Origin of the sequence: Candidatus Accumulibacter sp. ACC005 (assembly GCF_907163215.1) — a bacterium.
Taxonomy (GTDB): Bacteria; Pseudomonadota; Gammaproteobacteria; order Burkholderiales; family Rhodocyclaceae; genus Accumulibacter; species Accumulibacter regalis.
Genome location: NZ_CAJQUB010000001.1, coordinates 330,001 through 386,566 on the forward strand (window position 1 = coordinate 330,001; position 56,566 = coordinate 386,566).

Sequence of the window (56,566 nt, forward strand, 5' to 3'; positions counted from 1 at the left end):
GGGCTCAAACTATGCACCGAAGTCGCGGATATCCGTAAGGATATGGTAGGAGAGCGTTCTGTAAGCCGTTGAAGGTGTCTTGAGAAGGATGCTGGAGGTATCAGAAGTGCGAATGCTGACATGAGTAGCGATAAAGGGAGTGAAAAGCTCCCTCGCCGAAAGCCCAAGGTTTCCTGCGCAACGTTCATCGGCGCAGGGTGAGTCGGCCCCTAAGGCGAGGCTGAAAAGCGTAGTCGATGGGAAACAGGTCAATATTCCTGTACCTCTTTGTAATGCGATGGGGGGACGGAGAAGGTTAGGTCAGCCGGGTGTTGGACGTCCCGGTTCAAGCGTGTAGGAAGGTCTCTTAGGCAAATCCGGGAGATCAATTCTGAGGCGTGATAACGAGTGGTCTTTGACCGCGAAGTGATTGATACCATGCTTCCAAGAAAAGCCTCTAAGCTTCAGTTACAGAGAGACCGTACCGCAAACCGACACAGGTGGGCAGGATGAGAATTCTAAGGCGCTTGAGAGAACTCAGGAGAAGGAACTCGGCAAATTTGCACCGTAACTTCGGGATAAGGTGCGCCCTGATAGGTTGAAGCCCCTCGCGGGTGTAGGCTGAAAGGGTTGCAGTGAAATGGTGGCTGCGACTGTTTAATAAAAACACAGCACTCTGCAAACACGAAAGTGGACGTATAGGGTGTGACGCCTGCCCGGTGCCGGAAGGTTAAGTGATGGGGTGCAAGCTCTTGATCGAAGCCCCGGTAAACGGCGGCCGTAACTATAACGGTCCTAAGGTAGCGAAATTCCTTGTCGGGTAAGTTCCGACCTGCACGAATGGCGTAACGATGGCCACACTGTCTCCTCCTGAGACTCAGCGAAGTTGAAATGATTGTGAAGATGCAATCTCCCCGCGGTTAGACGGAAAGACCCCATGAACCTTTACTGTAGCTTTGCATTGGACTTTGAACCAATCTGTGTAGGATAGGTGGGAGGCTGTGAAACTGGGACGCTAGTTCTGGTGGAGCCAACCTTGAAATACCACCCTGGTTTGTTTGAGGTTCTAACCATGGCCCGTGAATCCGGGTCTGGGACCGTGCATGGTAGGCAGTTTGACTGGGGCGGTCTCCTCCTAAAGTGTAACGGAGGAGTACGAAGGTACGCTAGGTACGGTCGGACATCGTGCTGATAGTGCAATGGCATAAGCGTGCTTGACTGCGAGACTCACACGTCGAGCAGGTACGAAAGTAGGTCATAGTGATCCGGTGGTTCTGTATGGAAGGGCCATCGCTCAACGGATAAAAGGTACTCTGGGGATAACAGGCTAATACCGCCCAAGAGTTCATATCGACGGCGGTGTTTGGCACCTCGATGTCGGCTCATCACATCCTGGGGCTGTAGTCGGTCCCAAGGGTATGGCTGTTCGCCATTTAAAGTGGTACGTGAGCTGGGTTTAAAACGTCGTGAGACAGTTTGGTCCCTATCTGCCGTGGGCGCTGGAAATTTGAAGGGGGCTGCTCCTAGTACGAGAGGACCGGAGTGGACGAACCTCTGGTGTACCGGTTATGACGCCAGTCGTATTGCCGGGTAGCTAAGTTCGGAAGAGATAAACGCTGAAAGCATCTAAGCGTGAAACTCGCCTTAAGATAAGATTTCCCTGGGGACTTGATCCCCCTGAAGGGTCGTGGTAGACCACCACGTTGATAGGCTGGGTGTGGAAGCGCAGCAATGCGTTAAGCTAACCAGTACTAATTGCCCGTGAGGCTTGATCCTATAACCTTAAGCAGCAACTCAGAAACGAAACGCAATCACAACGCCCCACATTACCTTCTTCCCCTTTTGCGCACCCCGCCTACCGCGGCGTGCGAAACCGTTATGCTTGGCGGCAATAGCCCTTTGGACCCACCCCTTCCCATCCCGAACAGGACCGTGAAACGAAGGTACGCCGATGATAGTGCATACTTCATGTGTGAAAGTAGGTCACCGCCAGGCTCCCCCTCCACAAAGCCCCCGACAAATCCTCGTCGGGGGCTTTGGCCGTTAACGCCCGAGAAAATTGTCGGCAAGCCGTCGTGGTCGCTTGCACGCCGGGGTCGGTCGCGTACACGGCCAGTGGGCGTGGGCGGTTGACCGCGTAATTCGTTTCTGGGATATTCGGGGCCTGCCGTCACGGTCAGCCTGCGATTTCCTGCTCGCCTTCTGACGCGACGGCGCTCGGAAGCAGCTGAGCATCTTCCCCCGGGCGGCCGGTGGCCTGGGATGGACGGAGAACACCCATCGCGTCGCCTGCGTCGAGCGCTGCGCCACGATCAGGGTGACGGGCGGCGGCTTCTCGTATTCGCAATCAGGGAACGTTCTACTGGAGACCGATGCTGCTCGCCCTGCAAATCGCAATCGACACCCTGCTCAAGAGTGCTCTGCCGTCGCTGTTCACCGGGCCCGCCGCCGCGGCAGTGACATTTTCGGCCGACGCCTGGGATTTCGATCGCCTCTCCGCCGATCCGATTGCCGGCGAACCGGGGCCAGAGGATGCGGTGGACGAACTGGTTTTTGATCCGACTGCCGCTGCCGGTCCCTACGCGCTGACCCGGCCACCGTGTCCGGGCCAGAAGCGCGTGTACCTGCGCTCGACGGGTGGCGCCTTGGTGGCTTTGCGCAACAGCGAGGTCGTCTGGGACGTTGCCGACGCCGCGTCGTTCTCGGTTGTTCCCGCTGTGGGCAGGGTTCTCTCCGGATTCGACCATTTGCACGTGATGTACGGCGTCGTGGCCGCGGCGACCCGCCTCAAGTCGTCGCACAAGCTGGCCTTGCAGATCGCCGCTGGCGACGCCGAGAGTACCGAGCGGGCGTTCACGCTGGCGCTCGCGGTGCTGGTGATAAACCGCGAAGCCTTGCTGCGCGCGGCTTCGTTTTCGCGCACCGCCAGCGGCTATCAGGCCGACGGTATGGTGAAAACGCTGAGGTTCACCTCCGGTTCGTCGCCGGACCCGGTGCAGCGCACGCTGGCCCTGGAAGCCGAAGTCGAAGTGCGCCTGGAGCGTCTGATCGGCGAGGAGGATGGGCGTTCGATCGAAGCTAGGCTTTCGCCGGGTCGCGAGGTCGGGAGAAAGACGACGGTCAGCGACACGCCGCCACGCCAGTCCTGAACGTCCGCCTGCCGAAGCTCCGAAGCGGGGGAGGGTAGCGGGGGCGCGGGCGAAGGTCGTCGCGCCTTCACCTCCGCGCTCGTCATGGTCCGCGTGCGGTGCTATTGTGATCGCCGTTTGGCAAGCAGCGTGGCCTCCCGAGTTCGACAGTTCGCCGCCAAAAACAGCGTTTTTCGGGAGGCATCCCACGTAACCATGCGGGTTGCAGGCCGTTTTCTGTCAAAGTCGTGTAGTGGCACGTTTTGGTGTTTTAGGTCTTTACTTGACAAGGCGTTATCGAGTGATAAAGTCGAGGCATGTTCCTCAAGATCACGCGCTCCGGGCCACGCCAGTATCTTCAGCTGGTCGAGGCGTTTCGTGACGATGCCGGCAAAGCCAAGCATCGCACCCTGGTCACCTTGGGCCGTCTCGATCAGATTACCGGCGACCTCGATGCCGTCATCTCCGGCCTGCTGAAAGTCACCGGCCGTCCCGACTTTCTGAATGCCCCGTTGCCGCGCGTCGAATTCGAACCGGCCCGCGCGTTGGGCAACGTCTGGGCCTTGAACGAATTGTGGGAAACCTTGGGCTTTGGCGAACTGCGCCGGGTCTTTCGCAAGACGCGGCACAGCATCGATGTTGAAGCGCTGATTCGCGTCATGGTCTTCAATCGCCTGTGTGACCCGGAATCCAAGCTCGGCGTCCTGCGCTGGCTGGAAACCGTAGCGATGCCGGGCATTGAGGTGGAATCGATCACCCACCAGCATCTGCTGCGCAGCATGGATGCCCTGATGGAGCATCAAGGGGATGTCGATCGGGTGGTGGCCGGTTTGCTCCGCCCCCTGATCGATCAGGAACTGTCGGTGGTCTTCTACGACATGACGACGATACGGGCGGAAGGTGTCTCTGAGCTGGAGGGTGATCTTCGCCAGTTCGGCATGGCCAAGGAAGGACTGATTGCCCGCCAGTTCATGCTGGGAGTGGTGCAGACCGGCGACGGGTTGCCGATCTACCATGAGGTCTTTGCCGGCAATACGGCGGAGTCGCCGACCTTGCTGCCGACGTTGAAGACGGTGCTGGAACGCTTCCCTTCGATTCGCCGCGTGGTGCTGGTGGCGGACCGGGGCTTGCTGTCGCTCGACAATCTTGACGCCTTGTCCGCCATCCGACTGGACAGCGCAGAGCCCCTGGAATTCGTACTGGCCGTGCCGGGTCGGCGTTACCGCGAATTCGTCGAGATCCTGCGTCCCTTTCATGCGCAGCACTGCGTCGAGGCGACCGCGGAAGTGGTTGGCGAATTGTCGTGGCGGGACTTGCGTCTGGTCGTTGCCCACGACCCTGAGGGGGCGGCGGAAAGCCGGATACTGCGGCGGGAGAAGATTCAGGCACTGGAAACGCAAGCGGCGGCTTGGGTCGGCAAACTGGATGCGCAGGATGCCGGGGTGAAGGCACGCGGCAAGCGGCTCTCGGATAGCGGGGCCAAGGCGCGGTTGTATCACGCCGTCAAGGACGGGCGCCTGGCGCATATCGTTCGTGTGGATTTGAAGAACGAGTTGTTCTCCTACGACATCGATCAGGAGGCGCTGGCCTTGGCGGAGTTGATGGATGGCAAGTTGTTGCTGGTGACCAACTGCAAGGATCTGTCGCCGCAGGGTATCGTCGATCGGTACAAGTCACTGGCCGATATCGAACGAGGCTTCCGGGTGCTGAAGTCCGAGATCGAGATCGGTCCGCTGTTTCACCGCTTGCCTGAACGCATCAAGGCGCACGCCTGCCTTTGCTTCCTCGCGCTGATCCTCTACCGCGTGATGCGCCAACGGCTCAAGGCCGCCGACAGCGATCTGTCGCCGGAGCGGGCCCTGGACCACTTGCAGCGCCTGCAGCATCATCAAATCCGCATCAACCCGTCGGCAAAACCCATCCACGGGATCTCCCGTCTGTCTGAAACCCACAACCGCGTATTTGCCGCCCTGAATCTGAAAAAACCCGCTCAGCCACAGCAACTTTCTCTGTTGTAGTACACGTTTTTGAACCCCGGTTCATAACAATCAATAACTTGCGCGTTTAACTGTCGAACTCGGGTGGCCTGCCCGGCAGGCAGTGACAGAGGCAGAAAATACCCGGGGGTAGATATCATGGAAGTCTCAGCAATCGCTGCTCTGGCAACTGAGCTCAGCCAGACGCGCAACGCGGGCGCGGTGCAACTGGCGGTCCTCAGGAAAGCCATGGCTATTCAGGAAGAAAATGCGCAGCAGCTCATTGACGCTGCGTCGCAAGTCGTCAGCAACAATCCCCCGCACCTCGGTAATCGCGTCGATACCTCGGCGTAGATCCACCGCCAAGCGTTTCCCGCAGCAGGGGCCAGCGCTCGGCGCGCTGTCAACATCAGCCGGCGGCCGTCACCCGCCGCACCTGCACCGTCGCCGTCATTCCCTGGTAGGCGTTGGCTGCACCGAACCAGTTTCCCGAGATCGGCGAGGCCTGGCTGGGGTCGCGCGCGACGCCGACGCGGATCAGCTGATTGCTGCCGAGCAGGTTGTTGGTGGGGTCGAAGGTGACCCAGCCGGCACCGGGCAGGTAGACCTGCAGCCATGCATGCGTCGTGCCGGCACCGATGGTGCCGCTTTCGCTCTCGCGATCGCTGCCATGACCGGTGCCCCTGCCACCGTCGAGCGCCTGGTCGTAGAGGTAGCCTGAGACGAAACGGGCGGCAACGCCAAGGCGCCGTACCGCCTCCATCATCAGCAAGGCAAAGTCGCGGCAGGTGCCGGTCCCCAGATCAAGAGTTTGCAGCGGCGTCTGCGTCCCTTCCTGCTCGCGCTGGGCGTAGCCGAAGTAGTTGCGGATGAACTGGTTCATGTTCAGCAGCAGGTCGCGCGTACCGGTCGGGCCATCGGTGCGCATGAACTGGCGCGCCCAGTGGGTCAGCACGCCGTCCGGGTCGTCGTGGTGCGGGCGCATGTAGTGTTCGAGGTCGAAACGCTCCTCGACCGAATAGGCAAAGGGAAAGATCTGCGCGCTCGGTGAAAGCGACAGTTCAGGGTAAGGGCTGAGCGCGTGTTCGATGGTGAATGAACAGACGATCTTGAGTTCCGTGGCCGAACCGAGCGGGGTCACCAGCGCCACCGAATTCGAGTGCGGGTCCTGGATCATGCGCACCGCCGCTTGCGGACTGACCTGCAGGTCAGTGGCCAGTACGCGCTGGTCGTGACTGTCGCGCGGGCGGAACATCACCCGGTGCTCGCCGAAAGTCACCGGCGAGCTGTAGCGGTAACAGGTGGTGTGCGTGATGTCGTAATGGACGTGCATTGCTGGCCTCGCCTGGTGTCTCTTATTGCATCGCTTCGACGATTGCCGCCGCCAGCACTTCGCCGCTTTGCGCGCCGGAGACGCTCAGGCGGCGCTGGATGATGAAGAAGGGCACGCCGCTGACGCCAAGAGCGGTGACCTTGTCGGCCAGTGACCTGACCGGTTTTTCGCCCTCCGTGCTGGCCAGGTAATCGGCGACGTCCTTCTCGATGTCACCGCAGGTGGCGGCAATCCTGGCCAGCGTCGCGACGTCGCCGACATCTTCGCCCCGCTGGAAGTGGGCGACGAACAAGCCATCGACCAGGGCTTCGATGGTCGCTGGCCGATGACCGATCGATTGGGCGCGATAGACCAGGCGGTGTGCGCGCAGCGTGTTCGGGCGGGTGACGATGCGGGCGAAGTCGAATTCTACCCCCGCCTCCCGGCCGGCGACGACGACGTCGCTGTGCAGCTTGTCGACGGCCGCCTTGCCGCCGAACTTGGCTTCCAGGAAAGCGCGGTAGGGCTCGCCTTCCGGCGGCGTGTTCGGGTTGAGGAAATACGGCAGCCAGTTGAACTGGAAGCGGGTCTCGGGATGGCTGGCCGCGACCAGAGCGACCGCCTTGGCGAGCCGGTGCTTGCCGATGAAACACCACGGGCAGACGAGGTCGGAAACGATGTCGATGGTCACGTTCATGGGGGTCAGCGCCGATCTGGCGGGCAGGCAGTGCAAGGGCAGGAAGTGGCAGAAAAGGCCAGCGAGCAACGGCGCACCATAACACAAGGCCTCTTCATCGGCTGTTGGCGAAGCGCTGCAGCCTTTCGGTCAGCTGTTCGAGGTACTGCGCCAGCAGTTGCGGTGCGTGCTGGCGAAACATGCGGATACGCCCGGTATGGATCAGGACCAGCAAGCCGACCATGTGCGCGAAGAGGGCGGTGACTTCCGCTTCGCAGGCGGTGGCATCGAGGCCGTACTCGCTCACGGCGTCGGCGGTCGGCTGCAGGGCGGCGCGCAGCTGCGCGTTGAGTTGCGCGTCGAGTTCGCGCGTCAGGCCTGTCGGGCGCACGCCCTGGAAGAGATAGAAGCCGAGATCGAGATCGCGCGGGTTCTCGCGGTAGAAATCGAAGAACGCGCTGGCCTTGCTGCGCACCCTTTGCGCCGCGCCGCCGTCAGCGGGTGCGCCGGCGACATGCGCGTCGAGGCGCGCCAGCGACTCGCCGAGCAGGGCCGCGTAAACCTCTTCCCGACTTGCAAAATAACTGTAGATCGCCCCCGCCGTGTAACCGGCGCGCCTGGCGATCTCGCGCATGCTCGCGCCTTCCAGTCCCAGTTCGAAGAAAGCGGCGCGCGCCGCGTCGAGAACTCGTTCGCGGCGCAGCTGCGCGATGGCGTCCGCGCGCTGGCGACGCGCATCGTCGTCGCGTGCCTCGCAGGCGTCGGATGTCGCAGTCGTGATGGCGATTGCTGAGCTCTTCATTGACTTGCGCATGCGTGCATTATAGGCTTGGCCAAAAAATTGAACACCGTTCAATTAAAGGTCAAAGCTGGCACAACTGAAGGAGCAAGGACCATGAACACGGCACAGCAGCGAGCGTCGTCCGGGCAGCTGATGAGTGGCAGCGACTACCGTGAATCGCTGCGCCGCTATCGGCCGCTGGTCTATGTCGATGGCCGGCGCATCGAATCGGTCGCCGACGCGCCGGAACTGCAGCCAGGAATCAACGCCCTGGCAGTGACCTACGATTTCGCGCTCGACCCGGCGAAAGCGCCCCTGATGACCGCGCGGCAGTCGTGGCGCAGAAGCCCGGTGAACCGCATGCTGCATATCGACGAGTCGGCAGGAGACCTGCTCAACAAGCTCGAAGCCGTGCGTCTGCTGTGCCAGGAAACCGGTTGCGCGCAGCGCTACCTCGCGCATGACGCGCTCAATGCCATCCACCAGGTCAGTGCGCGCATCGACGACGCGCGCGGCAGCAGCGAGCATCGCGCGCGCTTTGCCGAATACCTGACGCAGGTGCAGGACAAGGACCTGTCGCTCGGTATCGCCATGACCGACGCCAAGGGGGATCGCAGCAAGCGCCCGCATCAGCAGCAGAACGCCGATTCCTACCTGCACGTCGTCGAACGCAACGGCCAGGGAATCGTCATTTCCGGCGCCAAGGCGATCGTCACCGGCGCCGCGTACATGCACGAGTTCCTGGTCATGCCGTGTCGCAACATGGGCGCGGAAGACGCCGACTTCGCCGTCTGCTGCGCCGTACCGGTGGATGCCGAGGGTGTGACCATCGTCTCGCGACCCGCCGGCCGACCCGGCGAGAAGCCCGAACACGGTCAGCCCCTGTTCTCGCGCCGCTACGGCCAGGCGACCGCAGTCGTCCTCTTCGAGCGTGTCTTCGTCCCCTGGGAGCGGGTCTTCTACGCCGGCGACTGGGAACACTCGGGAGTGCTGACTTACCACTATGCCACCCACCACCGCCACAGCTGCATCGCCGCGCGCGCCGGTTTCGGCGATCTCCTGATCGGCGCCGGCGCCCTGATGTGCGAAGCCAACGGCTTTTCCGATCCCGGGGCGCAGTCGAATCTGCGCGAAGCGATGGTCGAGCTGATCACCATCACCGAGAGTTTCTTCGCCTGCGGCGTTGCCGCCAGCGTCTATGCCAAGGCCGACGAGGCCAGCGGCAGTTTCATGCCCGACCCGGTCTTTGCCAACATCGGCAAGCTGCTCCTGGCGACCAAGATCTACGACATGCACCGCCTGGCGCACGAGGTCTCCGGCGGCCTGATCGTCGCCTTGCCGGGGCCGGACGAAGACCACAATCCGGCGACCGCCGCCAGCCTGGCCGAAGTGCTGCGCGCCAGTCCCGACGTCCCCTACGAAAAACGCATCGAGGTGGCGCGCTTCATGGAGGACCTCACCGCTTCGTATCAGGCCGGCTGGTATTCGGTGATCAGCCTGCACGGTGGTGGTTCGCCAGCAGCGATGAAGCAGGAGATCTGGCGCAACTACCCGGTCGGCGACAAGGTGGCGCTGGTCGAACGCCTGCTCGATCGCGGCCTCGCCGACGATCCGGCACGGCCGATCAGCCGCAACCGCCAGCCGGGGCGCTGTTGCGACAGCGGCTGTACGCAGCCGGGTCAGGCGGTGATGGTGCCGCTTCCCTCGCCTGGCCGTTGAGCGGCGAGCCTGCTTGCTCCGCCTGGCCCCGGTTACCAGCTCTCGCTGGCCGAGCCGACCGTCGCCGAAGGACGTGCCGATCTTGTCACCCTGGCGCGCGGCGGAAGCGGCCTGCTCAGCGAGCGGCTCGCCCGAGCTGCGCCGCGAACGCGGGCGCATCGGTGACCGGCAACTCGCAGCGACCGTGACGGCAGACGTAGGCCGTCGGGCGATCGCCTTGCGGCACCTTGTCGCCGACAAAGGCGACGGTTTCGGCCAGCGATCCCATCGCCGATTCCGGTCCCCCGGCGATGGCGTGTGAAGGCAGGTAGCTGCGGCGCAGGACCGACAGCAGCGGCGCCGCCGCGTCGGCAGCGCCGTCGGGCCAGACGATGGCGATCTCGAGCGGCGTGTCGGCCAGGAAATCGAGTGCCAGCAGCGCTTCGGTCATGGCGATCGGCCGTTCGCGAAGCACCTTGGCGTGCGCTCGCAGTCCGCGTTCGGCGATTTGCCGCCAGTGATCGTCGCCGGTGAACACGCCCAGGCGCAGCGCGTTCATCAGCGCCACCGACGTTCCCGACGGCTCGGCGCCGTCGTAGGCGGGCTTCTCACGTGCGATCAGCGTCTCGTGCGTCGCGCTGCTCATGAACCAGCCGCCGGCCGGGTCGGCGAACAGGCGCTCGCTTGCCCGGGCGAGCGTCAGCGATTCTGCCAGCCAGCGCGCGTCGAATGTCGCCTCGTAAAGATCGATCAGGCCGGCGGCCAGAAACGCATGGTCGTCGAGGAAAGCGGCGTGCCGCGCCTGTCCGTCCTTGAAGCTGCGCTGCAGCTCGCCATCGGCGCCGCGCAAATGTGCGAGCACGAAATCCGCGGCGCGCGCGGCGGCGGCGATATAGCGCGGCTCGTCGAGAATTCGCCCGGCGACCGCCATTGCCGAGATCATCAGGCCGTTCCATGCGGCGAGGATCTTGTCGTCGCGCAGCGGCGGCACCCGCCGTGCCCGCGCCTCGTAGAGGATGGCACGCGCGCCGGCCAGCGCCGCCCAGCGCGCCTCGTCCGGTCGCGGAACGTTGAGGATGTTGCGCCCCTCCCAGTTGCCGCCGGGTCGCACGTCGTAGTGGTCGAGGAAAAGCTGCGTCGTTTCGCGGTCGCCAAGAGCAGCGAGTTCGCGGCGTATTTCGTCCGCGCTCCACACGAAGAAGCGCCCCTCGTCGCCTTCGGAATCGGCGTCGGTGGCCGAATAGAAAGCGCCCTCGCCGTCGCTCATCTCGCGCAGGACGTAGTCGCAGGTTTCGCGCGCGACGCGCGCAAAGTCGGCCCGGCCGGCAAGCTGAAAAGCTTCGGCGTAAGCAACGACCAGCAAGGCATTGTCGTAGAGCATCTTCTCGAAATGCGGCACCAGCCACTGCGCGTCGGTCGAGTAGCGATGGAAACCGCCGCCGAGCTGATCGTAGAGCCCGCCGGCGGCCATCTTTTCCAGCGTCAGCGTCGCCATGTGCAACGCCTCGGCGTCGCCCGTGCGCTTCACATGCCGCAGGAGGAGGCGTACCGGAACGTGCGAAGGGAACTTCGGCGCCCGCTTCAGGCCGCCGTGCTCGCTGTCGAACGACCCCCTGTAATGCGCGACGGTGGCGTCGATCAGCTCGCGCGTGGGCAGGTCGCGCGTGTCCGCGTTCGCGGCCGCCGTTCCCTGCATGTCCTGGCGAACCGCTTCGACGAGTGCCGCCGACGCCTTGCCGACGCGATCGGGATCGCGATGAAAGGTCTCGGAGAGGGCGCCGAGCAGCGACAGGAAGCCGCGCGCGCCACCACGAACGCCGTCACGTGGCGGGAAATAGGTGCCGGCGAAAAACGGTTCGCGCGCGGCGGTCAGCCAGACGCTCATCGGCCAGCCGCCCGACCCGGTCAGTTGCTGTACGGCGCTCATGTACACCGCGTCGATGTCGGGGCGCTCCTCGCGATCGACCTTGATCGCCACGTAATGCTGGTTGACGAAGCGGGCGATCTCCTCGTCCTCGAAGGACTCGGCTTCCATGACGTGGCACCAGTGGCAGGTCGAGTAGCCGATCGACAGGAATACCGGCCGGGCGAGCCGCCGCGCTTCGGAAAAAGCCTCGTCGCCCCAGGGAAACCAGTTCACCGGGTTGTGCGCGTGCTGCAGCAGGTAGGGACTGGTCTCCAGCGCCAGGCGGTTGGTGAACAGCGGCCGTCCGCCGGCGTCGAGGTGGTGCGTGCGCGGCACATAGTCCGGGCCGCGTCGGGCAATCGCCGCGCCGAGCGCGTCCGCCAATTGAGCAGCAAAGGGCGCGCTGCCAGGGGGGGTGCCGTCAGTCATTGTCTTTCTCCAGGCGATCAGTCAACGAGTGGCCGACTGCGCATCCACTGACTCGGAAACGGGCAATCGAGCAGGCTGCTAGAATACGTCGCTTGCAACCCGCGCGACAAAGCTGACATGATCGCCACCATCAGGGAATTCTTCAACCAGTTCATCGAACCGGGCACGCGCCAGGGCGAGGCGGCTGGCGACCATGGCCTGCAGGTCGCCACTGCCGCCTTGCTCCTGGAAATGATGCGCATGGACGATCGCATCACCGATGCGGAGCGGGCTGCCACGGCCAACGCCCTGCGCGAGCAGTTCCATCTGGACACGGCGCAACTCGACACCTTGATGACCCTTGCCGAAGAGGAAGCCCGCGCGGCCAGCGGCTACTATCAGTTCACCTCGCTGATCAACGCCAGTTGCGGCGCGCAACAGAAAGTCCGCATCATAGAAAACATGTGGCAGATCGCGCTGGCCGACGGCCACCTCGACGCTCACGAATCGCACCTGATGCGCAAGATTGCCAACCTGCTCTACGTCGGCCATGCCGATTACATCGCCGCCAAACAGCGGGCCCGCCAGGCGGCGGGGGTGCCGCCGGCGATGTAGGCCCGTTGGCAGGTCGGTGCGGCGATTCACAAGGGCGGCTGCGCGTGAAAGCGCCAGGCCGCCGGCTGCCGCTCCAGCCAGCAAGCTGTCGCTGCGAGGAGCGACGCGGCCGTCCAGCGACAGCTTCCGCCAATGCATCGTCGGTCGCCGCGGCCAGCTTACGAAAGGCGTTCGAGCCTGCCTCGACAAGCGATGGCCAGAAACTGCAGCAGTTCGTCACCTGTCGTTCTTTATAGAGGACAACCGTCATGCCCGGATCAGCTCGTCTCGTCAGTCGCGCCCTGCTTCTTTTCTCGGCCCATCTCCTGCCAGTCGGCCAGGCGCCGGCTGTGGAACTCGATCCTGGGCGCGACCTACGCGTGAGCTTTTCGACTCACGGCACCGAGAAGGGCGCCGGTTTCGTCACCGGCGAGGTGAGCAGGATCGAGCCGCAGGACTTTTCCTGCGTCCTCCTTGAATTCGGACTGTTTACGCGCTTCGATCAGAAGCGTGCCGGGCAGGCGTCGCAGCGTCTCGGAGTTTTCCCCGTCAGAGTGGACGGCCTTGGCTCGCAGGCGACCGTCGTCTACCGCAAGGCCTTGCCGTTTCCCGCCGGGATCCGCCTGGAAAAGGTCAGCACCTGTCCCGGCGAGCCCGCGAAAGAGGCGACGAAAGAAGCGGCGAAGGGCGCAGGACCGCCACAGATCGTCGCCTTCAAGGCGACTCCCAATCCGGTGCAGCGCGGCGGCTCGGTGACCTTTTCCTGGGAAGTGCACAACGCAGACCGCGTACGCTTGTTCGACGAGTCCGGAGAGATCGAGACCAGGAACCTGCTTCCCAGCGGTCAACGCGGCTGGCCGCTGGCGACGTCGGGCGACGAGTCCATGGCGATCGACGAGCCAACGACGTTCAGGCTGCTGGCGCAGAAAAACGACGGCAAGAGGGTGTCGGCTTCGACGACGGTTCGCTTGCTGAAAGCGCAGTCGGCAAGCTGCCGAATCTTCGGCAAGGTGACCGGAACGCCGGTGCGCGCCCGCCTTTCACCCAAGGGGCCGATGGAAATCTTCCAGCTCGCCCAGGTCGGCGTCTTCGTTCCCGGTGAGCGGCAACCGACACTCAGGGCACGAGTCGATGCGCAAGGAAACTACAGTTTCGCAACGGTGCCCGGGAATCAGGAGTTTCGCGTCGCGCCTCTGGGGCCGAGTTGGCGCTACGACCATGGCGACGACACGGTGGCGTGCCTGCCGGGAAGATCGGTCCGGGTGGACTTCGCTATCCAGGGCGTGCTGAACGACTGAACGGTCGACACGCCGTGATCGTCAATGAATCTCCTTGCCCGCGGCGATGTCGCCGATACGGGTAAACTGGAGCAACCGAATCAGGAGGAAACATCTGTGCACAACTACGACTATGACCTGTTCGTGATCGGCGCCGGCTCGGGTGGGGTAAGGGCCGCACGCATGGCGGCCGGTTTTGGCGCCAGGGTCGCGGTTGCCGAAGACCGTTACCTGGGAGGTACCTGCGTCAACGTCGGCTGCGTGCCGAAGAAACTCTACGTCTACGCGTCCGAGTTCGGCAAGGCCTTCAAGGACGCGCACAATTTCGGCTGGAACAGCGAGACGCCGCCGTTCGACTGGGCAACCCTGCGCGACAACAAGAAAGCGGAAATAGCGCGCCTCAACGGGATCTACGACAACTTGCTGGCGGGCGCGAAGGCGGAGGTGATCAACGGCCGCGCTCGCCTCGTCGACGCGCATACCGTGGCCGTCGGCGAGCAGCGCCATACGGCGGGCAGGATCCTCATCGCCACCGGCGGCTGGCCGCATATCCCCGCCTTCCCGGGCCGCGAGCACGCCATCAGCTCGAACGAGGTGTTCGACCTGGAGACTTTTCCCCGCCGCCTGGCAATCGTCGGCGGTGGGTACATCGCGGTCGAATTCGCCGGCATCTTCAACGGCCTCGGCGCGCACGTCACCCAGTTGTACCGCGGGCCCCTGTTCCTGCGCGGTTTCGACGCCGATATCCGCGCGCATGCGGCACAGGAGATCGCCAAGACCGGCGTCGACCTGCGCTTCGAAGTCAATGTCCAGTCGATCAGCGCGGGTCCCGGCGGCCTCAAGGTCTGTCTGAGCGACGATACGGCCATCGAAGTCGATACGGTGCTCTACGCGACTGGTCGCAAAGCGAACCTGCACGACATCGGTCTGGAGAGCGTGAACGTGGCGCTCAACGACGATGGCACGATCAAGGTCGACGACCAGTTCCGGACGTCCGAGCCGAGCATCTTTGCCCTCGGCGACGTCACCGGCGGCATGGAGCTGACCCCCGTCGCCCTGGCCGAGGGAATGTCGTTCGCCCGGCGCCAGTTTGGCGGGCTGGACAACACGCTGGATTACGATTTCATTCCCACGGCGGTCTTCTGCCAGCCGAACATCGGCACGGTCGGTTTCACCGAAGAGGAGGCGCGCGCCAGGTTCGGTCATCTCCGCCTGTTCAAGTCCACCTTCAAGCCCATGAAGCACACCATCAGTGGACGCGACGAAAAGACGTTCATGAAGCTGATCGTCGACAAGGCCAGCGACCGGGTCGTCGGTGCGCACATGATGGGCCCGGACGCTGGCGAGATCATGCAGGGAATCGCCATCGCCATGCGCGCCGGGGCCACCAAAGCCGTCTTCGACACGACCATCGGCATCCATCCCACCGCTGCCGAGGAATTCGTTACCATGCGTGAAGCCTGGCGGGAGGACTGAGCGTTCCTGTTCAATGCCTTGCCGATCCGTTTGTCGAACCCGGATATGGCCTACAATTTTAGTGTGACCCGCAGCAACGACTGATTTTCCAACACAACGAAGGAGAAACAAGATGTCGCATGATGTCCCGAGCGTAGTTTTCAAGACTCGCGTACGCAATGATTCCCTGGGTGGGCCGAACCCTTTCGAGTGGAAGGATCTGAGCAGCGACGACATCTTCAAGGGCAAGAACGTCGTCGTCTTTTCACTTCCGGGCGCCTTCACGCCGACCTGCTCGACCTCGCATCTGCCGCGCTACGAGGAACTCTATGACGAGTTCAAGGCGCAGGGCGTCGATGCCGTGGTCTGCATCTCGGTCAACGACGCCTTCGTCATGTACCAGTGGGGCAAGAGCCAGAATGCCAAGAATGTCTTCCTGCTCCCCGATGGCAATGGCGAATTCACCCGCAAGATGGGGATGCTGGTCGACAAGCACAATCTCGGTTTCGGCCAGCGCAGCTGGCGCTACTCGATGTATGTCGAAGACGGTGAAATCAAGCGCCTGTTTTCCGAAAAGGGCTTCGCTGACAATTGCCCGACCGACCCCTTCGAAGTGTCCGACGCCGACACCATGCTCAAGTATCTGAAGAGCCGCTGACGATCAGCGCAGGGGAAAGGGAGGCTTGTGACGCAGCGGCAGGCGTCGGGCGCTTCCTTGCCCCGCGTGCGTCGTTGGCGCGATGGCTACGGTAAACCGCGTCAGGCGCACGTCCACAGTGACTGGCAGCGTCGTCAACTCCGCCGCCAGCGCACGCCGCTCGGCGCTGGCGCGGTAGAGGTGCGGGGTCATTGCCAGCAGGTCGGCAATCGTCTCCTGGCCGGCGAGATCGAGCGAGTAGCGTAGGCTTTCGCTCGACACGCCGGCAAAGCCAGGCGGTGGGTGCACGGTGGCCGCACGTTCCGGCTTCAACGTCGGGTAGATGATTTCGCGCAGTTCGCGCAGGTGATCCGGCCCGGCATCGACCTGCAGCAGCTGGCCGTTCGCTTTCAGTACGCGGGCGAATTCGGCATAGACCGGGAAGCCGAAGATGCACAGCAGCCGATCGATGCTGCCCGCCTGCACCGGCAAGCGGGCGTTGCTGCCGACGACCCAGTTGGGCCGCGGGTCCTGTTTGGCTGCCGACAGGACGGCCCACTTGGAAATGTCCAGCCCAAGCAAGGCCAGCGTTTGTCCGTCGCCGCCCGTCGCCGCCGCCAACTGGCGCAGGTAGTAGCCCTCGCCGCAGCCGGCATCGAGGCAACTGGCCGTGGCCATGGCGGGCAGATCCCTCAGCGCGGCCTTGCAGACCGCAGCGGCGATCGGCTCGTAGAAACCGCCATTGAGAAAACGCCGGCGGGCGGCGACCATCTCCTTGCTGTCGCCCGGGTCGCGCGAGCGCTTGTTCTGTACCGGCAGCAGGTGGGTATATCCGTGACTGGCGATGTCGAAACTGTGCCCGGCAGCGCACCGCCATGTCGCACCGCTGCGTTGCAGGGGAACGCCGTCCAGCGGGCAGGCGAGCGCCTGGAATGGGGTGATGTTCATGAACTGTGCCCGCTGAAAGCCTGAGGAAGTAGCTTGGTCTGTCGCCGCGGCTATTTTACGAGCGTATTGCTGCTCAGCAAGGCCAGCACCAGCACGGCCAGCACGAAAGACAGTCCCTGCCAGAAGCGCAGCGGGTTGCGGTCGATGAGTGGGGTCGCGCGTTCCTTGAGCAGGGCCGGGTTGGGGTGCCTGAGGTCGTGGGTGAACTCCGAGAGTTCCGCGTAGCGCTGGTTGGGGTCGGGGTGGACCGCCTTGGCCAGGGCGGCGTCGATCCAGGCCGGGATTTCGCGCTGTTCGTCGAGTACCGATTGGTACTGCAGCTTCCTTTGCGCGGCCCTGGTTCTCGATTTTGCCACCTCTGCCCCGTAGGGCAGTCGTCCGGAGAGCATCTGGTAGGCGATGACGCCGAGCGAGAACAAATCGGAGCAAGGCCGTCCCGCTTCGCCGAGGAAGTATTCGGGCGCAGTGTACTGGACGGTCCCGAGAATGTGCGGCTGAAGGTTCGCCGTTCCGGCTTCGGCGAGTCCGGACACGCGTGCGGCGCCGAAGTCGATGATTTTTACCGTGCCGGAAGCATCGATCATGATGTTGTTCGGGCGCAGGTCCTGGTGCAGCATTTCCAGGCGATGGAAAGCGAGCAGGCCTCTGGCAATCTGTTCGACGATGGCGCGCACCGTTTCCAGTTCCGGCGCCGGATTGTCGACCATCCACTGCGCCAGCGTCTGCCCTTCGATGTATTCGCTAACGACGTAGACGGAGTGGCGTTTTCGCGTCTGCGCGCAAGGTTTCAGAACATGTGCGCTGTTGATGCGCCGTGCGATCCACTCCTCCAGCATGAATCGCTCCAGGTACGCGGGGTCGTCGCGAAGATCGATGGAAGGCGTCTTGACGATGACCAGCGCGCCGCTATCGACATCCTCGGCGAGATAGACGTGGCTGCGGCTGCTGCCGTGCACCTGGCGAATGATCCGGTAGCCCTCGAAGAGCATCCGCGCTTCCAGAACGGGCGCCGGCGGCAGCTCTGCCAACTGCTGATAGAGCTCGTTGGGCGCCTGCCCGGGCAGGGTTTCTATCCTCACGATCTGGGCCGTCAGATTGTCCTTGCTGCCCCGCGTGTACGCTTCCTCGGCAATGCGTCTGGCTGCCGCGTCGAGATCGTCGCCGGCCTCCCTGATGGCCGTGATGATGAATGGCGGCGCAGCGAATTCGTGGACACCGTCGGTGGCCAGGATGAAAACGTCGCCTTCTTCGGCCTGCAGAGCCAGATAGTCGATTTCGAGTTGCGGGCTGATGCCCAGCGCGCGGCTGAGATAGCTTTGCTCCGCGGAAACGACGAGCCGGTGGTCGTCGGTCAATTGTTCCAGCTTGGCGTCGCGGAGGCGGTAAACGCGGCTGTCGCCGACATGGAAGATGTGCGCGGTGTTGGACTTGATGATCAGTGCGCTGAGGGTGCACACATAACCGCGGTCCATGTCGTAGCGGTACTGGCTGTGCCGGCTCTGCGCATAAAGCCAGGAGTTTGCTGCGCTCAACACGCGCTGCGCCGACGACTTGACCGACCAGGCTTCCGAAGTGCAGTAGTAGTCGTCGAGAAAGCTCTTGATCGCCGATTCGCTGGCCACGTGGCCGACGTCGCTGCTGCTGATGCCGTCGGCGAGGGCGATGGCGATTCCCTTCGAACCCAGTAGCGGTTCGTCCGGGATGCACAGCCCATGAAAATCCTGATTGATTTCCTTGCGCCCCTTGGCCGAGTACTGGCCGGCAGTGAGAGTGAGTTTGCTGGACATTGCGCGTGGCCTGGGGCTCGCGCCGCTGGCGGCGAGAGCCCCACAAAAGCCGGCTGCCGCTCAGGCGGCGTTGTGCTTCGCGCGGCCGGTGTTCAGGTGGCCGGCATAGTCGGCGTTGCGCTTCGGTGCCGTGCGCACGTGCGTCGAGTACAGCGTCAGGCCGACGAAGGCCAGACCGCCGACCAGATTGCCGAGGACCGTCGGGATCTCGTTCCACACCAGGTAGTCATAGATCGAGAAGTGTCCGCCCAGCATCAGGCCCGACGGGAAGAGGAACATGTTCACGATCGAATGCTCGAAGCCCATGTAGAAGAAGAGCATGATCGGCATCCACATGGCGACGACCTTGCCCGTTACGTTGGTCGACACCATGGCGCCCACGACACCCGTCGAAACCATCCAGTTGCACAGCACGCCACGGATGAAGAGGGTCAGCATGCCCGCTGCCCCATGGGCTGCGTAGCCGACCGTACGCCCTTCGCCGATGACGCCTATTTTCTGTCCGACGATGTTCGGTTCCGTGCTGAAGCCATAGGTAAAGATGATCGCCATCATCACCGCCACCGTCAGGGCACCGGCGAAGTTGCCGACGAAGACCAGGCTCCAGTTGCGCAGGATGCCGCCCACGGTCACCCCCGGGCGCTTGTCGATCAAGGCCAGCGGGCAAAGCGTGAACACTCCGGTCAGCAGGTCGAAGCCGAGCAGATAGAGGATGCAGAAGCCGACCGGGAAAAGAATGGCGCCGGCAAGCGGTTCGCCGGTCTGGACAGTGATGGTGACGGCAAACGCAGCGGCCAGGGCGAGGATGGCGCCGGCCATGAAGGCGCGAACGAGGGTGTCGCGGGTGGACATGAAGATCTTCGATTCCCCTGCATCGACCATCTTGGTGACGAACTCGGTGGGTGCTAGGTAGGACATGAGGCGTTCTCCTGAATGAATGAGTGATGGATTCTTCGGTTGGCTAAGTGGGTGTCAGCGCAGTTTGGTCGTCTCCGTCTGTGCACCCAGCAGCCGTTTTGCCGGACCTGAACCACACCAAGCACGTAGCGTGCCAGTCGGCGAAAAACCGCCCGCGGCAAGCCTCCGCTAGCGTCCGGCCGCTTCCTCGAAGTGCTTGCCGCCCTCACTTGGGGCGCTCCATTCGGGTCTGTGCCTGTTCCTGGTGCGGCAGTGCAGCAAAGGCGGCAGGCGACGCGTTCGCCTCGGGAGCTGCTTCGCAGCGGGCCGGTGAATCCACTCCCGGGGCAGGCCGGGCGGCCGATCTGCAGGTCTTTCCTCGGCGAGGTGGCGGCCCCGGCAAGGCGCCCGGAGCACGGTCAATCGTCGCGAAAACTGCGCCCATGCGGCATGGCACGAATACTGCTGGAGCTATCGGGCATGCACGCGGCGCGAGCCTGCGTGCCATTTTCAAGCGCGCAAATCCGCGCCGACCAGGAGCTAGCCATGAAGCGCATTGAAGTCACCGAAATGATCGTCGCCGCCAAGATCCAGAAAGGCCTCAAGTGGGCCGACGTGGCCAGGGAGGTCGGCCTGTCCAAGGAATGGGTCACCGCCGGATGTCTCGGCCAGATGACCTTCGACAAGGAGCAGGCGACGACCGTCGGCCGGATCTTCGGCCTGCCGGCCGACGCCGTCGCCTTGCTGCAAGTCGTTCCGTACAAGGGCTCACTGCCGACCGCCGTGCCGGCGGACCCGCTGCTCTATCGCTTTTACGAGTTGATCAACGTCTACGGGACGACCTTCAAGGAATTGATTCACGAGGAATTCGGCGACGGCATCATGTCGGCGATCGACTTCAACGTGAACCTGACGCGCGAAGCAAACGCCGCCGGCGACCGCGTGAGCATCGTCATGTCGGGGAAGTTCCTGCCCTACAAGACCTACTGATCGCTTGACGAGGCGAACGGCTTCCCTATCGCCTGGCCACCGCAGTGGCGTTGCCCTTGCTATCGCGAATAGCACCGAAGTCGGGAGCGCTCCGATTTCAGATCGCGCTCTCGACCCCGGTCAGCATTCAATCCTCTCAACTTAGCATTCCGTCATACCGGCTTGTAGGCGTGGTAGCGATGCGGTTTTCGCTGCGGCGTTCGAGGCTTGGAGCGGCCAGCGACAAACTTCTGAAGGTTGGCGGCAATCTCGTGAATGAGGGGCTTCAATCGCCGCGTCGTCGCACCAGCGGCGAGCAACCAACGGCCGATCTGGCGCTTGATCTTGTCGATCGCCAAGGTACGGTTGATCTTCCATGGCGAATCGGCGTCCAGATGCGCGTCGGTGGCGACGTAGGCAGCCAGGGCATTGAGGTTGTCGAAGACGGCCTTGGCACCGAAATCCTGATTGGCCGCTTGCCAGGACAAGCCGGAGGTATGTTCGAGCCCCAAGCGATGCTTGAGCCGGCGAAACGCTTCTTCGATCCGCCAACGGCCGTGGTACAAGGCGCCAAAGACGGCCGCCGGGAAAGCGACGGCGTCAAGCAGCGAAGTCATCACCACATGTTGCCGCCCGTTCGGCGTGGTCACCCGCACCAAGCGAACCGTTGTCGGCGTCGCCGGGCACTCGTAGTCCTGCGCATCGCGCGCATTCGGCGCACGCAGGCTCACCAGCTGCTCGCTCTGCCCCGAGCGCATGAACTCGCGTACCACCCTGAATCCACGGGAAATGTCACAGCGAATACAGAAAGGGATCCCGCGCGCGGTGAGTGCTGCCGCCAGCCAGCGGCAAGGAAAGCCGCGGTCGAGGACCAGCAGGTCGTCGACCTGCAGCCGCTCGATCACCTCGAAGAGCATCTGGCGCTCGTCACACGCGCCATGCTGCAACGCGAAGTGAAGGAACATCTCAATTCCCGGCAAGTACAGGCCAAACGCCACGCCCGTGACGATCGAACGTACACCTTCTTTCATCGTCGTCAGCCGGACCGCCGCGGTATCGCTAGCCACTATCCGCAGACCCTGCCATCGCGGCACCGGCAGATGCTCCTCGACCAGGTCCATCAACTTTCGATTGACGTCACCGAACACCAAAGCACTAATCTTGTAGCGCGCCTTGCAGAAAGCCTGGGCGCTCACCAAGCGGACCGAGTCCGCACGATTTCTCAGGTTGGCAAAGAACTGGTCCAGTTCAGCCTGGACCGCACCTTGTACGCCGGACAGCAAGAACGTCAGGACGGTTGGGAAGCTGAGCGTGCGGTCGCGGGTGAAATACTTCGGCTTGAGACGGGCGCCTTCCAATAACTCCTGTGAAAACAGATAGTTGGCAAGCCCGTTAATTACTTTCGCATATGAAGGGCGTCATGCAATTACCCTTTATAAACAATACGTTACAGCTCAATTATGCAACGAAAATGAACGCCATTCAAGCCACGATCGCCGCTATGCATTTATGCTAAGTTGAGAGGATTGGGTCAGCATTGACCTCGTCGATTGGCACGTGCTTCCAACTCGTATATTTGCTCTGAAGCGCGGCCAACTCCCGGTCAAGCTGATCACATTGTCCGAGACGGTTCCGGTTTGCACTGTCCGCTTGAGAAGTGGAGGCCTTTCTGTTTGCGGCGGCCTCGATCATCTTCACTTGCTGGTCGAAAGGCACCCCGTCCGGCACGGTATGGTATAGCACGCCAAGGGCGTGCTGTCGCGAACCGTAGTCGCTCGAGTAAAAGGTTGACCCATTGTAGGCGCCCTGCATTCGTGGATCGTCGCCGCGACAACGGCGCCGACAGAAAACGAAATGACAGCGGCGAAAGCGAGCCTTTGGATAGGCGCGCGCAGGGTACAAGCTGTGCGTGTTGTCGCATGATCTAGAAGGGTAGGCTTGGCCTGTCAACCGTCGTCGGACTCAATGTGTCGGAGTGGCCAAAGCGCTTGAATCGACTCTGAATTTAGGGAAGTCCGGTGCGACTGCGTCGGAAAATTTGACAGTGTAGCAAGCACGGTTATTCAAACAATCAGCAACATGTTGTTTTTAAGAGGTGTCTATCGATGGCACGCAATTTGCTTTCATTGTCGATATCTAATAAGGAGGGGGAAAATGGAAAAAGTTTTTAGTAATATTTTTTGCCGGGCGGCCTTGGCATTGTCAATATTTTTGGCCTCCGCAGTGACGTCCACCGCGGCCAATGCCAATTATGTATATACATATACTGGCAATGTTTTTACGCTTTTCCAAAATGGGACGGAGTTTACGAATTCAAGAGTCACAGCCATAATGACGTTGGACGCATTGCCCTCTCTCCCCTCTGGGTTGGTGGATGTTACTGGACTCAGCGGATTCTCTTTAACCATGACGTCTGGAGCTCACACGCTATCGAACTCCTCACCTAATGTGACTACACGCGCTAATATCTCGTTTTTGGCCGATGGTAATATAGGCCCGCATTGGTGGCTAACACTTGACGACTATCTACCCCCTTTGTACTCCCTTACATTATGGTCTCTGTCTGCTCCAACTACATCCAGCGACTTCGCGGCGTACTATAATGGTCCTGACCTCCAAGACGGCTATATAGATTATTCGCCGGGTGAGTGGAGGATGGAATATCGCGCAGTCCCGGTACCACATACAGCCGCACTACTCGCGCTAGCCCTGGCCGGCCTCGGCTTCGGCAGACGCAAACGGATCGGCTAAGCCGTGTCATTAACAAACCCCGCTTCGGCGGGTTTTTTGTGTGCACGGCCATGCCGCCCAGCGTCCACCCCAACCAGCGACGAACGTATCTCCCAAGCCACCCTTGAAGAGAGCGCCGGCGAGGTGTCCTTCGCACCCGCCCTGGCGGTCGGCGGACACCTGGCTGCTCACCGCCCTGGTGGCAGGAACTGGGCTTCGCCGAGACCTTCCGCCGGGTATTGCGCAACCGCCGCCAGTTCGACGCCAAGCTCCGGTTGCGGGTGATGGTCTTCAACCGCCTGTGCGATCTCCGAGTCAAAGCTGGGCATCCTGCGCTGGCTGGAAGGTGCTCGGGTCCCGGAAGTCGCCAACGAGACTTGGAGAAAGCTTGAAGGCAGCGGGTAATCCGGCGCTCCTCCCGCACCCACCGTCATTGCGAGGAGGCGCAGCCGACGCGGCAATCCAGTGCCATTCTCTCACTGCCTTTCCGCCGCATCGCCAATGCGCAGCGCAAAAGCTCTCGATTGCCAAGTGGGCTGATGTCGTGCTGCGGCATCTCTGACGATGCTTTCAGCAGAGCAGACCTGCAAAACAGCGCACGATCGTTGACCTGGCTGGAACTCACAAGTTCCACACTGCACTACCGCGCTGTCACAGAGGCCCACCTGGCGAACATCGTCAAGGTCAATCTGGCGGCGGACGTATTCACCTACGAGATCGACCAGCGGGCCTTGAGCCGTGCGCGCATGATGGACGGCAAGCTGATCCTGGTCTCGAACATGCCGGATCACACGCCTGCCGAGATCGTGGCGCGCTGCAAGGCGCTGGCCGACATCGAGCGGGGCTTCCGTGTCCTGAAGTCGGAGATCGAGATCGCGCCGGCCTACCATCGCCTGCCGAACCGGATTCGCGCGCGTGCCCTGATCTGTTTCCTGGCGCTGGTCTTGTACCGTTTGCTGCGCATGCGTTTGAAGGCCAGGGATAGCCAGCTCTCGCCGGAGCGTGCGCTGGAGATTGCGCGCCGCATCCAGTTTCACCCGATCACCTTGCATCAAAGTCAATCGGCGTCCGGCCTGTCGGCCATGACGCCACAACAGAAGGCGCTGTTCGAGACCGTCACCCTGCCAGAACCGTCCGCCAAGCGGTTGTAGTGCCAATTTCACTTACGTGAATTATGCCTATTCAATGGCTTACGCGTTTTAGTGTCGAGCTCGGGATAGCTGCTCCACGACCATGGCATCATCGACAGCGTTGACCGTTTGCACAAGGTGTGTGGATGAAGGACTGGCTGCCGCGGAGGTACAGCTCGCACTGATCGTGCCGGAGTGGGAAAACGTATTGGCGGAGCGAGCCAGGTTGTCCGCCGTGGCCTGGGCATGGCGTGAAGTCGAGACCGGCTTGCCCACGCCAGGGCCGGTGAACCGGCGCGGATCCCGCTTCCACTCGCATGAGCACCGGCACGGGTAACCGGCTTTCCTTGGGTTGACTCCGTGCCGTGACCCGCTCCGCGCAAATTGGGCCGCTACACCGCGGTTCAGGTCTATAACCAGTATCGCCCAGTCAGCGCCAGTGACTTATCTCCGCATCATGCTCAACCAAGAAAGGGTGCTATCCTGCGCAACACCCCGCCATGGATTGAGACTTCATGATCCGTTCTCACCTCGGCGAACTCATGCGCCGCCATCAGCTGAAAACGACCGAGTTGGCGCGTCTGGCGCACGTCAATCGCAGTACGGTGGCCGCATTGACGCGCGATCGGGCGACCCGGGTCGATCTCACCGCGCTGGAGCGAATCTGCACGGTCCTCGGCTGCGGGCTCGGTGATCTGCTGGAAATCGTCCCGGACGAGTCTCGGCAAAACGACAACCCGCCGACTGCGGGAGCGACCTAAATGCCCATGAGCCTCAGCCGTTGGCAGGCCGTTTCACAGTCGCAGTTCGCCTGGGAGCGCGAGGCCCTGGACTGGCTTCGCAACCACCTTCCCGATCGCGAACCCTGGCACGCCTGGACCAACTTCGAATTTATCGACGAGGAAGGCAAGGTCAACGAGGTTGACGCCCTGGTCCTCACGCCGGCAGGTCTCTTCCTCATCAAGATCAAGAGCCGGCCTGGTGAGGTTTCTGGCGACGCGCATACCTGGCTGTGGGTCAGCGACGGTCGTGAACGGGCCTGCGACAACCCGCTGATTCTCGCCAACCGCAAGTCGAAGCGACTGGCCAGCCTGTTGCGGCGGCAGTCATCGGTATTCAAGGCAAAGTGCGCTTGCCCTTCGTCGAGCCGCTGATCTTCCTGTCGGCCACCAGCCTTGACTGCAAACTCAGTGGCACGGCCCGCTCGGGCACCTACCTGCGCGGTCAGCCGAACAGCGAGTCCGATACCGGCATCATCGACGCGCTGCAAAACGGCAGTGGTAGTGCCCGCGCGATCCAGCCCAGCCGCATCGACCATCAACACGCCCGGGTGCTTGCCCGGGCCATGGCAGAGGCCGGCATAAGGCCCTCGAACAAGCATCGCAAGGTCGGCGACTACCAGCTCGGCGCGCTGTTGTCGGAAGGCGGCTCCTACCAGGATTGGGAGGGCACGCACACCGCGATGGCGGCTGTACGCCGGCGCGTTCGCATCTACACGGTCGCTGCCGCCACCACGCCCGATGCGCGCAAGTCGCTGGTTCGCCAGGCGCAGCGAGAGTTCCAGATCCTCGAAGGGATCGACCACCCCGGTATCGTCAAGGTCAAGGACTACCAGGACACCGAACTCGGCCCGGCGCTCATCTTCGATCACGACCCCAAGGCAATCCGGCTCGACTTCCTGCTGCGCGAGCGTCCTGTTTCAGGACCTTGCCGGCGCAACGCCACGGCCGCGCATCATGAACTGGCAGACGGGTGCACGAGAGGGCACGCAGAGCAGCGGCACCATCGATCCAGCGCGCCGTACGGTCGGTGGCACCATGCACGTCGAGGAGTATGTCGAGGACCCCGGCCTGGTCTATCTGGCTCCGGAAACCTCGCAATCAGAGACGCAGCAAGGCCCCAGCCTGGATGCCTTCAGCCTGGGTGCGATCACCTATCACGTCTTCTCCGGCCAGCCACCGGCAAGCTCGGTGCTCGATCTCGCCGAAAAGCTGCGCATCGGGCAAGGCCTGCGGCTGTCGGACGTGCTCGACGGCTGTGGCAAGCAGCTGCAGGACCTCATCCAGTACGGCACCTGCCGTCGGGTACGCCGGACGTGAGCGAGCTGGCTTTCGAGGGCGCCGTGTGAAAACGGCGTCCGGTAACGCGGTGGTATGCACCTGGTCGGAAGGCGTTCGCCACGGGGCCAAGAAGAACGGCTACCACGGCGGCGTCTCCGCGCAGGAGGTGGTCGTGCCACTGAGCATCTTCACGCCGCGCAACATCGTGCTGAGGGGCTGGCAGGTGGCGGCGGCATCACAGCCGGACTGGTGGGCGCCGCTGGAGGCGCCATTGCCGGCAGGAGGTGCTGAAACGCCGGCGCTCCCCAAGAAGCCGCCGAAAGCGAAACCGCCGGCTGCGCCCACACCGCAGATCGATCTGTTCGGTGGGGCGCTACCTGGTGCGGCAGTCGATCCCGAAGTGCACTGGATCGACGCTCTTCAGGCGTCGCCCGCCTACACGGCGCAGAAGGCGCTGGCAGCGCGGGTGGCACCGGCCGATCCCGACGTGCGCTCACTGCTCGAGGCATTGGCGGCTCGTGGTGGAAAGCTTTCCAAAACAGCGCTCGCGCAGCGCCTTGGCATGCCCGCGATGCGCATCAGCGGCTTTGTCAATGCCGCCAAGCGCGTGCTCAACGTCGATCAAGCCGCGGTACTGGTGCTCGACGAGACGGCGGGTACGGTGGAGCTGAACCGGGAATTATTGGGGCGGCAGTTTCGGGTGACGCTGCGGTGACGGGGATTGCGGTGGAAACGGCCGGTAGTTCCAGCCGCCAACCGGGCAGAGGTTCCGAAAACGTTGACGGCATACTGTAGCCGGAGATCGCCACCTGTTGCGTTCATTTACAACGCCTATTGCTGTTGTTAGCATTTACAACATGCCAGCCGTGCTGATCCTCGATGACCGCTACCCGCAAGGGGACGATGCTTTCGTCGCTGTGCGTGTATTCGGGGTGCCAAGCGAGGTGCCCGGCAGCACGCACGATCTGAAATACAGCCTGGCCTACGTGGTGGATGGGGTGTGCGTGCTTCGCTTTGACAACGAGGCCGGCAAGGGCGACCACGTCCACCGTGGCGAAGCGGAGTCTCCCTACCTGTTTACCTCGCTGGAACAGATTTTGGCGGACTTCTGGACCGCCGTCGATGATTGGAGAAAGTGACATGACAAACACCGTAACCATCGGCGTTGCGTCGCGCGCAGAGATCAATGCCCGTTTCATGCGCGCAATGACCACCGGCGAGCGCGCCGCGCCTTTTATCGGCTTTGTCGATGAGCGGGCGCTATGGCGCACGCTGACGCCGCTGCGTTGGGACATCCTCAAGGTGATGACGGGTGCCGGGCCGCTCGCATTGCGGGAAATTGCCCGGCGTGTGGCGCGCGACGTGCGCGGTGTGCATACAGACGTGCATTCATTGCTGGCCGCGGGGCTGATCGAGCGAGACGAGGCCGGATTTCGTTTTCCTTACGATGCGGTGCATGTGGATTTCATTCTGACGGCGGCATGACTTTCGCGAACGGTGATGCTTGCGGCAAGAAGTGCAGGAGCTTGCGCCTTGTCCCGTCTCGGCCAGGAACGGACGGTGAGGACGTGAATTTACAAGTCAGGCGTCGCAATTCACCCTTGAGGAATGTCTTCATGAATGCAGAGGTAGTTCCCCTCCGAATCCTTGAACCAAGCCGCCTTTTCAGCGCCCAGCACACAGACGTGGTCGACGGTCTTGAGTCCGGGGAAGTCGTAGTCCTCGAAGCGCACGCCTGCTGTCTTCAATTCGGCGATGCTGGCGGCAATGTCGGCGACTCTGAAGCTGATCGCTGTGTGGTCGGCCTTCGTGCCCTCTGGCTTCGGAAACAAGGCAAGAGTGCTGCCACCGACGGAGTAAACAAACTTGCCGTCTGGCTTGAATCCCTCCGGCTTCAGCCCCAGGCTTCCCTCATAAAAGGCTCGCGCTCGCGCCATATCGATAACAGGCAACATCGTCGTGACAGCCGCGTTGGTCAACATGATGACGTCCTTTCGCTCTTTCCGGCAACGGTCCCGCCAAATCGGCGTGCACTCTTGGGGCCGAGCATTGAGCATAGGCCAACAGCTATCGAAACGCCAGATCGAGACGCAGGCGCGCTCTGCGGCGCCTAACGAATAAGGATAGATCGTGCGAAGCCACGATCTGATCCGTTTGTTGGACGAGCCCGGGCCGGAGCGCTGAGCGCCCCCTCTGCAAATATCTTTTTTGGATTTACCCCACAGGCATGAACGCCGGAGGGCCGGGAGCGGGAAGTTGTCGCGCGCTGCGGCGCCGTCAGCGAAGATCGCGCAAATCCGGCCGTTTCGGCGTCTCGGCCACTGAGTTCCGGGCAGCCGTGTCACTCAGCTTGGGGAAACTGAAATCCCGCACGCGTCCGGATAGCGCTGTGATGGTGACTACATGATCAGATGGCAACTCCGACGAGCGATGGCGCAGCGACGACGGCGGGCGATGTCGATCGAATCCGCGTCCTGACGATCGCCATCAGGGCACCACAGCACGAGCAAAGCATCGCTGGCCGCTCCTTGCGCGGTGGCGTGAAGCGGCTGGGATCGAACTTCAGCAAGCGATGCAGCAAGCCGATCAGCCGCTTGCAATTGGCGTGCAGGAAGCCGAAGTTGCGCGCGCGACGAAACCCCTTGGGCAGCACGTGCTGGAGAAGCAGCCAGAGGAAATCGGCGCCGGCGAGCGAGCGTTTTTCCACCTTGCCGGTCGTCGCGTTGCGATAGCGGAAGCTCACCCGGCCGTTCTCGCAGGCGGGGAGGTCCGGTTCACGGATGATGCCGCGGTAGAGGTAACGACCGAGGTAGATCAAGGCCTTCTCGCCACTGCCCACCGATTGGCAGTGCGCCACCCATTCCCGTGGATAGCGCGCCGGCAGGCAAATCCCGGCCGCCTCGATCGCCGCCAGCATTTTTGCCCGGAAGACCTTGGCCATCGCCTTCTCGTTGAACAGGTAGGTGCCGTTCTTGCCGCGACGCTTGCGTCGCCAGCGCTGCTTCGCCGCATCAACGGCTGCCACAGGAACAACCAAATGGACATGCGGGTGGAAGTCGAGCCGACGCGAGTGCGTGTGCAGGACCGCGATCGCCCCCGGCTTCCCCTGCAGCTGCCGGTCGTTCTGACTGAAGCGGTGCACCGTTTCCCAGGCACAGCGAATCAAGCAATCGAAGACGACCTCGGCGTGGGCCGCAGCGAGCCCACGCAATTCGGCCGGCAGGGTGAAGGTCAGCAGAAAGTAGTCGGCCGGGACGAGGCGCAGCATCTGACGTTCCAGCCATTGCTGGCTCTCGTGGTGCTGGCAGTGGGGGCAAAGGCGATGGCCGCAGGAATGCGGAACGAGTTTTTGCTGATCGCAGCCTTCGCACTGGAGCTGCATCATCGGGCTGGCCGGTCCGCGGCAATCGCGCATCGCGGAGAGCGCCCGAAGCTGATCGAAGCTTAGTCGGTGGCGAAATTGCGTCATGAAGTCCGCTTCGAATTGGGCGATGACAGAGCCGAGGCGGATCATCGCGGCGTCCCCTTGGCCAGCGAATAGCGGTCCATCAGCGCGTTGATGCGCTCGATCGCGTGATGCTTGGTCTGATCCGTCAGATGGGTGTAGCGAACCGTCGTGAGAATCGAGTGATGGCCGAGAACTCTCTGAACCTCGGTGAGCTCGACGCCCGCCTCGACGAGGTGCGTGGCATAGGCGTGTTGCCTATGCCGAGCTCGGCATAGGAGGCACTATGCCGCGTTCCGAACTATTCCGAGTTTGAGTCTCGACCCTGCCAAGGCTGGTCGATGAGCACCGGTATGCTCGGCATAGTCTGATCTCCTTCCGGGGCAATACGCCCCTATGGAAGGAGATCGTAATGGAACAGTTCTACAAAGATCCGCATACGCCGGTCCGCATGCGAGAAGGCTTGTTCGGTGCGTATGTCGACGTGTTTGCCAAGCAATTGAGCGCCGAAGGATACGCCCGGGCTTCGAGCCGTTATGCGCTGCAAGTCGTGGCCGATCTCGGTCACTGGTTGAGTGAGCGCGGAATCGTTGTCCCGCAACTGACCACGAAACACCTTGAACGCTATCTGGATTGCCGATCAAGCCACCGGCACCGCAGGTCGGGTGATTCGGCGATCCTGCGACGACTGTTCGCCCTTCTGGTCGAGCAAGGCATCGTAGCCCAAGAGCCGGAAAGGGAGCGCACGCCGGCCGAACGGTTGGCGCAGGAATTCCGATGCTATCTGGAACAAGAACGCGGATTGGCGCCGGCGACGGTGGTCACCTACCTGGAATTCACTACGCGCCTGCTCGTTCACTGCTTTGCCAATGGCGAACCGCGGCTCGAGGATTTGCGGGCGGCCGATGTGGTGGGCTTTGTCCAGCGGGAAGCGGCTCGCCTCCATTGCCCCAAGCGCGCCAAGCTGGTGACGACGGCCGTACGCGCATTTCTGCAATACGCGCGGTACCGAGGCCTCATCACGATTGATCTGCGATCGATCGTTCCGACGGTGGCCATTTGGTCGATGGCGTCGTTGCCGAAGGGACTGTCATCGGACGAAGTGGAATGCCTCCTGTCCCACTGTGATCGAGAAACGGCGCTTGGCCGCCGCAATTGGGCCATTCTGCTCTTGCTCGCTCGGTTGGGGCTGCGTGCCGGCGAAGTGGTCGCCCTGCTGTTCGAGGATCTCGATTGGGAAGCGGGAGAGATTTCTATTCGGTCCAGCGAGACGCGTACGGACCGACTACCGATTCCTCAGGATGTCGGCGCGGCATTGGCTGAGTATCTGCATCACTCGCGTCCCGCTTGCTCCTCCAGACGGGTGTTCATCCGCATGCGCGCGCCGTACCGCGGATTTCTGAGTTCGGCAGCGATTGGCACCATCGTTCGTCGCGCACTGGATAACGCCGGCCTGAATCCCGCCCACAAGGGCGCGCATCTGCTGCGCCATTCGGTAGCGACCCGGATGCTCCGGCAAGGGGCGTCGCTGACCGAGATCGGTGAGATCCTGCGCCACCGCAACCCGCAAACCACGATGATCTACGCCAAGGTCGATCTGGATTTGTTGCGTCCTTTGGCCCTGCCGTGGCCGGGAGGTGCGCAATGAGCCCACTGGCACAAGCAATTGAGGATTACCTGGCCTTGCGACGTAGCTTGGGATTCAAACTGCGCGATGCCGGAATCTGTCTGGCGAAGTTTGCCGCGTTTCTTGAGGAGCGAGGCGCCGCGCACGTCACGATACCGCTCGCTCTCGAATGGGCACAGCAGAATCCATCCGCTGAGCCGTCAACCTGTGCACAGCGTCTTGGCCATGTACGCAGTTTTGCCCGTCACTATCAGGCGAGCGACCCACAAACCGAGATTCCGCCGCCGGAGCTACTGCCGTATCGCCCCCGCCGAGCACGACCGTACCTGTACTCAGACGAGGAAGTCGCGCGCCTGCTTCGTGGTGCTCTGGACCTTCCGCCTGGCGATGGCTTGCGCCCCTGGACGTTTCACTGTCTGTTCGGCTTGCTCAGTGTCGCTGGCTTGAGGATTGGTGAGGCCATTCGCTTGCAGATCGACGATGTCGATTTGCAGGAGGGCTTGTTGACGGTTCGCGGCACGAAGTTCGGGAAATCCCGTCTGGTGCCGATTCATCCGTCGACCCAAACGGTGTTGGCGCAGTACCAAGCACGCCGAGAACGCTTCGTCGCAGATCACCCCGCTTCCTCGTACTTCTTCATCACCAGCCGAGGAAATCATCTGGACATCGGCGATATTCACCGCACCTTCTACAAGCTGTCACGCCAGATAGGCCTGCGCGGTGAGACGGCCAGTCACGGGCCGCGCCTGCATGACTTTCGGCATAACTCCGAGACCGGGATTATTCCGAGGGCGGTGTCGGTAGTTTTCAATACATCGAGTTGTTGCTCGACTTGCGCCGGAAGCGGCGCTTGATTTCTCGGCATTATTCGATTGTCGTCTCCAACTGGGAATCTTCCCGGATCTTCAAGGAGACAGACGATGACGCTCACTCGCCACGGTGCGACAACAGCACCCGATGGACAGCCTTGCACTGGCCCGCTGGCACCCCACGTCGAGGGCTTTGCAGCGCAACTTTCGCGCAAGGGGTACGCGCAGACCACGGTTCGCGCAAAGTGTAATGTGCTGGCCGATCTCAGCCGCTGGCTCGAGCGGCGTCGGCTGACTCTGGCAGCGCTTGATGAGGATCGGCTGACGCAGTTCTTGGCAACCCTTCGCCACGGGGAGAAGAAGTGGCGAGGCGATTCGGCCACCGGTCAGCAGCTTCTCGAGTATCTGCGCGGCAGTGACGAAATCGCGGCGGCTGCACAGAGGATTGATAGAACTCCGGCCGCCTGCCTCACGGGCGATTTCGAGGAGTTCCTCCACTCCGAGCGAGGTCTGTCACGGTCAACACTGATCTCCTACTTGCCCATCGTGCGGCGCTTCCTCGATGAGCGGTTTGGGCGCGAGGCGTTGCACCTCGAACTATTGCGACCACAGGATTTGCACGGCTTCATTCTTCGCGAGCTCCTGCGTATCAGTCGTAGCCATGGCAAGAGAGTCATCACCGCGCTGCGCTCGTTCTTGCGCTTTTTGCTGCAGCGTGGCGCTATCCAGACCGACCTGGCCCGCACGCTTCCAGGAGTGGCCAGCTGGAGACTGTCGCATCTGCCCAAGTCGCTACCTCCCAAGCAGGTGGAACAATTGCTCGCGTGCTGCGATCGCAGCACCCCGACGGGCAAGCGCGACTACGCGATCCTGTTGCTCCTGGCCCGGCTTGGATTGCGTGGCGGCGAGGTGCTGGCCATGACCTTGGAGGATCTCGACTGGGAGCGCGGTGAGATTGTCGTGCGCGGCAAGGGCCAACGGCTGGAACGTTTGCCGCTGCCCGAGGACGTTGGCGCGGCATTGGCGTGCTATTTGTGTGAGGTCCGCCCCGCTTGTGCGACGCGTCGCGTATTCATCCGGATGAAGGCTCCCCTGCAGGGTCTTGCGGGCCCCGTGGCCGTTTGTTGCATTGTTCGGCGCGCCCTCCAGCGCGCTGGGTTGAACCCCGAGTTCAAGGGGGCTCACCTACTGCGGCACTCCCTTGCAACCAACCTGCTTCACCGAGGCGCGTCCCTGGGCGAGATTGGACAGCTGCTGCGTCACCAGCAGCCAACGACGACACAGATCTATGCCAAGGTGGACATCGCGGCCCTGCGTGGCATTGCCCTGGCGTGGCCGGGAGGTGCGTCATGAGCAAGTTGCAAGCTGCACTCGATGAGTACCTCGCGGTTCATCGCGCCCTTGGGTACAAGCTACGCTTGGCCGGGCGCTTGCTGCAACGCTTTGTCGAATTCGCCGAGCGCGAGGGTGCCACCCACATCACCTCCGAGCTCGCATTGAATTGGGCAACACAGCCCGCCGCTGCGCAGCCCGCCCAATGGGCTAACCGCCTTGGGATGGTGCGTCGCTTCGCGCTATATTGCAGCGCGAGCGATCCGCGCACCATCGTGCCACCGTCGGACTTGCTTCCCCACCGGTACCACCGTCCCGAACCTTACCTGTATCGCGACGAGGAGATCACGCGCCTGCTCGAGGCAGCACGACGCCTACCGTCTGCTACGGGTCTGCGGCCTCATACATTCGCCACGCTGTTCGGCCTGTACGTGGCCGCCGGTCTGCGGGCCAATGAGCCCTTGCGGCTCGACCGCGATGACGTCGATCTCGTCAACGGAGTGCTGACGATTCGCGACACGAAATTCGGGAAGTCGCGCTACGTGCCGGTGCACCCCACCACGCAACGTGCATTGCAACGCTACGCCGCGCGACGGGATCGTTGGTGCCACGATCCCGAAACGCCGAGCTTCTTTGTCTCGGACCGCGGAACCCGGCTGACGGATTGGTGCGTGCGTTGGACCTTCGTCAAGTTGTCGCATGAGATCGGCCTGCGCGGCGCTGGCGATTCCAGAGGACCTCGTTTACATGATCTACGTCATCGACTGGCCATCAACACGCTCCTCCGGTGGTATCAGCGCGGCGTCGACGTCGAGCGGCACCTGCCGCAGCTGTCGACCTATCTCGGGCACGCCCATATCACGGACACCTACTGGTATTTGACCGCCACGCCGAAGTTGCTGCACTACGCCCTGCAACGCGTGGAGCGCTCCAAGCAAGGACAGCGGCCATGACCGCCATCAGTACGCTGCCGTCCCTGCTGCAGGGGTTCTTCATGGATCGGCTCATGCAGCAACGTCAGGCGAGCCCTCACACTATTGCGAGCTATCGCGACACCTTTCGTTTGCTCATGCAGTTTGCGCAACAACGCCTGCGCAAGGCGCCCTCGAATTTGACGGTGCCAGAACTCGACACGCCGCTGCTCGGCGCTTTTCTCGATCACATTGAGCGTGAGCGCAAGAACAGCGCCCGCAGCCGCAACGTTCGCCTCGCTGCCATTCATTCGTTCTTCCGCTACGTGGCACTGCATGCACCGGAGCACAGCGCAGTGGCGCAGCGCGTGTTGGCCATGCCGAGCAAGCGCTATTCGCGCTGCCCGATCGCCTTTCTGACGTCGGTCGAAGTCGACGCGTTGCTTGCCGCGCCTGACCTCACGAGCTGGTCAGGGCGCCGTGATCGGGCGCTCATGATGCTGGCCATCCAGACGGGGCTGCGCGCCGCGGAACTCACCGGCCTTCGCTGCGAGGACATCGTGCTCGGAGCCGGTGCACACGTGCGATGCGAGGGTAAGGGCCGCAAGCATCGGTGCACGCCGCTGCGTAAAGACACCGTTCGCGTGATACGCAGCTGGTTGCGCGAGCGCCAAGGCCAGCCTTGCGAGCCGGTCTTTCCGACTACGCGCGGAACTGCATTGAGTCACGATGCGCTGCAATACATGCTGGACAAGCATCTCATCGCCGCAGGTCGACAGTGCCCATCGTTGGCAGGCAAGCGGGTAACCCCCCATGTGCTGAGGCACACGCTGGCGATGGACCTACTTCACAACGGTGCCGACCAGACCATGATCGCTCTTTGGCTCGGGCATGAATCGCCCGAAACCACGTCGATCTACCTTCATGCAGACATGCAGCTCAAGGAACGCGCGCTCGCCCATACGACTGCCAAAAAGCTCCCGACACCCCGCTTCCGGCCAAGCGACCATGTAATGGACTTCCTGAAGAGCCTCTGATAATTCCGAGGATTTCGCTGCCTGATCGCCCATTCAACTCCGACGGCGCGGCGCCGTATGGCACCGCCCTCGGAATAATCCCGGTCTCGGAGTTATGACGTTAATTCCGAGACCGGAATTATCGGCATCGCTTTGCGGTTGAGACACTGTTGCAATGGTACCGCTCGGGCGAGGACGTCGAGCGACGCTTGCCGGTCCTGTCGACCTACCTCGGACATGTCCATGTCGCCGACACTTACTGGTATCTCAGCGCTTCTCCGGAATTGATGGGGCAGGCGATGGCGCGTCTCGAACAACGCTGGGAGGAACAGCCATGAACGTGACGGTCAGTTTCCCCGCGCTATTGCAGGGCTTCTTCACGCGGCGGCTGATGCAGCAACGTCGGGCCAGCCCGCATACGATTGGCTCCTACCGGGACACCTTCCGCCTGCTGCTGCGGTTTGTGCAAGCAAAGCTCGGTCAGCCACCCAATCAATTGGCATTCGAGCAGATCGACGCCCCGTTGATTGCTGAATTCCTGGAGGACCTGGAGAAGAACCGCGGCAGCACTGCTCGCAGCCGCAATTTGCGACTCACCGCGATCCGCTCCTTCTTTCGCTACGCGTCCTTCGAGGTGCCGGAGCACGCGGCCCAGATCCAGCGAGTGCTCGCCATTCCCAGTCAGCGATTTACGCGCCGTCAGGTCGGCTTCCTGACTCGACCGGAAATCGAAGCCTTGCTGGCCGCCCCCGATCAGCGTACGTGCTCGGGACGTCGCGATCACGCCATTCTCCTGGTCGCCGTTCAATGCGGGCTGCGCCTTTCCGAGCTGACCGGCATGTGCCGAAATGCGGTGTTTCTGGGCACGGGTGCTCATGTCAGAGTGCTTGGCAAGGGGCGAAAGGAACGCGCCACGCCGCTGACCAGGGAAACGGCAGCCGTTCTGAAAGCGTGGCTGTGCGAGGTTCCAGACAGCGCTGATGCCATCGTGTTTCCCAGCGCCCGTGGAACTCGCCTGAGTTCGGACGGGGTCGAATATCTCCTTGCCAAGTATGTCGTGATTGCCGCCAAGACGTGCCCGTCTTTGATGCACAAGCGGGTGACACCGCATGTGCTGCGTCATACCGCGGCCATGGAATTGTTGCAGGCCGGGGTGGATCGTTCCCTGATCGCGTTGTTGCTTGGTCATGAATCGGTCGAGACCACGCAGATCTACCTCGACGCGAATCTGGCCATGAAAGAGCAGGCTTTGGCCAAGGCGGCACCTCCCGGTAGCAAAGCCGGCCGCTACCATCCCGATGATCAACTGTTGGCTTTCCTCAAGGGGCTATAGTCCGCGACGATCAAGACTATGCCGACCGAAAATGCCATGTGGTGCTCGAAAGGCAGCTGGTTACGTGCTTGAGGCGCAACCAGCTGCATTGATCGGCATAGTTCGGAACGCGACATAGTGACGCAAGCTGTGTGGCGAAATGTTTTTTTAGACCGCAGGATTCGACCACCGCCTTCAGTGCTTTCTGGACGCCGCTGCGGTCGAGCGGCGTCTTGGCAGTGCGCACGCGCGCCAAGCCGCCGTGGCGATTGGGAAACAGCAGGACGGGATGACGGTGACGCTGCCAGAAACGACGCAGGAGTTGGTAGGTGGCCTTCGGCAGCGGCACCAGGCGATCTTTGTTGCCCTTAGCGTCGCGGATATGCACGCGCTCGCGCGCCGCATCGATGTCGGCGACCGTCAGCCGTAACCCTTCGCCCAGGCGCAGGCCGAGACTGTAGAGGGTGAAGAAGAAAACGCGGTAACTGAGCACCTGCGTGGCCAGAAAAATGCGCTCGGTCTCCTCGACCGTGACGATGTCTGGCAGGCGCTGTGAGCGCGGCGGCTTGATCAGGCCGGGCGCCACCCAGGGTTTCTTCAGCACGTGCTCGTAGTAGAACTTGAGACCGTACAGATCGAGCTTGACCGAACTCCAGGAGTGCGTCTCACGCAGGTCGGTGAAGTAATCGATCAGGTCGGCCTCGCTCAGATCGTCGATCTCGTGAGTGAAATAGCCTCCCACCCGGCGGATGGCGCGTGAATATGCCTCGATCGTCTTCGGCTGCAAGCCCTTGAGCTTCAGGTGCTTCTGGTGCAGCTCGTAGTTCGTGTCAAAATTCGTCGTTGCGACAGCGGACATGTCTTTCATCTTGCGGTAACCTCGCATTCGTCATGAACATCTCTCGGATGAGGGGCGAGGTCACATCTTGACTTCAGCACGACGACAGCACCGCGCTTTCCTCCGCGTAGCGGCTTCGTCCAACGACTACATCAAGCAGTTCAACTCCTGGATTTCTGTCGAGGTCGCGGCAACTGCTACGCTATTGAAACAAGGAGACTTGTTGTTTGCTGGCTCCGGCGAAACCAAGGAGGAGATCGGTAAGTGCGTTGCATTCGTTGATAACTGTGAGGCGTATGCAGGCGGCGACACCGTGATTCTTCGACCTGCTGGCGCGAACTCGATGTTCATGGGGTACTTCTGCAACACAGCTCCCGTTGTTGCGCAGAAGGCGAGCAAAGGGCAGGGTGATGCGGTCGTGCATATCAGTGCGGCCGCACTGTCCAGCATCATGGTTACGCTGCCGTCGCTGCCCGAACAAACCGCCATCGCCGCCGTCCTCTCCGACATGGACGCCGAACTATCTCTGCTTACGGCACGCCGCGACAAGACCCGCGCCCTCAAGCAGGCGATGATGCAGGAGCTGCTGACCGGCAGGACGCGGCTGCTCTGAGCGCGTCGAGTTCACTTGATGACCCGACCGTCGCCGCCCGGCTGCCTTGTGTTTTGACTTCGACGGCCCCCTGCCGTCAACATCCTTTGCTTGCCGACTAAAGATAAATTTCCGGGTGTGGTGCTCTAAAGCGATGGTTTGATTGTAATAATTGCAGTCAATTACAGATAGTTCTTCAGCCGTTCTACAATGACGCGATGCCTGCCTTCGTTCATCACGATTTGACTTTGCTCAACCCGGCGTTCGACTCGCCGCTGGTGGATGTGTTGACCGAGCTGGAGCATCTGCGTCGCTTGCAGCTTCAGGGCACGACGCCGGCGCCGATCTTCTTTCAGCTCAAGCACATTTTTCACATGCTCGAAAGCCTGGGGTCGGCCCGTATCGAGGGAAACCACACCACCCTGGCCGATTACGTGGAAAGCAAGCTGGAAGGCGCCCGCCTGGCGCCGTCCGATCAGCTGCGGGAAATGGAGAACATCGAGGCGGCGATGGGCTACATCGAGGAGAGCGTTCAACCGAACGCTCACCTGAGCGAACACTTCATCCGCGAATTGCACGCCATCACAGTCGGTCAGCTCGATCGCGAGGGCGACGCCACGCCGGGGGCGTATCGTCGGCATCCGGTGCGCATCGCGCAGTCGGCGCACCTGCCGCCCGAGTTCATCCAGCTGCCGGAGTACATGCAGGCGCTGGCGGCCTTCGTCAACGAGAACCATCCGCCGAAGTACGACCTGATCAAGGTGGCGCTGGCGCACCATCGCTTTGGCTGGATACACCCGTTCGGCAACGGCAATGGCCGGGTCGTGCGTCTGCTGACCTATGCCTTGCTGATCAAGTACGGTTTCAACGTCAAGGCCGGTGGGCGCGTGCTGAACCCCACCGCGGTCTTTTGCAACGATCGGGACCGTTATTACGCCATGCTGGCCAGCGCCGACAGCGGCACGCCACGCGGGCTGGAGACATGGTGCGTCTATGTCTTGCAGGGAATCCTCGACGAGTTGCGCAAGGTGGATCGGCTGACCGATGTTGGCTATCTGGGCGACAAGGTGCTGCTGCCGGCCATTGCCTACGCACGCGAACGCGAGCTGATTACGGCAACGGAAGAACGCGTCCTGCTCATCGGCGCCAGGAGCGGCATCGCCAAGGCGGCCGATCTGTCGGTGGCGATGCCGGGCCTATCGATGGCGCAGCGAACCTACCAGATCAGGAAACTGGTCGAGCGCAAGATGTTGATGCCGATCAAGGAAGGGGCGCGGCAGTACACCCTGGGGTTCAGCAACAGCTATTTGCTGCGCGGTATCGTTCGTGCCTTGTCGGCCGAGGGATTCATTCCAGCAGCGCTTGACCGGGCCGACTAATCCATGCCTGAAACTTCCCGTTCCGAACGTACGACGCAGAAGCGCGTGATCGACCTGTTCACCGACAGGACGCGCGCCGATTCGCTGGCTTACCGCTACCTCGGCGAATGGGCCAGACGCGAGAATAACCGCGCCATCGAGCTTGCGCTGTTGCATGACAATCTCGCGGCGCGTAGCTATTCCCCCGCCCACATTGCCGCCGCCCTGCAAAAGCTGGAAACGGCTGCCGACGCCACCCCTGGCGCTCATGCCCCACATACCGTCATTGCGAGGAGGCGCAGCCGACGCGGCAATCCAGAGGTCTTGCGCTTCGCGTGGTCGATGCGGTGGAAAATTGTAAGAGGATGGAACTGGATTGCCGCGTCGGCTGCGCCTCCTCGCAATGACGAGCGGGCTGGCGTGTTGCCGCCTTCCCGACGAGACTTTCAGCAAGCCCGACAGCAGCGCGCAACGCCTGCGGTGGCTGGGATGTATATGTTCCATATTGCGCTATGGGGGGCCGGTGCAGATCGGCGTCGGGAAAGCGCACGAGACGCTGCACCTGCGAAGTCCCGACTGGTGGCGAGCCGGTGACGCTGCCGCATCAGGTGGAGCAGTTCCTGCACTATTTCTGCGGCGATGCGGCCAGCGCGAACGCCTTGACCAAAACCGAGGCGATCGTGATCTTCAACCATCTGCCGGACATCCTTGGCGTGAAGGCTTCCGGCTACTTTCTGCAGCGCATGAAGACGAAGTGGGGTAGCTGTAACCACAGGGCGGGAAGCATTCGGCTGAATTCCGAGCTGGTGAAGAAGCCCAGGGACCTGCTTGAATACGTTGTCGTGCATGAAATGCTGCATCTGGTCGAGCCGACGCATAGCGAGCGCTTCGTGGCGCTGCTCGACCAGCATTTCCCGACGTGGCGGGAAGCCCGTGCCGAGCTGAATGTACTACCCTTGGCAGCGGAGACCTGGAACCAGAGCGTTGGCGACGTGGCACGGGATTGACTGTCATTTTGTCCGTCTTGTACTCCAGCACCATGGAAAGCAAAAGGGCCAATCCGAGATTGGCCCTTTTGCTTGATTCTGTGGCGCGCCCGGAGCGATTCGAACGCCCGACCCCTTGGTTCGTAGCCAAGTACTCTATCCAACTGAGCTACGGGCGCCTTGCCCTACTGAAGCGGCGAATTATACAGAGGCGTCCGGCCTCGCTCAAGCACTATCTTGCCGATTCCCGGGTCGGCTGTCGGGCGCGTTCGCTTTGCCGGCGCGGCGTGCGATGCCGGCCTACTGCTCCAGGGCCCGCCCGACGATCTCGCGTACGTCGGGCGACAGGCCTGCGAGCGAATGCAGTTTTTCGAGGGCGAAGCTGGCCTGTTGCTGGCGCGGCTCGTCGAACTTCCGCCAGCGATCGAAGCGGCGTGCCAGACGCGCTGCGACCTGCGGGTTGAGACGGTCGAGCTCGCCGATCTGCGTGGCGAGGAAGTGGTAGCCGCTGCCGTCGGCGGCGTGAAAACGGACATGGTTGTTGCCGAAGGTGTTGAGCAGCGCGTAGACCTTGTTCGGATTGCGCAGGTCGAAAGCCGGGTGCTCGAGCAGCCCCCTGACCACCGCAAGGGTGTCGGGAAGGTGGCTCGCCGCCTGCACCGACAACCATTTGTCGACCACCAGCGCTTCGTCGTGCCAGCGCTCGTAGAAACTGGCCAGCGCCAGCACGCGTTCCTGGCAGTCATCCTGCGCCAGAGTGGCCAGCGCGGCGAACTGGTCGGTCATGTTGTCGGCCGACTCGAACTGGCGCATGGCCAGGGCGCGTGACTCGTCGCTGTGCAGCTCGCCGAGGTAGCTCAGACAGACGTTGCGCAGCGCGCGCCGGCCGGCGGCAGCCGGCGTCGCCTGGTACGGGGCGTCGTCGGCGTGTGTCGTGTAGCAGTGCAGCAGCGCGCTGCCCAGTTGTTCGGCAACGAAGCGGCGCAGACCGTTGCGGGCGTCGTGAAGTGCGCTCGGGTCGACGACGGTCATCTCTTCGGCCAGCGTCGCTTCGCCGGGCAGGGTCAGCGCTTCGGCAGCGAAAGCGGGGTCGTCGCTGGCGTGTTCGAGCAGGCGTGCGGCGGCTTCGACGAAGCTCTGCGGCCAGTAGGCTGGGCGGCCGACCGAGAGGTCCTCGGCGGCCGCCAGGATCAGGCGGCTGGCCAGGCGTTGCCCGGCTTCCCAGCGGTTGAACGGGTCGCTGTCGTGGGCCAGGAGGTGAGCGAGCTCTTCGTCGCTCCAGGAGAAGTCGAGAATGACCGGCGCCGAGAAGTCGCGCAGCAGTGAAACGACGGGGGCGGCGGGCAGTTCTTCGAAGACGAACTGCTGCTCGAACTCGGTCAATGACAGGACGCGCGTCGTTCGGCCGCTGCCCGCGGCGCTGCCTTCGCCGGCGATCATCAGCGGCATGTCTTCGCCGTGGGCGCCGTTGAGGCCGACGGCCACCGGGATGTGAAACGGCGTCTGCAGCGGGCTCTGAAGCGGTTCGGCGTTCGCCGCAGTGGCGCTCGCCAGCAGCGATTGCGACAGCGTCAGGGTGTAGGTGCGTGCCTGCTCGTCGTAGTGGCCGCTGGCCCAGACGTGCGGCGTGCCGGCCTGGTCGTACCAGCGCTTGAACTGCGTCAGGTCGACGCCGGAAGCGTCGGCCATCGCCGCGACGAAGTCGTCGCAGGTGACGGCCTGGCCGTCATGGCGCTCGAAGTAGAGGTCCATGCCGCGCCGGAAAGCCTCCTTGCCGATCAGCGTTTCGATCATCCGCACCACTTCGGCGCCCTTGTCATAAACGGTGCTGGTGTAGAAGTTGTTGATCTCGATATACGAGTCGGGGCGCACCGGATGCGCCATCGGGCCGGCGTCCTCGGGGAACTGCATGGCGCGCAGGGCGCGCACTTCGCGAATGCGGGTGACCGCGCGACTGTGCATGTCGGCGCCGAATTCCTGGTCGCGATAGACGGTCAGCCCTTCCTTCAGCGACAGCTGGAACCAGTCGCGACAGGTGACGCGGTTGCCGGTCCAGTTGTGGAAGTACTCGTGCGCGACGACGCGGTCGATGTTCTGGTAGTCGGCGTCGGTGGCCGTGTCGGCGCGCGCCAGGACGTACTTGGTGTTGAAAACGTTCAGGCCCTTGTTTTCCATCGCCCCCATGTTGAAGTCGCCGACGGCGACGATCATGTAGTGGTCGAGATCGCATTCCAGGCCGAAGACTTCCTCGTCCCAGCGCATCGCACGCTGGAGTGCGTCGACGGCGTGCGCGCACTGGTCGAGCTTGCCGGGCTCGACGAATACGGCAAGCTGGACGCTGCGCCCGCTGCTGGTGGTGAATTCGTCGCGCAGCACGTCGAGGCGCGCGGCGACCAGCGCAAAGAGATAGCAGGGCTTGGCGAAGGGGTCTTCCCATTTTGCCCAGTGCCGGCCGTTTCCTTGGTCGCCACTGCCGGCCGGATTGCCGTTGGCGAGCAGCACGGGCAGGCTGGCCTTGTCGGCGTGCAGGGTGACCTGGTAGCGCGACATGATGTCGGGACGATCGGGGAACCAGGTGATGCGGCGGAATCCCTGCGCCTCGCACTGCGTGAAATAGCCGTCTTTCGAGCGATAAAGCCCGGAGAGGCTGCTGTTGTTGTCGGGGTCGATGCGCACCTGTGTGGTCAGCGTCAGCGCGTCCGGCGGATTGTCGATGGTCAGCGTCGAGCTCGTGCAGCGGTAGTCGTCGGCGCCAAGAGGCGTGCCGTCGATGGCCAGCGAGATCGTTTCCAGCCCCTGGCCATCGAGTTGCAGCGGCGCTGGCTGGGCCGCCGCCGCTGGGTTGCGCCGCAGTTGCAGCTGACTGCTGACCAGGACCTCGCCAGCGTTGAAATGCACGTCCAGTTCGACGCTGTCGACGAGGAAGGGCGGGGGTGTGTAGTCCTGGCGGTGGATTCGCTGCGCAGTTTCGCTGTTCATCGGGGGCTCCTTTTCTGCCGGCTTGTCCGGCAATGATCATCAGCCGGCGCGCCGACGAGTGCGTCGCCCGCTCAGGGCAACTCTTCGCGAGACAGCAGGAAGACGTACTGGTCGCCGGCCGTGGTGTCCAGCCAGGTAAAGGCGGTATCCGGGAAAGCGGCTTCGAGTTCTTCCCGGTTGTGGCCGATCTCGACCACCAGCAGGCCGTTCGGCCGGAGTCGTTGGCGTGCCGCGGCCAGGATGGCACGGGTCAGCTCGAGCCCGTCGTCGCCGCTGGCCAGGGCCAGTTCGGGCTCGCGTCGGTATTCGGCGGGCAGGCTGCGCATCGATTCGGCCTTGACGTAGGGCGGGTTGCTGACGATCAGGTCGTAGCGCTCCTTGCCGAGTGCGGCGAAGACGTCGCTCTCGATCAGCCGAATACGCTCCGCCAGGTGGTAGTCGGCGACGTTGCGCGCAGCGACCGCCAGCGCGTCCGGCGAGATGTCGATGGCGTCCACACGTGCCTTCGGGAAGGCGTGCGCGGCGAAGATCGCCAGGCAGCCCGAGCCGGTGCACAGGTCGAGAACCGACGTCACGCCGTCGGGGTCTTCGATCCACGGCGCCAGTTGCTCGCACAGCAACTCGGCGATGAACGAGCGCGGCACGATGACCCGTTCATCGACGTAGAAGCGATACCCGGCCAGCCAGGCCTCGTTGGTCAGGTAGGCTGCCGGCAGGCGTTCGTCGATGCGGCGCTCGATGATGCGCAGCACGGCGGCACGCTCGTCGCCGGTCAGGCGCGCGTCGAGGAAAGGGTCGAGCCGGTCGAGCGGCAGGTGCAGGCGGTGCAGCAGCAGATAGGCCGCTTCGTCCCAGGCGTTGTCGGCACCGTGCCCGAAGGACAGTCCGGCGGCGTTGAAGCGGCTGACGGCAAAGCGCAGCAGGTCGCGCAGGGTCAGAAGGTCGTTTTGCGCCTGTTCAAACATGGCTCGGCAGCAGGCTTTCGAGAATGCGGCGGTAGATGGCGGCGAGTCGTGGCAGGGCGGCGATTTCGACGCCTTCGTTGACCTTGTGAATGCTGGCGTTGAGCGGTCCGATTTCGATCACCTGCGTGCAGATCTCGGCGATGAAACGGCCGTCCGACGTGCCGCCACTGGTCGACAGCTCGGCCTTTACGCCGGTCTCGGCGCAAATCGCCTGCAGCGACGCGTCGATCAGCGCGCCGTGGCCGGTCAGGAAGGGCTTGCCGCTCAGGTTCCACGCCAGCTCGTAGCTCAGCTCGTGGCGGTCCAGCAGCGCGCAGGTTCTCGCCTGCAGCTCCTCGGGCGCGCTGGCCGTTCCAAAGCGGAAATTGAACTGGATATCGACGCTGCCCGGAATGACGTTGCTGGCGCCGGTGCCGCCGTGGATGTTCGAGATTTGCCAGGTCGTCGGCGGGAAGAATTCGTTGCCCTGATCCCAGATGGTCCGGGTCAGCTCGGCAATCGCCGGCGCGGCCAGATGGATGGGGTTTTTCGCCAGATGCGGGTAGGCGATGTGCCCCTGCACGCCGTTGACGGTCAGTTTCCCGGACAGCGATCCGCGCCGCCCGTTCTTGATCGTGTCGCCGAGCGTATCGACCGACGTCGGTTCGCCGACGATGCAGTAGTCGATGGCCTCGCCACGCTGGCGCAAGGCCTCGGTGACGGCGACGGTGCCGTCGATGGCGTCGCCTTCCTCGTCGGAAGTGAGCAGGAAGGCGATCGAGCCGCCGTGCGCGGGGTTGGCGGCGACGAAGGCTTCGGCGGCGGTCACGAAGGCCGCCAGCGACGCCTTCATGTCGGCGGCGCCGCGCCCGTAGAGCACGCCATCCTTGCGCAAGGGCAAGAAAGGGTCGCTATGCCATTGTTCGAGCGGACCGCTGGGGACGACGTCGGTATGGCCGGCGAGGCAGAGCAGCGGCCTGCTGCGGCCGCGACGCGCCCAGAGATTGCTCACCTGGCCGCGGTTGATGAACTCGCAGCTGAAGCCGATCGCTTCGAGGCGGCGGGCGATGATCGGCAGGCAACCGGCGTCGTCGGGGGTCACCGAGCGGCAGGCGATGAGTTGCTCGGCGAGGTCGAGCGTCGCCTCGTCCTCGTCGGCGACTGCCGGCGTGCCGTCGTCGCCCCGGTCGGGGCTCTGCTCATTGCCCATTTCGCGCCCGCGCCTAGGGCTGCTCGTCGGCATCGTTGAGACTGAGAGAGAACTCCTTGAAGGAGGCGCTGCCGGGGTCGCTCGTCGATAGCTCGTACGATGCGATGTTGCGCTTTTCGTCGCTGCGCGGCGCCGGTGGCGCCTCGTAGTTGTTGATCAGCCAGGACAGGTTGGTCGGCGAGTCGGCATTGTTCAACGCTTCCTCGAGGGTGATCACGTCGGCCCGGTAGAGTCGGAAGAGCGCCTGCTCGAAAGTTTGCGAGCCGGGCGCGAGGCTCTGCTCCATGGCCTCCTTGAGGGCCGGGATGTCGCCGCGCTCGACCAGTTCCTGGACGTGATAGCTGTTCAGGAGCACCTCGACCGCGGGTGCCAGTTTGCCTTCCTTTCTTTTCACCAGGCGCTGCGAGACGATGGCCTTGAGACTGACCGAGAGGTCCATGTACAACGAGCTGCGGCTATCGAGCGGGAAGAAGTTGATCATCCGGTTGAGGGCGTGGTAGCTGTTGTTGGCGTGCAGCGTGCCGAGGCAGAGGTGGCCTGTCTGGGCGTAGGCAATCGCTGCCTGCATCGTTTCCTTGTCGCGTATTTCGCCGATCAGGATGCAGTCCGGTGCCTGCCGCATGGCGCTTTTCAGAGCGTTGTTCCAGCCCAGCGTATCCATGCCGATTTCGCGCTGATTGACGATCGACTTCTTGTGCCTGAACAGGTACTCGATCGGATCCTCGATGGTCAGGATGTGGCCCGCGCAATTGCTGTTGCGATGATCGAGCATGGACGCAATGGTGGTCGATTTTCCCGAACCCGTCGAACCGACGATGAGGATCAGGCCGCGCCTTTCCATGACCAGGTCGGCAAGCACCGGCGGCAGGAGCAGCGAATCGAGCGCCGGGATGTTGCCGAGGATGTAACGCACGACGATCGAGATCGAGCCGCGCTGGCGAAACAGGTTGATGCGGAAGTTGCCAAGCTTGGGGACGCCGACCGAGAGGTTCATCTCCTTGGTCGCTTCGAAGGTGTGGGCCTGCTCCGGGCTCATCAGCTCGAGCGCGATCTTGTCGATCATCGCCGGTTCCATCTTCTGCTGATTGACCGGTACCGTTACGCCTTGAATCTTGATGTGGATCGGCGCACCGGCGGAGATGAAGATATCCGACGCCTGCCGGTCGGCCATCACTTGAAAAAGCTTGTCGAGGAGCATGGGTTTTTCCACCATCGCTTCAGGGCACGGCGCGGGCGCGCTCAGTCGCTGCGCAGCAGATCGTTGATGCTCGTCTTGGCGCGCGTCTGGGCGTCGACCTTCTTCACGATCACCGCACAGTAGAGGCTGTAGCTGCCGCCCTTGCCCGGCATGCTGCCGGACACCACGACCGATCCCGGCGGCACGCGGCCATAGCTGACCTCGCCGGTTTCGCGGTCGAGGATCTTCGTCGACTGGCCAATGAAAACGCCCATCGAGATCACCGAACCTTCGCCGACGATGACTCCCTCGACGACTTCCGAGCGGGCGCCGACAAAGCAGTTGTCCTCGATGATCGTCGGATTGCTCTGCAACGGTTCGAGGACGCCGCCGATGCCGACGCCACCGGAAAGATGCACGTTCTTGCCGATCTGCGCACAGGAGCCGACCGTGGCCCAGGTGTCGACCATCGTTCCTTCGTCGACGTAGGCGCCGATATTGACGTACGACGGCATCAGAACGACATTCCTGGCGATGAACGAGCCGCGACGCGCGGTCGCCGGCGGCACGACACGGAAGCCGCCACTGGCGAACTTCTCGCGGTCGTAGTCGGCGAACTTGCTCGGCACCTTGTCGAAATAGCGCAGCGGACCGGCTTCGATCACGCTGTTGTCGGTCAGGCGGAAGGAGAGCAGGACGGCTTTCTTGATCCATTGGTGCGTCACCCACTCGCCGTCGATCTTCTCGGCAACGCGCAGGCCGCCCTCGTCGAGTTGCTTGAGGACGGCGGCGACGCTCTGGCGGATGCTCTCGTCGGCGTTACCGGGTTGCAGCGCGGCGCGGTTTTCCCACGCCTCGTCGATGACTTGCTGGATTGCCTGCATGGCAGTTTCCCTAGAGTTTTGAAGCGAATGAATGGATTCGTTCGGCAGCTTCGACGCAATCGGCGAGTGGCGCGACCAGCGCGATGCGCACGAAACCGGCGCCCGGGTTGATTCCGCGTGCGCTCCGTGCCAGGGCGCTTCCGGGCAGAAGGACCACATTATAGTCAGCGAGCAGTCCGCGGGCGAACTCGCCGTCGTCGATCGGCGTCCTCGCCCAGAGATAGAAGCCGGCGTCGGGCAGCGCGGTATCCAGCACTTCGGCCAGGCGCGGCGTCACGGCGGCGAATTTCTCGCGGTACTGGCGACGGTTTTCGACGACATGCGCCTCGTCGTTCCAGGCCGCAACGCTCGCCGCCTGGACCGCCGGATTCATCGCGCTGCCGTGATAGGTGCGGTAGAGCAGGAAGGCCTTGAGGATCGCCGCGTCGCCGGCGACGAAGCCCGAGCGCATGCCGGGAACATTGGAGCGCTTGGACAGGCTGGAGAACATGACCAGGCGCTCGTAGCCGCGACCGAGCAGGCGTGCTGCCTGCAGGCAGCCGAGCGGCGGCTGCGTCTCGTCAAAGAAAATCTCCGAGTAGCATTCGTCCGAGGCGATGACGAAGTCGTAGCGGTCGGCGAGGGCGAACAACTGTCGCCAGTCGTCGAGACTGAGCACCTTGCCGGTCGGATTGCCTGGCGAGCAGACATAGAACAGTTGCACGCGCTGCCATTCGGCTGCGCCGAGGCTCGCGAAGTCGAAGGCGTAATCGTCGTCCGGCAGGGTGTTGAGAAAGCGCGGCTCGGCGCCGGCAAGATACGTTGCTCCCTCGTAGATCTGGTAGAAGGGGTTGGGGCTGACGACCAGCGGCGTGTCGCCACGCGTGTGGTCGATGACCGTCTGGGCGAAAGCGAACAAGGCCTCGCGCGAGCCGTTCACCGGCATCACCTGCGTTTCCGCGTCGAGGTCGATGAGGCCGTAGCGACGGCCCAGCCAGGCGGCCAGGCTGCGCCGCAGTTCGACGCTGCCGAGGGTGCTAGGATAGCTGGCCAGTCCGGCCAGGTTGGCGCTCAATGCCTCCTTGATGAAGGCCGGCGTGGCATGCTGCGGCTCGCCGATCGACAGCCTGATTTCGCGCAGCTCCGGATTGGGCGTGATGTCGGCGAAGAGTCGCCGGAGCTTCTCGAAGGGATAGGGTTGCAGCTTGCTGAGGTGGGGATTCACAGGCGTGGGCTTCTCGTCACGGGGCGCTGGATTGTGCCGCCGATTATAAGGGGCATCGACTGACGGTGAAAGGAAAGGCGCGGCAGACAGCCGGCGGCAGTGGTGCTCGCGAGCAGCGTCTGGCCATCGGCGCCCTGCTCGGCGGGGCGCTGATCTGGGGCGTGATCTGGTACCCCTATCGCCTCCTGCGCGATGCCGGCGTCGACGGCATCGCTTCCTCGACGCTGACCTATGGCGTCGCTTTCGTCCTCGGCCGGCTGGTTTTTCGCCGTTCGCTGCTGGCCTGGGCGCCGTCGTGGACGCTGCTCTGGCTGGCGCTGGCTGCCGCTGCCTGCAACCTCGGCTACGTGCTGGCAACGCTCAGCGGCGAAGTCGTGCGCGTTCTGCTTCTCTTTTACCTGGCGCCCTTGTGGACCGTTCTGCTATCGCGCCTGTTGCTCGGCGAGCGCCTCGGCCGCGCTGGCGCCGGCGTCGTCGCCCTGTCGCTGCTCGGCGCCGCGACCATGCTCTGGGAGCCGCAGGCTGGCCTGCCGGCAGCGCCGGATCACGCCGACTGGCTCGGTCTGATCGCCGGCTTCTCGTTTGCCCTGTTCAACGTTCTCTCCCGGCGAGCCGGCCACTTGAGCATCGAAAGCAAGGCCATGGCCGCTTTCGCCGGGGTCGCGATCACCGGCACGCTGCTCCTGCTGGTGGGCGTCGGCAGCCTGCGCCTGCCGGCAGCGCCGTCGCTCTGGCTGCTCGTCGCCGGCCTCGGCTGCGTGCTGGTGGTCGCCAACGTCATCGTTCAGTTTGGCCTGGTGCGCGTTGCCGCCAACCGCGCGGTGGTCATCATGCTGACCGAAATCGGCTTTGCCGCCGTCGCCGCCTGGCTGCTCGCCGGCGAGGCGCTGGCGCCGCGCGACTGGGTGGGTGGGGCGCTGATCGTCGCCGCCAGCCTGTTCTCGGCGCGCATGGACGAGCGCCCGGCAGGGTGCCGCTTCGATCGCGAAGGCTGACGATGGCGCGGCGGTGGCGGCAGCGCTACGCGCCGCAGCATTTCTTGAATTTCTTGCCGCTGCCGCAAGGGCAGGGGTCGTTGCGTCCGACCTTTGGCGTCTCGCGGCGGATGGTCTTGATGCTCCGCTGGGCGACCCAGAAGCGGTAGATCTCGGTCACCGCCTGCGGCAGCTTCTCCTCGCATTCCGCCCGCAGGTGTTCGAGTTCCTCGCCCGACAGCCAGTCCTCGCCAGCAGCGAGGGCGGCCGCCTCGGCGTCGCCGGTGAGCATGAACAGCGGAAAGAGCTGCTCGTCGAGGTAGCAGATTTCCTCGCTGTCTTCCTTGCCCTCTTCTGCTCCCAGGGCGTCGAACCAGTCTTCCGCCGCCGCATCGACGCCGTGCAGGTAGGCCTGGCACCAGGGCAGGTAGTTGCCGGCACCGCTTTCGTCGCCGTCGATGGCGTAGAGCAGCAGGATCGGTGCCTGGCCACGCGCCAGTTCGCTTTCCAGTTCGGCGACGAAAGGGCGCAGCAGGTCGGCTGCCTCGCGGCGCAGGTCTTCGCTGCCGGCCTGGGCATCGCCAAGCACTTCGCTCAGCCATTGCTCCTCGGCGATTGGCCGCGGGCCCGACAGCGCGGCGCAAAGATAGCCGTGCGCTTCGTCGAGGCGCATTGCCTCGGGCAGTGCGGGATCGCCGAGCAGCTGTTCGAGGCGCAGAAGGAGGGGGTCGGGGAGGGGCGCGGGCAGGCTCATGGTCTTAGCCTCGGGTGGTCGATTGCGTGTCGAAGGCGGCGAGTGCAACGCTTGGCGCCGGAGTCCAGCCTGGTTTGCGGTGTTCGGCAACGACCGTGGTGAAGATGCCGCCGCGCACGTAGAAGCGCGCGGTGAGTTGCATGTAGCGTGGCTGGGTAGCGCTGACGAGATCGTCAAGAATGCGGTTGGTGACGTCTTCGTGGAAGCAGCCGGTGTTGCGGAACGACCAGATGTAGAGCTTCAGGCTCTTCAGCTCGACGCAGCTCTGCTCGGGGATGTAGTCGAGGATCAGGGTCGCGAAGTCCGGCTGCCCGGTCTTCGGGCACAGGCAGGTAAATTCGGGGATTTCCATGTGGATGCGAAAATCCCTTTGTGGCGCGGGATTGGCGAAGGTGGCAAGCGTTTCGGCCGGCGTTGTGCTCATGGTGGTTCCGAGTGGTGCTCCGCGCGGGGCGGGAGGGGCGAAGGGCAGGCAAATTGGCCAGGCAGAATGCTATTATAGGCGACCCATTTTGCACCCGGCTGGAATGTTGCTTGTCATGAGCCTTGCCGGTGCGAGGCGTCATGCGCCGCGCGGCAAGGTTTTACCGATTTCTTCCAGCGCGGCTGTGCAGGCCGCGCTTCAGTGTTGATGCGCCTGACCAGACTGAAACTCGCCGGCTTCAAATCCTTTGTTGATCCCACGAACATCGCGCTGCCCGGGCAGTTGATCGGCGTCGTTGGGCCAAATGGTTGCGGCAAGTCGAACGTGATCGACTCGGTGCGCTGGGTGCTGGGCGAATCGAAAGCGTCGGAGTTGCGGGGCGAATCGATGCAGGATGTAATCTTCAACGGTTCGGGATCGCGCAAGCCGGTGTCGCGGGCGGCGGTCGAGCTGGTCTTCGACAACACCCTCGGGCGGCTTTCCGGGCAGTGGTCGCAATACGCCGAGCTGTCGGTGAAGCGCCTGCTGACCCGTAGCGGCCAGTCCGAGTACTACATCAACAACCTGCACGTTCGGCGCAAGGACGTGACCGACCTCTTTCTCGGTACCGGCCTCGGTCCGCGCGCCTACGCGATCATCGGGCAGGGCACCATTTCGCGGATCATCGAAGCCAGACCTGACGAGCTGCGCGTCTTCCTCGAGGAAGCGGCGGGCGTGACGCGCTACAAGGAGCGGCGCAAGGAAACCGGACATCGCCTTGCCGACACCCGCGACAACCTGACCCGCGTCGAGGACATCCGCCTCGAACTGGCGTCGCAGATGGAGAGGCTCGAAGGGCAGGCCGGCGTCGCTCGCCAGTATCGCGCCTATAGCGACGAGCTGACGCGCAAGCAGCAGCTGCTCTGGTTGTTGCGTCGTAACGAGGCGCAGCTCGAGCGTGAACGGCTGGCGCGCGAGGTCGAACAGGCGAGCACGGGTCTCGAAGCGCAGAACGCCGCGCTGCGCAATCTCGAGGCGCGTATCGAGGCGGCGCGCGAAGCGCATTTCGCCGCCAGCGACGGCGTTCATGCCGCGCAGGGCGAGCTGTTTGCCGCCAACGCCGAAGTCGCCCGGCTGGAAGCCGAGATCCGCCATCGCCGCGAAGCGCAGCGCGAGTACGAGACGCGTCTGGCCCAACTCACCGCCGATCGACAGAATTGGCAGGCGCAGGCAGCGACGCTGGCCGCCGACGAGCAACGCTGGCAGGACCTGCTGGCGGTGGCCGACGAGCGCGTCGAGCAGGGGCAGCTGCGCCTCGCGGCGCAGCAGGAACGCCTGCCGCTGGCCGAGGACAGCCACGCCGCGGCGCGCCAGGAAGCAAGTCGCCAACGCGCCGAGATCGTCCAGGCCGAGCGGCGGCTGCACGTCGAGCAGGCGAATCGTGGGCACGCGCAGCGTTCCTTGCAGAGCATCGCCAGCCGACGCGAACGTCTGGCGCTCGAGCGCCAGGCGCTGGCAGCCCCCGACGACCGCGAGTTGACCGACAAACAGGGCCAACTGCTCGCCCTGCGTGCGGCGATCAGCGTCGCGCTGGACGAGCAAAAAAGCCTGCAACAGGCACTGCCACAGGTCGAGCAACAGCGGCGCGAGATTCTCGCCGCGGTGCAGCACGCGCAGAAAGAGCGCGCCGAGGCGACGGCGCGCCGCAACGCCCTGCAACAGCTGCAGCGGCGGCTGCAGGCGGACGGCAAACTGGGCGACTGGTTGCATCGGCATGGTTTGCAGAACGGCGAGGCGCTGTGGAAATCGCTGCACGTCGAAGCCGGCTGGGAGGATGCCGTCGAAGCCGTGCTGCGCGAGCGGCTCGGCGCGCTGCCGGCCGACGCCGCCGACCCGGCGTGGAGCACCGACCGGCCGGGGAGCAAACTGACGTTGCTGCTGCCCCTGGTCGGCGGCGCAACGAGCCGCGTCGTTGGCGGCGACACCCTGCTGGCGCGTATTCGTTGCGACTCGCCGCAGTTGTCGGACATTCTTGCCGACTGGCTTGGCGAAGTGCTCACCGCGCCCGATCTGGAAGCCGCTCTGGCGCAGCGCAGCGCGTTGCCGGCCAGCGCCTGTTGCGTGACCTCTGGCGGCGACCTCGTCAGCCGCCAGAGCGTGACCCTGTTTGCTCCGGATAGTGGTGAGCACGGATTGCTCGAGCGGCAGCGCGAGATCGACGGGCTGGCGGCGGTGATCGGCGAGCGCGAGGAGAGGCTCGCACAGGCGCAGGCGAGGCTGGGCGAAAGCGAGCAGCGGCTGCAGGATAGCCAGCACACCCTGCAGGAGTCCGGCCATCAGCTCGGCGTTCTGCAGAATCGGGCGCACGCCCTGCAGGTGGAGACGCTGAAGCTGGCGCAGGCAGGCGAACGCTTCAGCGAGCGGCAGGCGCAGATCGACGATAGCCTGGCCGAACTGGCGGTCGAGGAAGAGAGCGAAAGCGAGCGCCTGTTCGTTATCGACGAGGCGATCGATGCGCACAGCGAGCAGCTCCGCCAGCTGCAGACGCTGATGCACACGGCGCAGATGCTTTTCGAGCGCAGCGAAGGCGTCCTGCGTGAGCAGCGCGAGCAGCTCGGCGGTTGCGAACGCGAACTGCGCGAAGCCGAATTTTCGCAACGCGAGTCACGCAGCAAGTTGCAGGAGCTGGCCGCTGGCCGTGAACTCGCCAGCCAGCAGCTGGCACGCGTCGTGGAGGAGCTGAAGCGTTGCGCGGAGAACGCCTCGGCGCTGCAGGCAGACGAACTGGAACCCCGCTTGCAGGCGGCGCTCGATCATCGCGTCGCCCGCGAGCACGCGCTGGCGAGTGCCCGTGATGCCCTGGAAATGGCGACCAATGCCCTGCGCGGCCTCGACGAAGAGCGCCTCAAGGCCGAGCAGAGCCTCGACCCGCTGCGCAACCGGATTGGCGAACTGAAGCTCAAGGAGCAGGCTGCAGCGCTCAACGTCGAGCAGGCGGCGACGCAGCTGGCCGAGGCCAAGGCCGACGAGCCGTCGCTGGCCGGCGAGCTGGGCGGCTGGCGCGCGGCGCCTTTGCAGGGCGCGATCACCGCCTTGCAGCGCTCGATCGACGCGCTCGGCGCGGTCAACCTGGCGGCGCTGGACGAACTGGAAGCGGCGCGCGAACGCAAGGGCTATCTGGATGCGCAGTCGGAAGACCTGACGCAGGCCATGGAAACGCTGGAAAATGCGATTCGCCGTATCGATCGTGAAACGCGCGACCTGCTGCAAAGCACGTACGACGCAGTGAACCGCAGCTTTGGCGAGCTGTTTCCAGCGCTTTTCGGTGGTGGCGAGGCGCGCCTGATCATGACTGGTGAGGAAATCCTCGACGCCGGATTACAGGTGATGGCGCAGCCACCGGGGAAGAAGAACTCGACGATTCATCTTCTCTCCGGCGGCGAGAAGGCCTTGACGGCGATCGCGCTGGTGTTTTCAATGTTTCAGCTCAACCCGGCGCCGTTTTGTCTGCTTGACGAAGTCGACGCGCCGCTTGACGATACGAATACCGAACGTTTCTGCTCGATGGTGCGACGGATGTCGATCAACACGCAGTTCCTGTTCATCAGCCACAACAAGATTACGATGGAGATGGCGCAACAGCTCGTCGGAGTGACCATGCAGGAATCCGGCGTCTCGCGCATCGTTGAAGTCGATATGGAAGAGGCGCTACGCATGCGCGAGCAACTCGTTTAGGAAGAGATATGACCGACTTGCAGATGGGTTTGATCGGCTTCGGCGGTGTCGCCGTGCTGGGAGTGCTGGCTTACAACAAATGGCAGGAGCGCAAGCACCGCAAAATGGCCGAGAAGCTGCTCAGCGCACGCCAGACCGACGTCCTGCTCGATGAGCCGGGCAGCGCAAGCAGCGGCGGCTTGGCGAATGAGGGCGCGCCTCCTGGCGATCAGGAACGCATCGAACCCTTGCTGCGCGAGCATCCGGACGAGTTGCGGGAGCCGGATGCGTCGGCGGCGACGCAGGAAACGGCGAGCGACGCAAGCGCCGCGGCGCTTGCAGGCAGATCGGCAAGTCACGCAGAAGCGGCCGCCGCGGCCGCCGCGGTCGCATCGCCGACGCCTGCCGCCGGCGACCGGGCGGAAGCCAGGGATAGCCCGGCACCGCTTTGCGTGCTGTCGCCGAGGATCGACTACATCGCCGCGATTCAGGTCGTCGAACCGATCGCCGGCTATCGCATCCGTGAAGCACAGCGCGCCACGCTGACGCGGCTGAGCAAGGCAGTGCACTGGATCGGCCACAACGAGGACTCGCACGCCTGGGAGCCGATCCTCGAGGACAGCGAACACGAGTACCGGCACATTCGCGTCGGCGCGCAGCTGGTCGACCGCAAGGGCCCGCTGGCCGACCGTGAACTATCGGTTTTCAAGGTCGCGATGCAGGAAATGGCGACCGAACTGATGGGCCTTGTCGAGTTGCCGGCACGCGAGCAGGCCTTGCAGCTTGCCGCCCAGCTGGACGACTTCTGCGCCGGCGTCGATATCCAGATCGGTGTCAATGTCATCAGCCAGGGACAGGTTTTCGCGGGCACCAAGCTGCGCGCGCTGGCCGAGTCGACGGGAATGGTCATGGACAGCGCCGGGCGTTTTGCCCGCTGCGATGACAGCGGCAACGTGCTCTACGTACTGGTGAATCAGGAGGCCGACGAGTTTTCGGCAGAGTCGATGAAGACACTGAGCACGCACGGGGTGACCTTTCTCCTCGATGTGCCACGTGTGGCCAATGGCGACCGGGTATTGACCCAGATGTTCGACCTGGCACGGCGGTTTGCCGAAGCACTGAACGGCGCGCTGGTCGACGATAACCGTCGCCCCTTGTCGGAGGCCGCACTGGACCCGATTCGTCAGCAGGTGACACAGTTCCAGGCGGCGATGGCGGCGCGTGAGCTGCCGGCGGGCGGCGCGCTGGCGCAGCGCCTTTTTTCCTGACGCCCGAAAGTGCCGGGATGAGTGCCAGCGATCGCGTGCAGCGCTTGCGGGAGGAGATCGAGCGGCACAACGAAGCGTACTACTGTCACGACGCGCCGCTGGTCAGCGATGCCGAGTACGATCGCCTGCTCGCTCAATTGGCGGCGCTCGAGGCCGCCCACCCGGAATTGCTGAGCGCCGATTCGCCGACCCAGCGCGTGGGTGCGGCGCCATTGCCCGAGTTCGCTGCGCTCGCCCATGCGACGCCGATGCTGTCGCTGAACAATGCTTTTGCCGACGACGAAGTCGCCGCCTTTGATCGCCGGGTTCGCGAGGCGCTGGCGAACGACGACGAGAGCGAGATCCGGTACTCGGCCGAACCCAAGTTCGACGGTCTGGCGGTCAGCCTGATCTACGCGGACGGTCGCCTGCTGCGCGGCGCGACGCGTGGCGATGGTTCCACCGGCGAGGACGTCACCGGCAATCTGCGCACCTTGCGCAG

Annotated in this window: 49 protein-coding genes, 1 tRNA gene, 2 rRNA genes and 3 pseudogenes (2 of these 55 running past the window's edge); 33 read left to right on the forward strand and 22 right to left on the reverse strand. The window is 63.3% G+C overall.

What is annotated here, in order from left to right:
• The 5 genes from QZ613_RS01545 to QZ613_RS01565 form a co-directional block, all read left to right on the forward strand.
• A 23S ribosomal RNA gene (locus QZ613_RS01545) occupies positions 1-1,755 on the forward strand (it extends 1,132 nt beyond the left edge of the window).
• Positions 1,756-1,860: 105 nt separating this feature from the next.
• A 5S ribosomal RNA gene (rrf, locus tag QZ613_RS01550) occupies positions 1,861-1,974 on the forward strand.
• Positions 1,975-2,351: 377 nt separating this feature from the next.
• Complete coding sequence (locus QZ613_RS01555) at positions 2,352-3,128, forward strand: hypothetical protein (RefSeq protein ID WP_291981297.1); 777 nt, start codon at positions 2,352-2,354, stop codon at positions 3,126-3,128.
• Positions 3,129-3,424: 296 nt separating this feature from the next.
• Entirely contained in the window at positions 3,425-5,125 is a 1,701-nt protein-coding gene (locus QZ613_RS01560) for an IS1634 family transposase (RefSeq protein ID WP_291866308.1), read from the forward strand.
• 117 nt (positions 5,126-5,242) lie between these two features.
• On the forward strand, positions 5,243-5,437 hold the full coding sequence (locus QZ613_RS01565; RefSeq protein WP_043569120.1) for a YjfB family protein: 195 nt from the start codon (positions 5,243-5,245) through the stop codon (positions 5,435-5,437).
• Between the two features lie 55 nt (positions 5,438-5,492).
• Here the strand turns inward: QZ613_RS01565 and QZ613_RS01570 are convergent, their stop codons facing one another.
• From QZ613_RS01570 to QZ613_RS01580, 3 genes are all read right to left on the reverse strand, one after another.
• Entirely contained in the window at positions 5,493-6,416 is a 924-nt protein-coding gene (locus QZ613_RS01570) for a transglutaminase family protein (protein WP_043569122.1), read from the reverse strand.
• Positions 6,417-6,438: 22 nt separating this feature from the next.
• Positions 6,439-7,092, reverse strand: coding sequence for a DsbA family oxidoreductase (locus tag QZ613_RS01575; protein WP_291981299.1), 654 nt, complete (start codon positions 7,090-7,092; stop codon positions 6,439-6,441).
• Positions 7,093-7,186: 94 nt separating this feature from the next.
• Positions 7,187-7,873 carry a TetR/AcrR family transcriptional regulator gene (locus QZ613_RS01580; protein ID WP_291981301.1) on the reverse strand — a complete coding sequence of 229 codons (687 nt, stop codon included), beginning with the start codon at positions 7,871-7,873 and terminating at the stop codon, positions 7,187-7,189.
• Positions 7,874-7,966: 93 nt separating this feature from the next.
• Here QZ613_RS01580 and QZ613_RS01585 point away from each other — a divergent pair, with 93 nt between their 5' ends.
• Complete coding sequence (locus QZ613_RS01585; RefSeq protein ID WP_291981303.1) at positions 7,967-9,571, forward strand: 4-hydroxyphenylacetate 3-hydroxylase N-terminal domain-containing protein; 1,605 nt, start codon at positions 7,967-7,969, stop codon at positions 9,569-9,571.
• A gap of 115 nt (positions 9,572-9,686) precedes the next feature.
• Here the strand turns inward: QZ613_RS01585 and QZ613_RS01590 are convergent, their stop codons facing one another.
• Positions 9,687-11,885 carry a thioredoxin domain-containing protein gene (locus QZ613_RS01590; protein WP_043569128.1) on the reverse strand — a complete coding sequence of 733 codons (2,199 nt, stop codon included), beginning with the start codon at positions 11,883-11,885 and terminating at the stop codon, positions 9,687-9,689.
• 117 nt (positions 11,886-12,002) lie between these two features.
• On the opposite strand from QZ613_RS01590, the gene QZ613_RS01595 reads away from it, so the two are divergent.
• The 4 genes and pseudogenes from QZ613_RS01595 to QZ613_RS01610 all read left to right on the forward strand — a co-directional run bounded on the left by QZ613_RS01595 (position 12,003) and on the right by QZ613_RS01610 (position 15,943).
• Positions 12,003-12,479: a TerB family tellurite resistance protein gene (locus tag QZ613_RS01595; protein ID WP_291864246.1), complete on the forward strand. Its 477-nt coding sequence runs from the start codon at positions 12,003-12,005 to the stop codon at positions 12,477-12,479.
• A 248-nt stretch (positions 12,480-12,727) separates the two neighbouring features.
• Positions 12,728-13,756: a hypothetical protein gene (locus QZ613_RS01600; RefSeq protein WP_291981305.1), complete on the forward strand. Its 1,029-nt coding sequence runs from the start codon at positions 12,728-12,730 to the stop codon at positions 13,754-13,756.
• 96 nt (positions 13,757-13,852) lie between these two features.
• Positions 13,853-15,211, forward strand: coding sequence for a glutathione-disulfide reductase (gene gor, locus QZ613_RS01605; protein WP_043569143.1), 1,359 nt, complete (start codon positions 13,853-13,855; stop codon positions 15,209-15,211).
• Positions 15,212-15,323: 112 nt separating this feature from the next.
• A pseudogene (locus QZ613_RS01610) lies at positions 15,324-15,943 on the forward strand (peroxiredoxin).
• Here the strand turns inward: QZ613_RS01610 and QZ613_RS01615 are convergent.
• From QZ613_RS01615 to QZ613_RS01625, 3 genes are read right to left on the reverse strand one after another with little or no spacing between them, the layout of a single operon-like run.
• A complete protein-coding gene (locus QZ613_RS01615) occupies positions 15,852-16,775 on the reverse strand; it encodes a putative RNA methyltransferase (protein WP_291864242.1) in 924 nt (307 codons plus the stop codon). The pseudogene QZ613_RS01610 and the gene QZ613_RS01615 sit on opposite strands and share 92 nt — an antisense overlap.
• 50 nt (positions 16,776-16,825) lie before the next feature.
• Positions 16,826-18,562 carry a bifunctional protein-serine/threonine kinase/phosphatase gene (locus QZ613_RS01620; RefSeq protein ID WP_291864240.1) on the reverse strand — a complete coding sequence of 579 codons (1,737 nt, stop codon included), beginning with the start codon at positions 18,560-18,562 and terminating at the stop codon, positions 16,826-16,828.
• Between the two features lie 60 nt (positions 18,563-18,622).
• Positions 18,623-19,480, reverse strand: a complete 858-nt coding sequence (locus tag QZ613_RS01625) for a formate/nitrite transporter family protein (protein ID WP_043569135.1) — start codon at positions 19,478-19,480, stop codon at positions 18,623-18,625.
• Positions 19,481-20,005: 525 nt separating this feature from the next.
• Here QZ613_RS01625 and cynS point away from each other — a divergent pair.
• Positions 20,006-20,449 (forward strand): cyanase, encoded by a 444-nt coding sequence (gene cynS / locus QZ613_RS01630; RefSeq protein ID WP_043569147.1) that lies wholly within the window; start codon positions 20,006-20,008, stop codon positions 20,447-20,449.
• Positions 20,450-20,601: 152 nt separating this feature from the next.
• Here the strand turns inward: cynS and QZ613_RS01635 are convergent, their stop codons facing one another.
• Positions 20,602-21,825 (reverse strand): IS4 family transposase, encoded by a 1,224-nt coding sequence (locus tag QZ613_RS01635; protein WP_366144410.1) that lies wholly within the window; start codon positions 21,823-21,825, stop codon positions 20,602-20,604.
• A gap of 1,521 nt (positions 21,826-23,346) precedes the next feature.
• A complete protein-coding gene (locus QZ613_RS01640; protein WP_291981307.1) occupies positions 23,347-23,487 on the reverse strand; it encodes a hypothetical protein in 141 nt (46 codons plus the stop codon).
• A gap of 210 nt (positions 23,488-23,697) precedes the next feature.
• Between QZ613_RS01640 and QZ613_RS01645 the strand changes: the two genes are divergently transcribed.
• The 7 genes from QZ613_RS01645 (at position 23,698) to QZ613_RS01675 (ending at position 27,833) form a co-directional block, all read left to right on the forward strand.
• Positions 23,698-24,309 carry an IS1634 family transposase gene (locus QZ613_RS01645; protein WP_291981310.1) on the forward strand — a complete coding sequence of 204 codons (612 nt, stop codon included), beginning with the start codon at positions 23,698-23,700 and terminating at the stop codon, positions 24,307-24,309.
• 494 nt (positions 24,310-24,803) lie between these two features.
• Entirely contained in the window at positions 24,804-25,049 is a 246-nt protein-coding gene (locus QZ613_RS01650) for a helix-turn-helix transcriptional regulator (RefSeq protein ID WP_291981312.1), read from the forward strand.
• Entirely contained in the window at positions 25,050-25,442 is a 393-nt protein-coding gene (locus QZ613_RS01655; protein WP_291981314.1) for an NERD domain-containing protein, read from the forward strand. It abuts the gene before it with no gap.
• Positions 25,443-26,024: 582 nt separating this feature from the next.
• Positions 26,025-26,387, forward strand: a complete 363-nt coding sequence (locus QZ613_RS01660) for a hypothetical protein (protein ID WP_291981317.1) — start codon at positions 26,025-26,027, stop codon at positions 26,385-26,387.
• A gap of 133 nt (positions 26,388-26,520) precedes the next feature.
• The gene (locus QZ613_RS01665) at positions 26,521-27,063 is read left to right on the forward strand and encodes a hypothetical protein (RefSeq protein WP_291981319.1); all 543 of its coding nucleotides are present in this window, start codon (positions 26,521-26,523) and stop codon (positions 27,061-27,063) included.
• A gap of 142 nt (positions 27,064-27,205) precedes the next feature.
• Positions 27,206-27,487, forward strand: coding sequence for a DUF6516 family protein (locus tag QZ613_RS01670; protein ID WP_291981321.1), 282 nt, complete (start codon positions 27,206-27,208; stop codon positions 27,485-27,487).
• Positions 27,471-27,833 carry a transcriptional regulator gene (locus QZ613_RS01675; protein WP_291981323.1) on the forward strand — a complete coding sequence of 121 codons (363 nt, stop codon included), beginning with the start codon at positions 27,471-27,473 and terminating at the stop codon, positions 27,831-27,833. The genes QZ613_RS01670 and QZ613_RS01675 overlap by 17 nt, the downstream gene beginning before the upstream one ends.
• Positions 27,834-27,943: 110 nt before the next feature.
• Here the strand turns inward: QZ613_RS01675 and QZ613_RS01680 are convergent, their stop codons facing one another.
• The 3 genes and pseudogenes from QZ613_RS01680 to QZ613_RS01690 all read right to left on the reverse strand — a co-directional run.
• Positions 27,944-28,330 (reverse strand): VOC family protein, encoded by a 387-nt coding sequence (locus tag QZ613_RS01680; protein ID WP_291903935.1) that lies wholly within the window; start codon positions 28,328-28,330, stop codon positions 27,944-27,946.
• 425 nt (positions 28,331-28,755) lie between these two features.
• The gene (locus QZ613_RS01685) at positions 28,756-29,862 is read right to left on the reverse strand and encodes a transposase (RefSeq protein ID WP_291981325.1); all 1,107 of its coding nucleotides are present in this window, start codon (positions 29,860-29,862) and stop codon (positions 28,756-28,758) included.
• Positions 29,859-30,035, reverse strand: a pseudogene (locus QZ613_RS01690) (tyrosine-type recombinase/integrase); the annotation flags it as partial. The pseudogene QZ613_RS01690 and the gene QZ613_RS01685, both read right to left, overlap by 4 nt.
• A gap of 170 nt (positions 30,036-30,205) precedes the next feature.
• On the opposite strand from QZ613_RS01690, the gene QZ613_RS01695 reads away from it, so the two are divergent.
• The 7 genes and pseudogenes from QZ613_RS01695 (at position 30,206) to QZ613_RS01725 (ending at position 36,821) form a co-directional block, all read left to right on the forward strand.
• The gene (locus QZ613_RS01695) at positions 30,206-31,441 is read left to right on the forward strand and encodes a site-specific integrase (protein ID WP_291981328.1); all 1,236 of its coding nucleotides are present in this window, start codon (positions 30,206-30,208) and stop codon (positions 31,439-31,441) included.
• Positions 31,438-32,274, forward strand: coding sequence for a tyrosine-type recombinase/integrase (locus tag QZ613_RS01700; protein WP_291981330.1), 837 nt, complete (start codon positions 31,438-31,440; stop codon positions 32,272-32,274). The genes QZ613_RS01695 and QZ613_RS01700 overlap by 4 nt, the downstream gene beginning before the upstream one ends.
• A 66-nt stretch (positions 32,275-32,340) precedes the next feature.
• Positions 32,341-33,582, forward strand: coding sequence for a site-specific integrase (locus QZ613_RS01705; protein WP_043565942.1), 1,242 nt, complete (start codon positions 32,341-32,343; stop codon positions 33,580-33,582).
• On the forward strand, positions 33,579-34,514 hold the full coding sequence (locus tag QZ613_RS01710; protein WP_043565945.1) for a tyrosine-type recombinase/integrase: 936 nt from the start codon (positions 33,579-33,581) through the stop codon (positions 34,512-34,514). The genes QZ613_RS01705 and QZ613_RS01710 overlap by 4 nt, the downstream gene beginning before the upstream one ends.
• Positions 34,511-35,509 carry a tyrosine-type recombinase/integrase gene (locus QZ613_RS01715; RefSeq protein WP_043565948.1) on the forward strand — a complete coding sequence of 333 codons (999 nt, stop codon included), beginning with the start codon at positions 34,511-34,513 and terminating at the stop codon, positions 35,507-35,509. Before QZ613_RS01710 ends, QZ613_RS01715 begins: the two co-directional genes overlap by 4 nt.
• 116 nt (positions 35,510-35,625) lie before the next feature.
• Positions 35,626-35,826 (forward strand): annotated as a pseudogene (locus QZ613_RS01720) (integrase); the annotation flags it as partial.
• Positions 35,823-36,821: a site-specific integrase gene (locus QZ613_RS01725; RefSeq protein WP_291865017.1), complete on the forward strand. Its 999-nt coding sequence runs from the start codon at positions 35,823-35,825 to the stop codon at positions 36,819-36,821. The pseudogene QZ613_RS01720 and the gene QZ613_RS01725, both read left to right, overlap by 4 nt.
• Before the next feature lie 16 nt (positions 36,822-36,837).
• Here the strand turns inward: QZ613_RS01725 and QZ613_RS01730 are convergent, their stop codons facing one another.
• A complete protein-coding gene (locus QZ613_RS01730; protein WP_291865020.1) occupies positions 36,838-37,659 on the reverse strand; it encodes a site-specific integrase in 822 nt (273 codons plus the stop codon).
• A gap of 67 nt (positions 37,660-37,726) precedes the next feature.
• Here QZ613_RS01730 and QZ613_RS01735 point away from each other — a divergent pair, with 67 nt between their 5' ends.
• The 4 genes from QZ613_RS01735 (at position 37,727) to QZ613_RS01750 (ending at position 40,595) form a co-directional block, all read left to right on the forward strand.
• Positions 37,727-38,251, forward strand: a complete 525-nt coding sequence (locus tag QZ613_RS01735; protein WP_291865024.1) for a restriction endonuclease subunit S — start codon at positions 37,727-37,729, stop codon at positions 38,249-38,251.
• Between the two features lie 197 nt (positions 38,252-38,448).
• Positions 38,449-39,609 (forward strand): Fic family protein, encoded by a 1,161-nt coding sequence (locus tag QZ613_RS01740; RefSeq protein ID WP_291865027.1) that lies wholly within the window; start codon positions 38,449-38,451, stop codon positions 39,607-39,609.
• A 45-nt stretch (positions 39,610-39,654) separates the two neighbouring features.
• Positions 39,655-40,182 (forward strand): hypothetical protein, encoded by a 528-nt coding sequence (locus QZ613_RS21025; RefSeq protein ID WP_363319781.1) that lies wholly within the window; start codon positions 39,655-39,657, stop codon positions 40,180-40,182.
• On the forward strand, positions 40,101-40,595 hold the full coding sequence (locus tag QZ613_RS01750) for a M48 family metallopeptidase (RefSeq protein WP_291865030.1): 495 nt from the start codon (positions 40,101-40,103) through the stop codon (positions 40,593-40,595). The genes QZ613_RS21025 and QZ613_RS01750 overlap by 82 nt, the downstream gene beginning before the upstream one ends.
• A gap of 81 nt (positions 40,596-40,676) precedes the next feature.
• Here the strand turns inward: QZ613_RS01750 and QZ613_RS01755 are convergent.
• From QZ613_RS01755 to dapC, 7 genes are all read right to left on the reverse strand, one after another.
• A tRNA-Arg gene (locus tag QZ613_RS01755) sits at positions 40,677-40,753 on the reverse strand.
• 121 nt (positions 40,754-40,874) lie between these two features.
• Positions 40,875-43,553 carry an aminopeptidase N gene (gene pepN, locus QZ613_RS01760; RefSeq protein WP_291864611.1) on the reverse strand — a complete coding sequence of 893 codons (2,679 nt, stop codon included), beginning with the start codon at positions 43,551-43,553 and terminating at the stop codon, positions 40,875-40,877.
• Between the two features lie 71 nt (positions 43,554-43,624).
• On the reverse strand, positions 43,625-44,518 hold the full coding sequence (gene prmB / locus QZ613_RS01765) for a 50S ribosomal protein L3 N(5)-glutamine methyltransferase (protein ID WP_291981332.1): 894 nt from the start codon (positions 44,516-44,518) through the stop codon (positions 43,625-43,627).
• Positions 44,511-45,707, reverse strand: a complete 1,197-nt coding sequence (gene dapE, locus QZ613_RS01770) for a succinyl-diaminopimelate desuccinylase (RefSeq protein WP_291868001.1) — start codon at positions 45,705-45,707, stop codon at positions 44,511-44,513. Before dapE ends, prmB begins: the two co-directional genes overlap by 8 nt.
• 13 nt (positions 45,708-45,720) lie before the next feature.
• On the reverse strand, positions 45,721-46,905 hold the full coding sequence (locus tag QZ613_RS01775) for a PilT/PilU family type 4a pilus ATPase (protein ID WP_043569939.1): 1,185 nt from the start codon (positions 46,903-46,905) through the stop codon (positions 45,721-45,723).
• 41 nt (positions 46,906-46,946) lie between these two features.
• Positions 46,947-47,768, reverse strand: a complete 822-nt coding sequence (gene dapD, locus QZ613_RS01780) for a 2,3,4,5-tetrahydropyridine-2,6-dicarboxylate N-succinyltransferase (RefSeq protein WP_043569941.1) — start codon at positions 47,766-47,768, stop codon at positions 46,947-46,949.
• A 10-nt stretch (positions 47,769-47,778) separates the two neighbouring features.
• Entirely contained in the window at positions 47,779-48,972 is a 1,194-nt protein-coding gene (gene dapC / locus QZ613_RS01785) for a succinyldiaminopimelate transaminase (protein WP_043569943.1), read from the reverse strand.
• Positions 48,973-49,037: 65 nt separating this feature from the next.
• Here dapC and QZ613_RS01790 point away from each other — a divergent pair, with 65 nt between their 5' ends.
• Positions 49,038-49,967, forward strand: a complete 930-nt coding sequence (locus QZ613_RS01790) for a DMT family transporter (RefSeq protein ID WP_291868007.1) — start codon at positions 49,038-49,040, stop codon at positions 49,965-49,967.
• Positions 49,968-49,992: 25 nt separating this feature from the next.
• On the opposite strand, the gene QZ613_RS01795 is transcribed toward QZ613_RS01790, so the two are convergent.
• Positions 49,993-50,700: a UPF0149 family protein gene (locus QZ613_RS01795; protein WP_043569945.1), complete on the reverse strand. Its 708-nt coding sequence runs from the start codon at positions 50,698-50,700 to the stop codon at positions 49,993-49,995.
• Positions 50,701-50,704: 4 nt separating this feature from the next.
• Complete coding sequence (gene queF / locus QZ613_RS01800) at positions 50,705-51,124, reverse strand: preQ(1) synthase (RefSeq protein WP_043569948.1); 420 nt, start codon at positions 51,122-51,124, stop codon at positions 50,705-50,707.
• A gap of 207 nt (positions 51,125-51,331) precedes the next feature.
• Between queF and smc the strand changes: the two genes are divergently transcribed.
• The 3 genes in view from smc to ligA are tightly spaced (at most 17 nt apart) and all read left to right on the forward strand, a layout consistent with a single transcriptional unit that may run on beyond the window.
• Entirely contained in the window at positions 51,332-54,838 is a 3,507-nt protein-coding gene (gene smc / locus QZ613_RS01805) for a chromosome segregation protein SMC (protein WP_043569950.1), read from the forward strand.
• An 8-nt stretch (positions 54,839-54,846) separates the two neighbouring features.
• Complete coding sequence (locus QZ613_RS01810; protein WP_043569952.1) at positions 54,847-56,085, forward strand: cell division protein ZipA C-terminal FtsZ-binding domain-containing protein; 1,239 nt, start codon at positions 54,847-54,849, stop codon at positions 56,083-56,085.
• Positions 56,086-56,102: 17 nt separating this feature from the next.
• A protein-coding gene (gene ligA, locus QZ613_RS01815) for an NAD-dependent DNA ligase LigA (protein WP_291866720.1) crosses the window boundary here: on the forward strand, positions 56,103-56,566 show its 5' end (the start). The gene runs 1,591 nt beyond the window's last position; the window shows 464 of its 2,055 coding nt (coding positions 1-464); its start codon is at positions 56,103-56,105; its stop codon lies off the right edge, out of view.

Bases quoted from the DNA above. Each gene is read 5' to 3' on its own strand.
- QZ613_RS01555 (WP_291981297.1), top strand. From the start codon at position 2,352: ATGCTGCTCGCCCTGCAAATCGCAATCGACACCCTGCTCAAGAGTGCT.
- QZ613_RS01560 (WP_291866308.1), top strand. From the start codon at position 3,425: ATGTTCCTCAAGATCACGCGCTCCGGGCCACGCCAGTATCTTCAGCTG.
- QZ613_RS01565 (WP_043569120.1), top strand. From the start codon at position 5,243: ATGGAAGTCTCAGCAATCGCTGCTCTGGCAACTGAGCTCAGCCAGACG.
- QZ613_RS01570 (WP_043569122.1), bottom strand. From the start codon at position 6,416: ATGCACGTCCATTACGACATCACGCACACCACCTGTTACCGCTACAGC.
- QZ613_RS01575 (WP_291981299.1), bottom strand. From the start codon at position 7,092: ATGAACGTGACCATCGACATCGTTTCCGACCTCGTCTGCCCGTGGTGT.
- QZ613_RS01580 (WP_291981301.1), bottom strand. From the start codon at position 7,873: ATGAAGAGCTCAGCAATCGCCATCACGACTGCGACATCCGACGCCTGC.
- QZ613_RS01585 (WP_291981303.1), top strand. From the start codon at position 7,967: ATGAACACGGCACAGCAGCGAGCGTCGTCCGGGCAGCTGATGAGTGGC.
- QZ613_RS01590 (WP_043569128.1), bottom strand. From the start codon at position 11,885: ATGACTGACGGCACCCCCCCTGGCAGCGCGCCCTTTGCTGCTCAATTG.
- QZ613_RS01595 (WP_291864246.1), top strand. From the start codon at position 12,003: ATGATCGCCACCATCAGGGAATTCTTCAACCAGTTCATCGAACCGGGC.
- QZ613_RS01600 (WP_291981305.1), top strand. From the start codon at position 12,728: ATGCCCGGATCAGCTCGTCTCGTCAGTCGCGCCCTGCTTCTTTTCTCG.
- QZ613_RS01615 (WP_291864242.1), bottom strand. From the start codon at position 16,775: ATGAACATCACCCCATTCCAGGCGCTCGCCTGCCCGCTGGACGGCGTT.
- QZ613_RS01620 (WP_291864240.1), bottom strand. From the start codon at position 18,562: ATGTCCAGCAAACTCACTCTCACTGCCGGCCAGTACTCGGCCAAGGGG.
- QZ613_RS01625 (WP_043569135.1), bottom strand. From the start codon at position 19,480: ATGTCCTACCTAGCACCCACCGAGTTCGTCACCAAGATGGTCGATGCA.
- cynS (WP_043569147.1), top strand. From the start codon at position 20,006: ATGAAGCGCATTGAAGTCACCGAAATGATCGTCGCCGCCAAGATCCAG.
- QZ613_RS01640 (WP_291981307.1), bottom strand. From the start codon at position 23,487: ATGCCCAGCTTTGACTCGGAGATCGCACAGGCGGTTGAAGACCATCAC.
- QZ613_RS01645 (WP_291981310.1), top strand. From the start codon at position 23,698: ATGTCGTGCTGCGGCATCTCTGACGATGCTTTCAGCAGAGCAGACCTG.
- QZ613_RS01650 (WP_291981312.1), top strand. From the start codon at position 24,804: ATGATCCGTTCTCACCTCGGCGAACTCATGCGCCGCCATCAGCTGAAA.
- QZ613_RS01655 (WP_291981314.1), top strand. From the start codon at position 25,050: ATGCCCATGAGCCTCAGCCGTTGGCAGGCCGTTTCACAGTCGCAGTTC.
- QZ613_RS01660 (WP_291981317.1), top strand. From the start codon at position 26,025: ATGAACTGGCAGACGGGTGCACGAGAGGGCACGCAGAGCAGCGGCACC.
- QZ613_RS01670 (WP_291981321.1), top strand. From the start codon at position 27,206: ATGCCAGCCGTGCTGATCCTCGATGACCGCTACCCGCAAGGGGACGAT.
- QZ613_RS01675 (WP_291981323.1), top strand. From the start codon at position 27,471: ATGATTGGAGAAAGTGACATGACAAACACCGTAACCATCGGCGTTGCG.
- QZ613_RS01680 (WP_291903935.1), bottom strand. From the start codon at position 28,330: ATGTTGACCAACGCGGCTGTCACGACGATGTTGCCTGTTATCGATATG.
- QZ613_RS01685 (WP_291981325.1), bottom strand. From the start codon at position 29,862: ATGATCCGCCTCGGCTCTGTCATCGCCCAATTCGAAGCGGACTTCATG.
- QZ613_RS01695 (WP_291981328.1), top strand. From the start codon at position 30,206: ATGGAACAGTTCTACAAAGATCCGCATACGCCGGTCCGCATGCGAGAA.
- QZ613_RS01700 (WP_291981330.1), top strand. From the start codon at position 31,438: ATGAGCCCACTGGCACAAGCAATTGAGGATTACCTGGCCTTGCGACGT.
- QZ613_RS01705 (WP_043565942.1), top strand. From the start codon at position 32,341: ATGACGCTCACTCGCCACGGTGCGACAACAGCACCCGATGGACAGCCT.
- QZ613_RS01710 (WP_043565945.1), top strand. From the start codon at position 33,579: ATGAGCAAGTTGCAAGCTGCACTCGATGAGTACCTCGCGGTTCATCGC.
- QZ613_RS01715 (WP_043565948.1), top strand. From the start codon at position 34,511: ATGACCGCCATCAGTACGCTGCCGTCCCTGCTGCAGGGGTTCTTCATG.
- QZ613_RS01725 (WP_291865017.1), top strand. From the start codon at position 35,823: ATGAACGTGACGGTCAGTTTCCCCGCGCTATTGCAGGGCTTCTTCACG.
- QZ613_RS01730 (WP_291865020.1), bottom strand. From the start codon at position 37,659: ATGTCCGCTGTCGCAACGACGAATTTTGACACGAACTACGAGCTGCAC.
- QZ613_RS01740 (WP_291865027.1), top strand. From the start codon at position 38,449: ATGCCTGCCTTCGTTCATCACGATTTGACTTTGCTCAACCCGGCGTTC.
- QZ613_RS01750 (WP_291865030.1), top strand. From the start codon at position 40,101: ATGGGGGGCCGGTGCAGATCGGCGTCGGGAAAGCGCACGAGACGCTGC.
- pepN (WP_291864611.1), bottom strand. From the start codon at position 43,553: ATGAACAGCGAAACTGCGCAGCGAATCCACCGCCAGGACTACACACCC.
- prmB (WP_291981332.1), bottom strand. From the start codon at position 44,518: ATGTTTGAACAGGCGCAAAACGACCTTCTGACCCTGCGCGACCTGCTG.
- dapE (WP_291868001.1), bottom strand. From the start codon at position 45,707: ATGGGCAATGAGCAGAGCCCCGACCGGGGCGACGACGGCACGCCGGCA.
- QZ613_RS01775 (WP_043569939.1), bottom strand. From the start codon at position 46,905: ATGCTCCTCGACAAGCTTTTTCAAGTGATGGCCGACCGGCAGGCGTCG.
- dapD (WP_043569941.1), bottom strand. From the start codon at position 47,768: ATGCAGGCAATCCAGCAAGTCATCGACGAGGCGTGGGAAAACCGCGCC.
- QZ613_RS01795 (WP_043569945.1), bottom strand. From the start codon at position 50,700: ATGAGCCTGCCCGCGCCCCTCCCCGACCCCCTCCTTCTGCGCCTCGAA.
- queF (WP_043569948.1), bottom strand. From the start codon at position 51,124: ATGAGCACAACGCCGGCCGAAACGCTTGCCACCTTCGCCAATCCCGCG.
- smc (WP_043569950.1), top strand. From the start codon at position 51,332: ATGCGCCTGACCAGACTGAAACTCGCCGGCTTCAAATCCTTTGTTGAT.
- QZ613_RS01810 (WP_043569952.1), top strand. From the start codon at position 54,847: ATGACCGACTTGCAGATGGGTTTGATCGGCTTCGGCGGTGTCGCCGTG.